The organism is Roseinatronobacter ekhonensis (assembly GCF_900499075.1).
In the GTDB taxonomy this organism is placed as follows: domain Bacteria; phylum Pseudomonadota; class Alphaproteobacteria; order Rhodobacterales; family Rhodobacteraceae; genus Roseinatronobacter; species Roseinatronobacter ekhonensis.
The window spans coordinates 1-55,958 of sequence record NZ_UIHC01000013.1; the positions used below are offsets into that span (position 1 = coordinate 1).

The window sequence follows — 55,958 nt, forward strand, 5'->3', positions numbered from 1 at the left end:
CGACAAGCCCAAACCCTTCAAATGGACCAAAACCGCCGAGGACATCCTCACCCGGGAACGCCGCGCTCTGAACGCGCTCGATGAAATTCGCGGAAACAGGTAGGAAGTGTCAGACTCAGAACACTAGAGGAAGCGGGGCTGCTGTGTGGCACGGAATTCGCCAGTTCCGCAGCGGCCGCGCGCGGATTGCTGGCGCGCGATGCGCAACGCGTGTTGGTGACGGATGGCGCACGCGACACCACCGATGCCAGCGCCGATGCAGTGCTGACCCTTGCGCCCCCGCAGGTGCAGGCCCTGCGCGTGACCGGCGCGGGCGACACGTTCATGGCCGCACATATGGCGGCAGAAACGCGCGGAATGGCGCGCCAGGACGCGCTGGCACATGCGCTGCGCACCGCCGCCGCCTATGTCGCGGGCGGTCCAGAACACTAAGGGATTCCAGATGCTTGAGATGCGTTATTCATCCGAAGTGGCCGCCGCGCGCGGGGCGGGTTCGCCCATTGTTGCGCTGGAATCCACCATCATCACTCATGGGATGCCCTACCCGCAAAATCTGAACATGGCGCGGCAGGTCGAGGAGGATATCCACGCCGCAGGGGCCACGCCTGCGACCATCGCGGTGCTGGATGGCGTGCTTCATATCGGGCTGGAGCCTGCACGGCTGGAGCAACTGGCGCAGATAGACGGCGCGCTGAAACTTAGCCGTGCCGATCTGGCCGTGGCGCTGGCGACGGGCGCAACCGGTGCGACGACCGTGGCCGCCACCATGATCTGCGCGGCGCGCGCGGGCATTGCGGTATTTGCGACCGGCGGTATTGGCGGCGTGCATCGCGGGGCGGAAGACAGCTTCGACATTTCCGCCGATCTGCACGAACTCGCGCAAACCCCTGTCACCGTGGTTGCCGCCGGGGCCAAGGCCATTCTGGACCTGCCCAAAACGCTGGAAGTGCTGGAAACCCTGGGCGTGCCGGTCATTGCCTATGGGCAAAGCGGTTTCCCCGCCTTCTGGTCGCGCGACAGCGGGCTGCCCGCGCCCCTGCGCATGGATGACGCAGCACAGATTGCGCGCGCCCACCAGATGCGCGCCGCGCTTGGCTTGCCCGGTGGCCAGTTGATCGCGAATCCCATCCCGCAGGCGGATGAAATCCCTCGCGCCGTGATCGACGGCTGGATCGCGCAGGCGCTGGACGATTGCGCGGGCGTGGCCGCAAAAGAGGTCACACCCCGCTTGCTCGCCCGTATTTTCGAGCTGAGTGACGGCGCATCGCTGACCGCTAATATCGCGTTGGTGCGGAACAATGCGCGGCTGGGCGCGCAGATCGCGCGGGCGCTTGTATCGGACACGGCCGCCCCCCATATCAGCGGCTAAGACAAGGCAGGGCAGATCATGTCGACAGACCAACACAAACGCGGGTTTCTCGGCTCGATCCGCTCGAATTTTCTGGCCGGGCTGGCGGTGATAGCACCCGGCGTGTTGACGGTCTGGCTGGTCTGGAACGTGGTGACATGGATCGACGGGATCGTGATGCCGCTGATCCCGCGCCGCTTTCACCCCGAAGTGTTGACCGGATGGGACGTGCCCGGCGTGGGCGTGGCGCTGTTTCTGGTGTTCACGTTGGTCATGGGCTATTTCACCAAAGGCTTTGTCGGACGCACGCTGGTCGGCTGGGGCGAACGCATTGTCGAGGCGATGCCGGTCGTGCGCTCGATCTACAACGCGGTCAAACAGATCGCGGATACGATCTTGGCGCGCTCGGCCCCCACATTCGACCGCGCCTGCCTTGTGGAATACCCGCGCAAGGGGATTTGGGCCACGGCCTTCATTTCCACCACCACGCGGGGCGAGATTGGCGACAAGTTGTCGGACGGCGATGAACTGGTCTCGGTCTTTTTGCCAACCACGCCGAACCCGACCTCTGGGTTTTTGCTGTTCCTGCCGCGCCGCGACGTAATCGAATTGGACATGTCGATAGAGGACGCAGCGAAGCTGGTGATCTCTGCCGGCCTGGTCTACCCGGACACACGCAAGGGTAAACTGGTCGCTGCGCCGGGGGTGGAGGATGCAGGCTAGACGCCCCACGCGCGGCGTCTGGCGTTGGGGGATTTGGGCGATCCTGGCGCTTTTCGGCATGACATCGGTGTATTTTGTGTATTCCGAACCGCATGTCAGGGCCTATCTTTGCCCGGCCTGTTCGGGCTTTCGCGAAGTTGCGCCGCGCATCTACGCCGACACACAGGCAAGCGAAGCCCAGATTGACGCGGCGTTGCAGAGCTTTGACGCCGCACGGGACATGCTGCAACAGGTCTATCCCGATCCCGGCGCAGACCCTATATGGTTTTTGTGTCTGTCGGGGGACTGCGGCGTCAAAACCGGGCCAAGGCCGCGCGCCATGGCCTATGCGAACATGTTCGTATTCGTCTATCCAGAGGGGGCAAACCCCACGATCCTTGCGCATGAACTGGCCCATGCAGAACTGCACTCGCGGCTGGGAACCTTGCGGCGTCTGACACAACCCGTGCCGACATGGTTCGACGAGGGATTGGCCGTGCTTGTGTCGCATGACCCCCGCTATCTGGAGATCACCGATGGCGAGGTCACAGGCTGCAAGGCCGGGGATTGGCCGCAACCACCCTCGAACCAGCGCGAATTCAGACGACGGGCCGCAACCGAGACAGAGGCGCTTTATACAGCATCGGCCTGCCTTACGCTTGATTGGCTGGAGGAACATGGCGGGATTCGTGCCGTGCCCGCCATGCTGGGTCACATACGGTCAGGCGACCTATTCGTGCAGTGATTGCCCATTCTCCGCATCGGTTGCTTTTTCTTCGCAAAACGCAAATCCTGTGCCAAAGTGCTGCAATGTCCAAAGCATAGGAACTTGCAGTGCGCGCTCTTATCCTATCCGCCCTCGCGTTGCCTGCGCTTGCGCTGCCCGCCCCTGCGGCCGCCGAGTTGCGCTTTTGCAATGAAACAAGCGCCCGCGTGACCGTGGCCATTGGCTACCGCAGCGAGGGCGCGTGGCGCTCCGAAGGGTGGTGGGCGGTGGAGCCGGGCGCATGCCGGGCGGCGGTGTCAGAGCCGTTGGAAAACCGGTTCTACTATTACCGCGCCACGTCGGCGGTCGATAGCTGGACGCATGAGAGCTACTTCTTCTGCACCTCTCCCCAGCCCTTCGACATATCGGGCGACGAGAATTGCGCCGAACGCGGCTTTGACCGCGAGGCGTTTACCGAGATTGCGCTTGGCGACAGAACCACCCGCTTCACCATGACGCTCACCAGCGGCGCGACACCGACCGCGCCACCAACCCCCAAAACCCCTCCGCCCGGCACGCATGGCGAGCCCTATTCCATCAGCGGCCTTCTCAGCCATTGCGAGGTGACGGATGCCAGCGTGCAATGCGAGTTGCACAAGGATGGCTGGCGCTATGTTGCATCCAGCGCGTTTCACACCGACCAAGGGCTGCTTGAAGACCTGATGGATCTCCCCCCCAACACGCCGATGAGCTGGCGCGGCGATCTGGCGTTCTACGAGGGCGCGAATGTCGAGGTGACGCTGCGCGAGGCGCGGGCCGAAGGCGACGACCCCTTCGCCGCCCTGCGCGCGCGGCTGCAAGGCTTCTGGACCTCTGCCAGCGACCCGAATTACCAACTGCTGATCGCGGGCGGGGTGTTCGAGGAAAGCTACGAGCACATTCCAACCGACACGCGCCTGATGGACTTGGCAACTACCTGCGACGGCGCGCGCGGGGATGGCCCCTACCTGCTGGCGCAGAGCTATGCGCGCGACGGCGATATCCGCTGTTTCGAGGTGTTCGAGCTGTCGCGCAACAGCCTGTCGCTGTTTCCATTGGGAGTGATGCGCCCGCTGGATTTTGTGCGCAGCGACTAGCCCGGCGCGCAGGGTCTTTTCACCGTCATACACCCATGGTAAGCGGCCCTCGCACGCGGAAAATCACTTTCGCGCCCAGATATATCCGGAGAGACATCATGGCCCTAGAGCGCACCTTCTCGATCATCAAGCCCGACGCAACCGCCCGCAACCTGACCGGCAAGATCAACGCCAAGTTCGAAGACGCTGGCCTGCGCATCGTGGCGCAAAAACGCATTCACATGACCAAGGCGCAAGCGGGCGAGTTCTACAAGGTTCACGCCGAACGCCCCTTCTATGACGAGTTGTGCGAATTCATGGCGTCGGCCCCGGTCGTGGTGCAGGTGCTGGAAGGCGAAGGCGCCATTGCCAAGAACCGCGAAGTGATGGGCGCCACGAACCCCGCCGATGCGGCACCGGGCACCATCCGCGCGGAATTCGCGCAGTCGGTCGGCGAAAACTCTGTCCACGGGTCGGACGCACCGGAAACCGCAGCCGAAGAGATCGCGTATTTCTTCGCCGGTCTGGAACTGGTCGGCTAAACCGATTTCGCGACAGCTTTCGAGTGGGCCCCGCCGGATGCGCGGGGCCTATTGCGTTTCCAAGGGGGCATTCCGCCCCCTCGCCCGCCCCCCTACGGGGCGCGCGCTCACCCCAGAGGATATTTGAGCAAGGATGAAGGGGTTACGGCGGGCCTGAACTGGCCTGAACGGATGCCGAAGCATTCCCGAGCAGTGTTTCGACATGTGCGCGCAACGGCCTGGCTGTGCGCACGCCCCGCACCCGCAGGGCGACCTGCTGCGCTGGCATTGCGCAGAAAACCCGGAACGGCATGACCATGGCACGCGCGTATGCAGATGCGAAGGGGCAATGCCAGAGGGCGGATTTGTCGACATTTCCCACCGCTTGGACCCAGAGCCGTTGGTAGGCATGCAAACCACAGACGCAGGCCCGCCCGAACAGTGGATTTACCATTTCAAACTATGATGACAAAGTGCTCGCATGTTTCAGAGCGTAGAGCTTCCATTCTGGGCCTTGGTGTTGATCGTGGGCTTTGCCGCGGTCACCTTCGCATCGCATTTCCTGTTTCCTTCGGTGCGGTGGTTCTTTCGCAAACGGGCCGAACGGGCGGTGGCGCGCCTGAACCAACGGCTGAAACGACCCATCCAGCCGTTCAAGCTGATGCGGCGTCAGGATCAGGTGATCCGGCTGGTCTATGACCCGCAGGTCATGGAAGCCGTGCGCCAGCACGCGCGCGACGAGGGTATCCCGCCCAACGTCGCCTTCGAGAAAGCCCGATCCTATGCGCGCGAGATCGTGCCGGGGTTTTCCACGGCCACGTATTTCGGCTTTGCCATCCGGCTGGCGCGGCGCTTGGGCGAGGGTTTGTATGACGTCGTGGTCCGCGCCGAAGACCAGCGCCAGTTGGACGGGATCGACCCGGATGACGCGATTGTCTTTGTGATGAACCACCGCTCGAACATGGACTATGTTCTGGTCACATGGCTGGCAGCACAACAGGCCGCACTTAGCTACGCGGTCGGCGAATGGGCGCGGATCTGGCCGTTGAAGTCCTTTATCCACGCGATGGGGGCCTATTTCATCCGGCGACGCTATGCCAACCCGCTCTATCGGGCGGTGCTGGCGCGCTATGTCCAGATGTCGGTGCAGCAAGGCAGCACGCAGGCCATTTTCCCCGAGGGCGGGCTAAGCCTTGACGGGCGCCTGGGCGCGGGTCGGGTCGGTCTGCTGACATATATCCTGCGCGGCTGGGACACGCGCAGCGCGCATGACGTAGTCTTTGTGCCGGTTGCGCTGAATTATGACCGCGTGCTGGAAGACAGGGTTCTGATCGCGGCGCAAGCCAGCGGCAAGCGGCGCTTCCGGGGGCGGCCGCGCGTGGCATTGGCCTTTGTCGCGCGGGTTGTGTGGCAAAAACTGCGCGGGCGCTTCCGGGGGTTTGGTCAGGCGGCAGTCAGCTATGGCAAGCCGGTATCGCTGCGCAGCTACCTGGACACCAGCCCCGAGGCGGATGCAGATGCCTTGGTCGCGCTGCTGATGGGCCGCATTCAGGACGCCATGCCAGTTCTAGCCGTGCCGCTTGCCGCAGCGGCGCTGCAAAAGTCGGGCGGGCGCGGCGCGTGGTCGCAGCTTCAGGCAGAGGCGCAGACCCTACTTGTGGCGCAGTCCGACATGCCCGATCCACTTGACACCCTGCTGGAGCGCGGGCTGGAACACCTACAGTTGCGCGGCATGATCCACAAGGAAAACAACGGCTTCACAATTGCGCCGGGTGAAGAAGCAGCAATCGCCTATTACGCGGCATCGGTCATTCAAAGCGCGCCGGACGAGGCTCAGTCCGACGTGATGCCAAAGACATAAAATTACAAAATGCCAATATTCAGGGTTGCAATGTTGCGCAGCCCATTTTATCCACGCTGCAAGCGCCGCATGAATTCTGCGGCGCAGCACCAACAATCGGGGGCCGCCCCCGCAACCCTAGCTTTGGAGGCCGCAATGGCTCTGGATAACCAGACAGGCGTCGTTGAGTATGACGCCCCCGAGAAAGACCTCTACGAGATCGGCGAAATGCCCCCGATGGGCTATGTCCCGAAACAGATGTATGCATGGGCGATCCGGCGCGAGCGCCATGGCGAGCCCGACACCGCGTTCGAGGTCGAGGTCGTTGACACATGGGAGATCGACAGCCACGAAGTGCTGGTTCTGGTAATGGCCGCAGGTGTCAACTATAATGGCGTCTGGGCCGGTCTGGGCCAGCCCATCAGCCCGTTCGACGGCCATAAACAGCCTTACCATATTGCCGGTTCGGATGCGTCTGGCATTGTCTGGAAGGTCGGCGACAAGGTCACGCGCTGGAAGGTCGGCGATGAAGTCGTTATCCATTGCAATCAGGATGATGGCGATGACGAGCATTGCAATGGCGGTGATCCGATGTATTCGCCCAGCCAGCGCATCTGGGGTTACGAGACGCATGACGGCTCTTTCAGCCAGTTCACCCGCGTGCAGGCGCAGCAGCTTATGCCGCGCCCCAAGCACTTGACATGGGAAGAGGCCGCCTGCTACACGCTGACGCTGGCCACTGCCTACCGCATGCTGTTCGGGCACGAACCGCATGACCTGAAACCCGGTCAAAACGTGCTGGTTTGGGGCGCGTCGGGCGGTCTGGGGTCCTATGCGATCCAGTTGGCCAACACCGTGGGCGCAAACGCGATCGGGGTTATCAGTGACGAATCCAAGCGCCAGTTCGTGATGGATCAGGGCGCGAAAGGCGTGATCAATCGCAAGGAATTCAACTGTTGGGGCCAGTTGCCGACGGTCAACACACCCGAATATGCCGAGTGGTTCAAGGAAGCGCGCAAATTCGGCAAGGCGATCTGGGACATCACCGGCAAGGGTGTGAATGTCGATATGGTGTTCGAACACCCCGGAGAGGCGACGTTCCCCGTCTCTACGCTCGTCTGCAAAAAAGGCGGCATGGTCGTGATCTGCGCGGGCACCAGCGGCTTTAACTGCACCTTCGACGTGCGGTACATGTGGATGCACCAGAAGCGCCTGCAAGGTTCGCATTTCGCGCATTTGAAGCAGGCGTCTGCCGCCAACCAGCTTATGGTCGAACGCCGTCTGGACCCGTGCATGTCCGAAGTGTTCCAGTGGTCGGAAATCCCCGCCGCGCATACCAAGATGCTGCGCAATGAACACCTGCCCGGCAACATGTCGGTGCTGGTGCAATCCCCGCGGACCGGACTGCGCACGCTGGAAGAAGTGTTGGAGGCAGGTCCGGCCAAGTAATCCGCCCGATCCGTCTATGTTTCACGCGACCGGCACTGCGCCGGTCGCGTTTTGCATTCCGGTGCCTGAAAACCGGGCAAAAGATGTATGAGCCTTGCCAATGCTGCATAGCGGCAATTCCGGCATGTCTATTGTGCAGGCGCAGCATTGGCATATGTTGGCGGTAACAAACGCATGAAAGGAACGTCTCATGGCATATGTATCGAACTCCGCCCCGCAATTCGCTGGCCTGATGGCACGCCTGCACAACCTGCGCGACGCACTGCGCACACGCATGGCGCAACACGCCCGCTACCGCCAGACGCGCGACGAGTTGCAGGCACTTAGCAGCCGCGAACTGGCCGATCTGGGCATCCACCGCAGCGAAATCGCCCGCATCGCGCACGAGGCCGCACGCGGTATCTGAGGCGTCGGGGCAAGGCTAGGGCCGCAGACCCGCATAGGTGATGCGCCGCAATAGCCACTCGAATGGCCCTTGCCCGAACCAGCGCCGCCACAGCGTAAGCGCCGCGATCAGGCAGACCGTGACAAGCACCGCGACAGCGGTTGCGGTTGCGCGGTCAAGTTGGCCCCACAGGCCAAACCCGTAGGCCGAGAACACGGTCGACAGGATGATCGATTGGCCAAGATAGATGCTCAGGCTGGACCCGCCCGCCGCCAACACCTGTGACCCCACCGGTCCCGGAGGCCGAGCGAGGGCCGCGATCACACCCAGATAGCCCAATGTAGCGACAGGGGCGACGATGACGGTCAGGGCCGCGCCATAATTTGCGGGCCCCCATTGCCAGATCGCCGCGCCAAGCAGGCTAAGCGCCAGACCGGGCCACAGGCAGAACCGCCGCGCGCGCCGCCAAAGCGGGTGGTCGGCCCGGTCAATCATCCCCGCACGCACCGCCGCCAACCCAAGGCAGAACCAGCCCAGCGCCGATATGCCCTGCACGATCAGGAACACCGGCAGGGTGAACAAAAAGCCCAAAGTGCGGAACAAGGCGGCCTCCAGAAACCCGCCCGTGCCAAGCGCATCTTGCTCTATGGTGAAAAACTCTGGCGGGGTGTCGGACGGGCCCAGCAACAAGGGCAGCGCGATCACGGGTTGCAAGGCCAGCAACACCATGCCGAGCGTTGCCAGACGCCGCAAGGGCCAGTCGCGCAACAGATACAGGATGGACCCTGCCACAGCATAGATCACCAGAATATCACCGGGAAAAAACAGGCAACCATGCAGCAACCCCAAGCCCAGCAGGCCAAGCATCCGGTTGCGGTAGAGCTTGCCAAAGGGCAGCCCCCGGCGCGTGGCGGACCGCATCAGGAACCCAAGCCCAACGCCGAACATGAAGGAAAACAGCCCGTAGGTTTTTAGCAGCGCCAGCCCGTTGATCAGCCACAGCGTGACATCATCGGCAGCGCTTTGCCCCATCGGCTCTGCAAACCCATGCAGCACTGAAAACCCAATGAACTGCACATTGACGATGACAATGCCGAACAGCGCGATCAGCCGCAGGTAATCGGGCATCAGGGCGCGCGGGGGCATGGCAACCTGTTCCGACATCCCTACCCTTTGCGGCGAGACTTGCGCGCCAGCTTGGTGGCCTTGCGCTTGGCTTTGACCGCCTTGCGCTTGGGACCGCCCCGCGACGGGCCACCGCGCGCGACCGGCAGCGCGTCGCCTTCGACCTCCAGCAGCTCCAGCATCAGCCCGCCAGTGATCGGCTCTGCCTCTGCCAGCTTGACCAGCACGCGCTGGCCCATGCTGATCACCGCCCCCGTGCGCTCGCCCGTCAGGCTTTGGGCCTCTGGGTCATGGCGGAAATACTCGGCCCCGATGCTCCGAATGGGCACCAGCCCGTCCGCGCCGGTCTCGTCCAGCTTTACGAACACGCCGAACCGCGCAACGCCCGAAATGCGCCCGGCGAATTCCGCGCCCACGCGTTCGGCCAGAAACGCCGCAAGGTAGCGGTCATTGGTGTCGCGTTCGGCTGTCATCGACCGGCGCTCGGCCTCTGATATGGCCTTGGCCGTCTCCTCCAGATGCTCGATATCCCAAGCCGACAGCCCGTCATCCCCCCAGCCATGCGCCGCGATCAGCGCGCGGTGCACGATCAGATCGGCATAGCGCCGGATGGGAGAGGTGAAATGCGCGTATTCGCGCAACGCGAGGCCGAAATGCCCGAAATTCTGAGGCGCGTAATAGGCCTGCGTCATGGACCGCAGCGTGGCCATGTTGATCATCTCGTCAAACTCGGTGCCCTCGGCCTGCGCCAACAACCGGTTCAGATGACGCGTATGCAGCACCTGCCCCTTGGCCAGCACCAGCCCCGTCTCGCGCGCGACCTGCCGCAAGCCTTCCAGCTTGTCGGCGCTGGGTTCTTCATGCACGCGGTATAGCAGCGGGCGGCCCTTCTCGCGCAGGGTTTCAGCCGTCGCGACATTTGCCAGCACCATGCATTCCTCGACCAGCTTATGCGCGTCGAGGCGTTCCTTGAACGCGACAGATGTCACGCGTCCGGAGTCTGACAGCACGATCTGCCGCTCCGGCAGGTCAATCTCTAGCGGCTGGCGGCGCGCGCGCGCCTTTTGCAGCGCGCGGTAGCAGGCGAACAGATCGCCAAGCGGCCCGGCAAGCGGTTCGGTCTGGTCGTCCAGCCGCCCCTCATCCGCCGCCTGCGCCTGCTCATAGGTCAGGCTGGCAGCAGAGCGCATCATCGCGCGGTGGAATTTGTGGCCGGTCTTGGTGCCCTCGGCGTCGATCTGCATTTCCAGCGCAATGCAAGGCCGGTCCACCCCTTCGTGCAGCGAGCACAGATCACCCGAGAGCGTATCGGGCAACATCGGCACCACGCGGTCGGGGAAATAGGTGGAATTGCCGCGTTTGCGCGCCTCACGGTCCAGCTCCGATCCGGGGCGCACATAGGCGGCCACATCGGCAATGGCGACCCATAGGGTAAACCCGTCGCCCGTCGCTTCGGCATAAAGCGCGTCATCATGGTCGCGCGCATCCCACGGGTCGATGGTCATCAGCGCTGTCTCGCGCAGGTCCAGACGGTTGCCCATGGGCATCGGCTGGGCGCTGTCGGCCTCTGCCACCACCGCATCGTCAAAGGCATCGCGAATGCCGTGCTGATGAATGGCAATCAGCGATACCGCCTTGGGGGCTGTCGGGTCGCCCAAGCGCTCGACCACATGCGCGCGGGGCGGGCCGAACCGCGCGCGGCCCATGGGTTCGGCCAGCACCAATTCGCCATCCTGCGCGTCGCCCGCGTCATGCGGGCCGACCATCCAGTCACGATCCGACCCCTTGTCGATGGGCATGATGCGCCCGCCTTCTGCACCGGCGCGGAACAGACCTAATATGCGTTGCGGGTTAGCGCCGATCTTGCGGATGATCCGGGCCTGATAGTCGTAATCTGGGCCGCGGATCGCCTCGCATTTCGCCAGCACACGGTCGCCTGCGCCAACATCCTTGGGTGTCAGCAGAATGACACGCGGCGCGGCGCGCTGCCCGCGCCACTCGATGGGCTGCGCGAACAGATCGCCATCCGCGTCGGGGCCAAGCACCTCCAGCACGGTCACGGGCGGCAATGCGCCGCCAGAGGCGCGACGGCGCGGGGCAACGCCCTCGCCCTCCAACTCGCGCAGCATGGCTTTGAGGTCAATCTTTGCCGCGCCCTTAATACCAAAGGCGCGCGCAATGTCGCGGCGCGTGGCCTCGGGGTTCGCGGTCATCCAATCGCGCAGCTCGGTCAATGAGGGCAGTTGCTTGACCATCACGCGCCCCCTGCTGCCCAGAGCGCAAGGCAGGGGCGTAGCCCCTGACGGGGGTGGGCGGGTGGGCGATCTGGGCAGCAGGGGGCATATCTCATGCGCTGCGCTCTAGCATGATGCGCCCGCCCCGTCACGCCAATAGCTGTCACGCGGATAGATCAAGCACCATATCCCGATGCGCGATCCCCGCCTCCAGATACTCGGGCCCCGTGGCGACGAAACCCAGCGCCGCGTAAAACCCAAGCGCATGGGTCTGCGCCCCAAGTTTCGCGCGGCGTATTTCCGGGCGGGCGCGCAGCTCTTGGACCGCCGCGCGCATCAGGGCTTGGCCGATACCGGTGCCGCGATGGGCGCGGAGCACGCAGACCCGCCCGATCTTGGCCATGTCACCCGCGATCAGAATACGCGCGCAGCCGACGGGCGTATCATCCATCCGCGCCAGCACATGCAGCGCGTCCCCGTCGCGTCCATCGACCTCAAGTGCTGCATCGACATTCTGCTCTTCAATGAACACCACCCGCCGCAGTGCGTGGCAGGTTGCAATGTCATCCGTCATGCGCAGGTCGAGCATCAGGCGAAATAATCCTGCAAAATGCGCGAATAAACGCGCTTAAGTTGTTCTATATGCGCGATTTCCGCAAATTCGTCGACTTGGTGCATCGACTGCCCCACAAGCCCGAATTCCACCACCGGGCAATGGTCTTTAACGAAGCGCGCATCCGACGTGCCGCCCGAGGTCGAAAGCTTGGGCGCAAGACCGCATTCCGCCTCGACCGCGCGGGCAACCATGTCCGACAGCGGCCCCGGCGGCGTCAGGAACGCTTCACCCGACACGCGGATATCGACCTCCAGCGCCACGCCTGTGCCTGCGCTTTCCTCTTGCACCATGCCGTGCAGCCATTCCGTCAGGCTTGGCCCCGAATGCAGGTCATTGAACCGAATGTTCAGCCCCGCCCGCGCCGTGGCCGGAATGACGTTGGTCGCGTCATTCCCCACATCCACCGTGGTCAGCGCCAGCGTCGACGGGTCGAAATGGTCCGTGCCCTGGTCAAGTTCGTGCTGCGCAAGACGGTCCAGCAGCCGCACCAGCACCGGAAGCGGGTTTGCCGCGCGGTGCGGATAGGCCGCGTGACCCTGCCGCCCGCGCGCGGTGATCACAGCGTTCAGCGATCCGCGCCGTCCGATCTTCATCATCTCGCCCATCTGCTCGGGGCAGGTCGGCTCGCCCACCAGGCAGGCCGACATCGCCTCGCCCTCGGCGCGCATCCAGTCCAGCAGGGCGATGGTGCCGTCTTGCGCGGGGCCTTCCTCGTCGCCGGTAATGGCCAGAATTACAGCGCCATCGGGCGGCGTGTCGCGCACGAAATCAATTGCCGCTGCGACAAACGCCGCCACGCCCGATTTCATATCGCATGCCCCGCGCCCCCAGACGCGACCGGCATCCAGTTCGCCGCCGAAGGGATCGCGCGTCCAATCGGCGCGCACGCCGATGGGTACCACGTCGGTATGCCCATTGAACCCGAAGCTGCGCGCGTGCCCTTTCGTCCCCCAGCGTGCGAACAGGTTGGCGGTGCCGTTCCGGTCCACGCGGGTGCAGGCAAAGCCCGCCTGTGTCAGCAGCCCCTCCAGCAGCAGCAGCGCGCCGCCCTCTTCGGGTGTGACGGACGGGCAGCGCACCAGCTCTGCCGTCAGCGCGACAGTGTCAATCGTCGTCTGCGTCATCGGTAAACCATGTTTTCTGAGCCACGATGACAGCGTTTTCGGCCAGCGCGCGCGCCATCAGATCCTGTTCGTCTTGCGGAATATGATCACCAGCCGCCAACCGCTCTGACAAAGTGCCGTAGCTTGTCACATCAAGCGGCCGGACATCGGCCTGTTTCAGAACTGCGACCGCGTCGCGCACCGCCCCTGCCTCGTCCGCGCCCGGCGCGTACAGCAAAAGCCCCGCGCCCGTCGCGCCCTTGGGCAGATCGTCGCTTTGGCCAAGTTGGACCAGCAAGGTATAAACCTGTTCGGGCGGTTTTTCCGCGGGGCGGTCGGGTTTGGTCATATCCGGCTCCGGTTTTTGTTTGTTCCTCGCAGGTCATGGCGCGGCTGGCAAGCCCTCGCCCGCCGCCAAGAGCGCCCAGACAAGCGCCGCATACCGCGCGAACTTGCCAAACCCGACAACCAGTAAAAACCGCCAGAACGGTTCGCGCAAGATGCCGGCGGCCAGCGTCAACGGATCGCCGATAATGGGCACCCATGCGAAAAACAGGCTCCACCAGCCATAGCGCCCATACCAAGCCTGCGCGCGCGCGATCTGTCCGGCCGAAAACGGGAACCACCTGCGACCGGCAAAACGCATCAGAAAGCGCCCCATAGCCCAGTTCACACAAGACCCGAGCACATTGCCAATCGTGGCCACGGCCAGCAGCAACCAGACAGGCTGCGTGCCTGCCAGCACAAGGGCACTCAGCACGATTTCCGATTGCGCGGGCAAAAACGTGGCCGCAATGAGGGCCGCCAGAAACAGGGCAAGCAAATCCATCCCCTGCCTATGCCGTCAAGTTGCCGCGCTGTCACGTTGCAAACGGCTGGTCCTGCGCGACGGCATTCGTTAGAAGGACGCGAGCAGTTTGAAAGGCCCGCACATGGCGCATAGTATCGCAGACCTTGCCCAAGCCTTGGGCTTGCAAGCCGAGGGCGCGCTGGACCTGAGTGTGACGCATGCCGCCGAACCTGCAGATGCGGGCCCCGACGCCCTGGCGCTTGCGATGGCCCCGAAATATGCAGACGGGCTTGCCATGGGACGGGCCCGGGCAGCCATCCTATGGCCCGGCGCCGACTGGCGCGCACTGGGGCTGGAGGCAGCGATTTTCGCCCCGCGCCCGCGCATGGCCATGGCACGGGTCTCGCAGGAACTGGATCCGGGATATGATTTCGGCGCAGACATTCATCCCTCCGCGTGTATCGACCCCGGCGCGCAAATCGGGAATGGCGCGCGCATCGGGCCATTCGCCGTGATCGGGGCGCGGGCAGTCATCGGCGCGGGCGCGCGCATCGGGCCGCATGTCAGCGTGGCCGAGGATGTGATGATCGGCGACGACGCCACGCTGCATGCAGGCGTTCGGATCGCGGCGCGCGTGCGGATCGGCGCGCGCTTTATCGGGCAGCCCGGTTGCGTGATCGGTGGCGATGGGTTCAGCTTTGTCACGCCAGAGCCGTCAGCGGCAGAGGACGTGCGCGCCAAGCTGTCGGGTGACCGCGAAATCCGCCAGCAGAAATGGCAGCGCATCAATTCGCTGGGCGCGGTGCGCATCGGGGATGATGTCGAGGTGGGCGCGAACAGTTCCATCGACCGAGGCACGGTGCGTGACACTGTGATCGGGTCGGGCACAAAACTCGATTCGCTGGTGCATATCGGCCATAACGTCGAAATCGGCGAGGATGCCATGCTCTGCGGCCAGGTGGGGATTGCAGGTTCTACCCGGATCGGCAACCGTGTGTTGCTCGCGGGCAAAGTGGGTGTGAATGACAACATCTTCATCGGGGATGACGTGATTGCGGGCGGTGGCACACGGATATATTCCAATGTGCCCGCGGGCCGTGCGATCCTCGGCGACCCGGCCACCAAACTGGAAACCCAGTTGGAAATTCGCAAGGCGCTGCGCCGCCTGCCCCGTATGGCCGCCCGCATCGCTGAATTGCAAAGGGCCATTTCGGGCCAAAAGGACGAATAAGGCGGGCTTGCCCTGTGGCAGCGGCGGGTTAACTGGCGCAAAGGCACAGGCAGGAGCAGCAGAAATGGACGGATCGGTTATGAACGAGCAGGTTTTCACCCCCGATGAGGCGCATCAGCGCGATTTTCGCGATGCTTTGGGGCGGTTTGCGACCGGCGTGACCGTTGTCACCACGCACGGGCCGGACGGGCCGGTGGGCATAACCGCCAACAGCTTTGCCGCCTTGTCGCTTGATCCGGCATTGGTGATGTGGGCACCGGGGCGGTTTTCGCGCCGCTTCGACGTGTTCGAGCAGGCCGCGCATTTCGCCATCCATGTCATGGCGGATGACCAGTTGGAGGTCGCCCGCCATTTCGCGCGGGACGGGTTCGATTTCAGTCTGCCGGGTATCGAACCGGGTCTGGGCGATGCGCCCATGTTGCCCGGATGCCTTGCGCGCTTCGAATGCGCGCGCCATGCCGTCTATCCCGGTGGCGATCATGCGATCGTCGTGGGTGAAGTCTTGCGCGTGGCCACGCGCGACGGCGCGGGCCTGAGCTTTTTCGGCGGGGCCTACGGCGCAATTGGGTAAAGCACCGGGCTAACGCCAGCCTGTCGCCAAATTGACGCCATGATTCATGCCCATACCATCGGACAGTCAATTTCTGCTCGAGGCGCAAATCATGTCAGACACCCAGATACGGCAACCTTTTGGTTGGGCCGCCTTCGGTACCGGGGCGGCTGCCCTGATTTTAGTCATTGCGATTTTCTGGGCCGGGCCCTTCGCGCCGCAACAGACGGTTGGCACCTCTCTGGGCGACATGGCCGCCGAAATCGCCAAATCCGCTGCGCGTGCCGCATCGGGACAAGACACGCCGCCACCCCAGCCCGTGCCGCGCGACCTGGATGATTACCTAAATGTCGCCACGGGTGTTCTAGCGGGCCTGGCCGTGGTGTTCGGCCTTGTCTCTTTCGTGCGACACGAAGCAAAACGCGCCGCCATTTCGGGCGTTGCGCTTGGCGGGCTGGTGATCGGGTTCCAGCTTTTTGCATGGACGATTATGATGATCGCCGGCGCGCTGATGATCGCGACGCTTGTCTATGCGATGCGATACGTCTTTGGCGATACATTCGGCGGGTTATTCGGCGGCTGAACACTGCCGATCAGCTGCGCATCAGCCGGAACACCGCCGATGCGCCCCATCCAAAGACAACCGCAACGAAGAGCGACAACAGCCCGTAAAGCGCGGGCTGGTCATAGGCGAGCGTGTAAAGCCACCGTTCCAGCACGGCTTTGCGCACCTCGATGAACGTTTCATGCTCGTCGACCACGGCCCCGTCGCGCAGCAGGAAAATGCGCGCGGCGTAGCTGCCTTCGACAATGTTCTTGGGCAGGGTAATGCGGGTGGTGAACAGCGTATCACGCTCCAGCGCGACAGCGCTTTGCCCTTCCTGATACAGCCCTTCATTCTGGCGAATGCGGATCAGCGCCTCGGTAAAGGCGGCAGGGTCGGTCACATCGCCACCGCTGCGGGCCTCGAATATCGCCAGCCGGGTTGAAATGCGGTAATCCAGATCGGCCTCTGGCGACAGAATATCGGCCAAGGGCGCGGTGCTGGCCACTGCATAGAAGCTGGGGGCGGCGCGCACGTCTTGGGACTCGGTATTCATCCAGATCCCTGCGCGGCGCGCCTTGCGCCAGATGGTAGCGGCTTGCGGCGGGCCTTCGACAGTCACGATCACGTCCAGCGGCCCATCCGGGATGGCGCCGTCGCGGCGCACACCGCCAAAGATCAGGATATCCGAGCCCACGAAATTGACCGTCAGCGCCACGCTGTTCTGGCTCAGGCCCGCGACCACCTCTTCCTGCGCCTGTGCGGGTAGCGCACCGCATAGCAGCATCAGACATATCCAGAGCCGTGCCATCACGCCCCCTCTGCCACAGAGATGGAATACAGTTCCGCTGGTGGCCACAGCAGGTCGAACGCGATTTTGCCGCACACCGCCAGCACCAGAAGCGCCAGCAAGATGCGCAACTGTTCCGCGCCCAGCTTCAGCCCGAGGCGCGTGCCGATCTGCGCACCGATCACGCCGCCGATGATCAGGAACACCGCCAGCATCACATCGACCGTCTGGTTGGTGATGGCGTGCATCATGGTGGTAAAGGCCGCAACGAACGTGACCTGAAACAGCGATGTGCCAATCACGACCTTTGTCGGCATGCCCAGCAGGTAGATCATGGCCGGCACAAGGATGAACCCGCCGCCGACCCCCATGATCGCGGCCAGAATACCCACGCCAACCCCGACCAAAAGCGGCGGCACCACGGAGATATACAATCCCGATGCGCGGAACTTCATTTTCCATGGCAGGTTATGCACCCAAAGATGGGTATGCCGTTTGCGCCGTGGCGCGGTGCCCGAGCGGGTGCGCAGCATGGCCCGGAGGCTTTCGTTGAACATCATCGCGCCGATGATGCCCAGAAAGATGACATAAGACAGTTGCACGATCAGGTCGATCTGGCCCAAGCGGCTCATCAGGTTGAAGAACCAGATGCCGATGATAGACCCGATCAGGCCGCCCGCCAGCAGCACCCAGCCCATGGGCAGGTCCACCGTCTTGCGTTTGAGATGCGCAAGCACGCCGGAAATGGAACTGGCCACAACCTGGTTGACCCCGGTCGCCACCGCAACGGGGGGCGGCACGCCGATGAAGAACAACAGCGGTGTGATCAGAAACCCGCCACCCACACCGAACATGCCCGACAGGACACCAACGCCGCCGCCAACCCCCAGCAACGTGAACGCGTTGACAGAGGTTTCGGCAATGGGAAGGTAGATTTGCATACTCGGTCCCGGCGCGGCGCGCGGCTAGTGTTCTTTCACATAAGGGCTACCCCCCGCACGCGGCGGAATGGCACGCCCGACGAACCCGGCCAGAATGACGACGGTCAGGATGTAGGGCAAGGCCTGCATGACCTGAATGGGAAGTGCAAGGCCCATGATCTCGATGGATTGGAAGCGGTTGGCCACGGCTTCCAGCAGGCCGAACAGCAGCACCGCACCCATTGCGTGCCATGGCCGCCATTTGGCAAAGATCATCGCCGCCAGCGCGATATAGCCGCGACCTGCGCTCATATCCTTGACGAACCCTGCCGACAGGCCGGTGGACAAATACGCCCCCGCCAATCCGCACAGTACGCCGCAGATCGCGACGGCGCCGTAGCGCATTCCGATTACAGAGATGCCCGCCGTGTCGACGGCTGCGGGGTTTTCGCCCACCGCGCGCAGACGCAGACCGAAACGGGTGCGGAACAGCAAGAACCATGTCGCGGGCACACAAAGGAAGGCAACGTAAACCAGCAGCGCATGCCCAGAGAAGATGCCATAGACTGGCCCCAGCACGGGCACATCGGCCAAGGCTTCGGCAAAGGGCAGCTCCAACGGTGCCATACGCGCATCGCCCGTCAGCGACGGCGTGCGCCCGCCCTGCTGAAACCAACGCTGCGCAATCACGACCGTGATCCCGGCCGCCAGAAAATTGATCGCCACGCCGGAAATAAGCTGGTTGCCCCTGAAGGTGATAGAGGCCACGCCGTGAATGAGTGACATGCAGACCGACACGGCAATCCCCGCCAGCACGCCCAGCCAGACATTCCCGGACACGAACGCAATGGCAGCGGCCAGAAACGCGGCAGCCAGCATCTTGCCTTCCAGCCCGATATCGAAAATGCCCGCGCGTTCAGAGATCAGCCCGGCCAAACAGGCGAACAGCAACGGGGTCGCCAGCCGCAAGGTGCTGTCCAGAACCTGCGCGAAGGTTGCCATATCCATCAGCCAGTCCTCCGGATCGCAAAGAGTTTCGCGATGGGAATGCGCACCATGTTGTCCAGCGCGCCGGTGAACAGGATGACCAGCGCCTGAATGACCACGATCAATTCACGCGGAATGCCGGTCCAGAGCGCCAGCTCCGCGCCGCCCTGATACAGAAAGCCGAACAAGATCGCCGCCAGAAACACCCCGAACGGATGGTTGCGCCCCATCAGCGCAACCGCGATCCCGATAAAGCCCGCGCCTTCGACCGCGTTCAGGACCAGGCGCTCCTGCTCTCCCATGACGTTGTTGAGCGCCATAAGACCGGCCAACCCGCCGGAAATGAGCATCACGATAATGGTGATCCGCGCAGGGCTGATGCCGGCATATTTCGCAGCGGGCTCGGATTCGCCGAAGGCGCGGATCTGGTAGCCAAGCCGTGTGCGCCACAGCATCCACCACACCGCGAAACACAGCGCCGTCGCGATCAGAAGTGAGATGTTCACCGGCGGAACCTTGGAAAACGGAATACCGAACAGACCAAGGATTTCATGCAGCTTCGGCAGCGTCGTCGCGTCCGGAAAGCGCGGCGAGGACGGGTCTTGCGACCCTTGCGGGCGCAAAAAGCTGACCAGCATGTAGTTCAGAAACGACGCCGCGATGAAGTTGAACATGATCGTGGTGATCACGATATGGCTGCCGCGCTTGGCTTGCAGATAGCCGGGGATGAACGCCCAAAGCGCGCCGAAAGCCGCAGCCCCAAGGCTTGCGCCCAACAGCGCCAGGGTCCAATGCGGCCACGGGATGTACAGGCAGACCAAGGCCACGCCCAAACCGCCCAAAGCCGCCTGTCCCTCGCCGCCGATATTGAACAGCCGCGCTTGGAACGCCACGGCGACGGCCAGCCCCGTGAACATGAAATTCGTTGCGTAATACAGCGTGTAGCCCCAGCCATAGCTGGACCCGAACGCACCATCGACCATTAGCTTGACGGCTTCCCACGGGCTTTCGCCAATGGCCCAGATCAGCACGGCAGAAATGACAAAGGCCAAGAACACCGACAGCAACGGCACCAATGTGACGTCGGCCCAATGGGGTATGCGTTTGGTGCTCATGCCTGTTCCATCCCTGCCATCAGCAGGCCCAGTTCGCGTGCGTCGGTCGCATCAGCCATGCGCTCGCCCATGATACGGCCATCGAACATGACCAGTATACGGTCGGCCAGCGACAGGATTTCATCCAGCTCGACAGAGATCAGAAGCACCGCCGCGCCCGCATCGCGCAGCTCTATCAGGCGCTGGTGGATGAATTCGATTGCGCCAATATCCACGCCGCGCGTGGGCTGGCCCACCAACAACAGGTCGGGGCCGTATTCGATTTCGCGCGCCAGCACGATTTTCTGTTGGTTCCCGCCCGAAAACCCTTCGGCGGGAAGCTGCGGGTCGGGGGGGCGCACGTCGAAGCGTTCCATCTTGGCGGCGGTGTCGGCGACAATCGCCGCGCCATCCATGCGCCATGGGTTGGGATTGTAGCGCGGATCATGGTGGTAGCCGAGCGCGGTATTCTCCCACGCATGAAACGGCAGAACCAACCCGCGCCGGTGGCGGTCCTCCGGCACGTGGGCAATGCGGGCGGCGCGGCGCGCCTGCCCGTTGCACTCTGGCCCCGACAGCGGCAAGGGTTCCCCGCGCAGCCATGCTTGCCCTTCGGCCTCTCGCAGGCCCGCCAGCACTTCCAACAATTCGGACTGGCCATTGCCGGCGACACCCGCAATCCCCAGAATTTCACCGGCGCGGATGGAAAAGCCGATCTTGCGCAAACGTTCCACGCCTTGCGCATCTACCAGCCGCAGCCCGTCCAACCGCAGCACTTCGTCACCCGGCTGTGCCTTGGTTTTTTCTACGCGCAACAAAACCTTACGGCCCACCATTAACTCGGCAAGTTCGGTCGCACTGGTGTCCGCTGTCGGTCGCGTCGCGACAATCTCGCCACGCCGCATGACGCTGACAGCATCGGTAACATCCATGATCTCGCGCAGCTTGTGGGTGATCAGGACAATGGTTTTTCCCTGCTCTTTCAACCCGCGCAGGATGCGGAACAGATGGTCGGCCTCTGACGGGGTCAGCACGCCCGTCGGTTCGTCCAAGATAAGGATATCGGCTTCGCGGTAGAGCGCCTTGAGAATTTCCACCCGTTGCTGGTGCCCGACCGACAGGTTCTCGATCAACGTGTCCGGGTCGACCTCCAGCTCGAAATCTGCGGCAAGCTGCTTCAGCACGCCGCGCGCGCGCTTGCGCGACGGGCCCAGAAGCGCACTATCCTCTGCGCCAAGGATGACGTTTTCCAGCACGCTGAAATTTTCGACCAGTTTGAAATGCTGGAATACCATCCCGATACCGGCACGGATCGCGGCCAGACTGTCGGGAATTTCGGTGCGGGCCCCGTTTATGAACACCTCGCCCGAATCGGCCTTGTAGAACCCGTAGAGGATAGACATCAGCGTCGATTTGCCCGCGCCATTCTCGCCCACGATGCCGTGGATCGTGCCGCGCTGCACGGTGATGGAAATATCCTTGTTGGCCTGAACGGAGCCGAACGCCTTGGAAATGCCCCGCAATTCTATCGCGGGCACAGAGGGCGCGGCAGTCTCCTGCCGCGCCGCTTGGTCTGTCGTCGCTGTCATACCCGTTGCTCAGAAAGCCGGGCAGGTGCTGTCGGAACGATAGTCATGCACCATGGTTTCGCCCGCGATGATCGCTTCGCGTGCGGCCTCTACCTCGGCCTGCATCTCTGCAGTGATCAGCTCGGCGTTGTTGTCATCGACCGCGTAGCCGACCCCATTGGCCGACAGGTCCATGGTCACGATGCCTGTTTCCAGACCGGGGCCCTCGGAAAACGCGTCATAAACCGCCTGATCGACCCGCTTGAGCATGGAGGTCAGAACAGAGCCGGGGTGCAGGTAGTTCTGGTTGCTGTCCACACCAATCGAATAGACGCCCGCATCGGCGGCGGCTTGCAGCACGCCCAGCCCCGTGCCGCCCGCTGCCGCGAACACCACGTCAGACCCTTGGCTGACCTGACCGCGCGCGATTTCACCACCGCGCACCGGGTCGTTCCACGCGTCGGGCGTGTTGCCGGTGTAGTTGACGATCACTTCCATATCGGGGTTCACGGCTTTCGCGCCTTGGGCATAGCCGCAGGCAAACGCGCTGATCAGCGGGATTTCCATGCCACCGACAAAGCTGATCGTGTTCGATTCCGATGCCATTGCCGCCAGCATCCCGACCAGGTAGCTGCCCTGATGCTCTGCAAAAATGACCGAGCGCACGTTGGGCAGGTCTGCCACGGCGTCGATCAGCACGAAGGAGGTGTCTGGATAGTCGGGTGCCACTTCTTCCAGCGTCGGGGCGTTCTGAAAGCCCAGCACGACGATGGGGTTGGCACCGGATTCGGCCATGCGGCGGGTGAACTGCACACGCTGCGCGGCCGACTGCATCTCGATGTCGCGGTAGTCACCGCCGGTTTCGGCCTTCCAACGTTCTGCGCCGTTATACGCAGCCTCGTTGAAGGATTTGTCGAACTTGCCGCCGAGGTCGAAAATCAGCGCCGGCTCGGCCACGGCCACGCCGGTGCCCAGCGCCAGCGCGGACACGGAAGCGGACAGGGTTTTGAGGATTGTCATTCAAGCTCTCCTGTTGGGATGCGCGACTTATGCGCGCTTGGGGAATAGGGAACACTCGCGGTGCGCCGCGATTGGACACGATTAACGCCCTAAGGGCAGGCAGGGTCAACAGGAAAAACCGGCGCACCGGCCCGTTGACCATGAAGTGACCAAAGGTCAGGCCAATCCGCGTTCCAGCAGCAGCGCGTCAGCCGGCAGCGTGCCCGTGCGCGTATAATAGCCCCGCCGTTGGCCGGTCTGCACGAAGCCCGCACGCGCGTAAAGGGCTCGGGCGGCGACGTTGTCGGTAGCAACCTCCAGGAATATCCGCGTGGCGCCGCGCTCTGCGGCCTGCGCCTGCGCCGCGCTCAGAAGCGCTGTGCCATGGCCCTTCCCCCGCGCGGCAGGCGCAACCGCAAGTGTCAGCACCTCGGCCTCGTCCAGCACCACGCGCAGCACGGCAAAGCCTTGGGCGCAGGTCACAAGCAATGTAGTCGGGTCTTGCAGGAACGCGGCGAAATCCTGCGCCGACCACGGGTCATGCGGAAAGGCCGCCGCATGCAGCGCCGCCAATGCGTCTGGCGTCATGACAGCATTACCGGGCCGGGGTCATTCGAGGGGGCGGCATCGGGCGCGCGCAGATAGAGCGGCGCGGGGCGCGGTTGTGGGCTGTCCAAGCGGCTTGCGGCAATCTGCGCGATTGCCACGGCCAAAGGTGTGGCGCTCGACAGCACCCGCAACGCGCGATCTGGAAAAAGCGCCGCGCCGGTGCCGGTTACGGCAACACCCTCTGCAATGCCCGTGGTGGACACGTCCAGCAACAGCGGTTCCCGAACCGCGTCGTCAAAATCCTGCACATAGACCATACCGCGCCGCGCATCCTCGACCACCGTCACGGGACGCGGCAAGCCATGGGCGCGTGCGTCGAATACGCTGACACCGATGGCCGGCACGCCCAGGCCCAGCGACAAGCCGCGCGCGGCGGCTACGGAGATGCGGATGCCCGTGAAATTGCCGGGGCCAATGCCCACGCCAATCGCCGCCAGATCGGCCCACGCTGCGCCAGCTTGGGCAAGCACCTCTTCCAGCAGCGGCATCAGCCGTTCGGCCTGCCCGCGCGCCATGTCCTCTTGCAATTTGGCCAGCACGCGGTCGCCCGACACCAAAGCGGCCGCGCAATGCGCGGCCGATGTGTCAAAACCCAGAACAAGCGCGTCAGACCGCAACGGGCCGGACCTCTGTCACCTCTGGGATGAAATGGCGCAGCAGGTTCTCGATCCCCATTTTCAGCGTCAGGGTAGAGGACGGGCAGCCCGCGCAGGCGCCTTTCATGTGCAGATAGACCACGCCGCGTTCAAACCCGTGAAAGGTGATGTCGCCACCATCCTGCGCGACCGCGGGGCGCACGCGCGTATCCAGCAATTCCTTGATCTGGCCCACGATTTCGCTGTCCGGCCCGTCATGGTCGGTATGGCCCGACTGCGCCGCGCCTTCAATGGCGGGCGCACCGGATTGGAAATGCTCCATGATCGCGCCCAACACTTCGGGCTTCAGGTGTTGCCATTCCAGATCGTCGCCCTTGGTGACGGTGATGAAATCGAGCCCCAGAAACACGCCGGTCACGCCCTGCACCGAAAACAGGCGCGTGGCCAAGGGTGACGTGCCCGCCGTATCCGCAGACGGGAAATCGGCCGTGCCCACTTCCATCACGTCCTGCCCGGGGATGAATTTCAGCGTGGCGGGGTTCGGGGTGCTTTCGGTCTGGATGAACATGCGCAAAACTCCTTGCTGTTGGTTGGGATATGCGCCCTGCCCCCAAAGCTGTCAAGGTCGCCACCTTGACAGTGCCCGCACCCCCGCGCAGCTTGGGGCAACTCTATAAAAGGCCCCGCCCATGCATTTCGCCTCCGACAACACATCCGGCGTGCCAGACGCCATTCTGGACGCCCTGCGCGCGGCCAATACGGGCTTTGCCATGGGCTACGGGGCGGACCGCCATATGGATGCCCTGCGCGACCGCATCCGCGCATTGTTCGAGGCCCCAGCGGCAGAGGTGTTCCTTGTCGCCACAGGGTCCGCCGCCAATGCGTTGGCCTGCGCCAGTTACTGCCCGCCTTGGGGCGCGATCTATTGTCACAAGTTGGCACATATCGAAGTGGACGAGTGCAGCGCGCCGGAGTTTTTTACGGGCGGGGCGAAACTGACCCATGTGGATGGACAGGATGGCAAGATTGACGTGGGCGCCTTGGCGCGCGTGCTGGCGCAGTCGGGCAAGGGCGTAGTGCATCATGTGCAACCGGGTATGGTCAGCCTGACCAACCTGACCGAATGCGGCACGCGCTACTCTGTGTCAGAGATCGCGGCGCTTGCGGACATTTCCCATAGCCACGGTCTGCCAGTGCATCTGGATGGCGCGCGCTTTGCCAATGCGCTGGTCGCCGAGGGCTGCTCGCCCGCAGAGATGACATGGCGGGCGGGCGTCGATGTGCTGTGTCTGGGCGGCACAAAAAACGGGCTGATGGGGGTGGAAGCGGTGGTGTTCTTTGACCCCGCACAGGCGTGGGAATTCCAGCTACGCCGCAAACGGGGCGGGCATTTGCCGTCGAAACACCGGTATCTCTCGGCGCAGATGCTGGCTTGGCTGGAGGAGGATCTGTGGCTGGACCTTGCCCGCCATGCCAATACCATGGCCGAACGGCTGGAAACGGGGCTGACAGGGCACGCCGACATCGCCTATCCACGCGGTGGTAACATGCTGTTCGCCACATGGCCGCGCGCAGGCCATGAGCGGCTGCAAGCTGCGGGTGCCGAATACTACCTCTGGCCCGACCACGCCACATGGGAAGACCCCGACCCGATCGGCGCGCGGCTGGTGACAAGCTGGTCCACGACGAAGGATCATGTAGACCGCTTCCTCACGACACTGGCGGGGCAAAACGCACTGGCATCCGGCGCGGCGCTTGGCTAAGGACAGGCCATGACACAGATCACACTGCCCCGCCCCGATGACTGGCATCTGCACCTGCGCGACGGGGCCATGCTGGAAGGGATCGCGCCCGAGAGCGCGCGGCATTTTGCCCGCGCGATCATCATGCCCAATCTTGTGCCGCCTATCGTGACGGGCGCGCAGGCCGCCGCCTACCGCGAGCGCATCATAACGGTCGCGGGCGACAGCTTCACCCCCTTGATGACGCTCTATCTGACCGAGGACACTGACCCGGCGGACGTGGTTGCAGCCCATCGCGACGGGATCATCACGGCCGTCAAGCTCTATCCCGCCGGGGCGACAACGAATTCTGCCTCTGGCGTGACGAATTTCGACAAGGTGCGCCCGGTCCTCGACGCAATGGCAGAGGCGGGTATCCCGCTGTGCTGCCACGGCGAGGTGACGGACCACGATATCGACATTTTCGACCGTGAAGCCGTGTTCATCGACCGCGTGCTGGACCCCATTCGCCGCGCCACGCCGGGGCTACGCGTGGTGATGGAACATATCACGACCGCCGATGCGGTCGCCTACGTCCAAAGCCAGCCCGAAAACCTGGGGGCGACGATCACGACGCATCATCTGGTCATCAACCGCAACCATATCCTGGTTGGCGGGATCAAGCCGCATTACTACTGCCTGCCCGTCGCCAAGCGCGAAAGCCACCGGCTGGCACTGGTGCAGGCTGCAACATCGGGCGATGCGCGGTTTTTCCTTGGCACCGACAGCGCACCGCACACGGATGATGCCAAGGAAAATGCCTGCGGCTGCGCGGGCTGTTTTACCGCCACCAACACCCTATCCATCCTTGCGCATGTGTTCGACGCAGCAGGCGCGCTCGACAAGTTGGAGGGGTTTGCCAGCCGCAACGGGCCCGCCTTCTACCGCCTGCCAGTGAACGCGGACACGATCAAGCTGGAGAAAACCGACGCCCCCGTCCCCTACCCCGCCAAGATCGACACCGGTGCCGGCCCCGTCACCGTGTTCGACCCCGGTTTCCCGCTGCATTGGGCGGTAACTCAAGCCTGAACGGCGTCTTCATCTTGCCAAAAATACTCAAATACAGCGTCTGCCCCAAAGCCCGCCGCCCGAAAGGACAGCCATGATCCCCGCCACATACCCCGACCGCGCCACCGCCGCCCGCCTGACCGCGCGGATGCTCTTGGACATAAAGGCGGTGCATTTCAACGCGGCCGAGCCGTTCACGCTGGCAAGCGGTCTGAAGGCGCCGACCTATATTGATTGTCGCAAACTGATCAGCTTTGCGCGCATCCGTTCCACGCTGATGGATTTCCTGACCTGCCGCGTGATGGAAGATGCAGGGATGGAGGCATTTGACAATATCGCAGGCGGCGAGACTGCGGGCATTCCGTTTGCCGCGCTGGTCGCCGAACGCATGGCGCTGCCCATGACCTATGTGCGCAAGAAGCCCAAAGGCTACGGGCGCAATGCGCGCATTGAAGGTGCAATGACAGAGGGCCAGCGCGTGCTGCTGGTCGAAGACCTGACCACGGATGGCGGGTCCAAGCTGTCCTTCGTCGACGCGATCCGCGAAACAGGGGCGAGCTGCGCGCATACGGCGGTGATTTTCTATTACGGCATATTCCCCGAAACCGAACCACGTCTGGCAGAGCATGGCGTGAAGCTGCACTACCTGTGCACATGGTGGGACGTATTGGCCGAAGCGCGGCGGGCTGAGGATTTCGACACCGCTACGCTGGACGCGGTGGAAGCGTTCCTGCGCAACCCGCGCGACTGGGGCGGCGCCTGAACGGTGGCCAAGGACCGGATCACACGCATTTACCGCGTTCGCATCCACCCCAAACTTCGGGACGAATTCGAACCGCTTTTCGCAAGCGTCGCGCGCGCGTCTGTTGCGGGTGCACCCGGATGCATGCAGGTCACTATTGGCTGGCCCGTGCCGCAGACGCCCGACGACTATGCCATGATCTCCGAATGGGACAGCGCCGAAAACCTGACCCGGTTCATAGGGCCGGATTGGTCACAGGCGCATATCCCCGACGGCATGGCGCATTTCGTGGCGGATTGCGCGGTGCAGCATTTCCAGCACCCGGCGCACGCCTAGCCGCATAGCCAAAAACACCAGCCCGTGTTGATCAGCATCGTAAAGCCGGACGGCCCACCAGGCGCGCGGAAACGCCCGCATGTCCGCATGACGCGAAAATCCTTGTCAGCTTAGGTCAAAAACTGTCATAAATCTGTCATGGGATTGTAAAGTAACTGTCAAACTGCGCCGCTAGAACGGGGCTCAGAACAACAACCCCCAAGGGAGAGAACTATGTTCAAGACATTCCTGACCACCGTAGCGGCGGCAGCACTTCTGGCCGTGCCCGCGACCGCGTTCGAAATTGACGAGCGCTACACAGATGCCGATGGCGACCTGATCGCCGACATCCCCAGCGACGAATCGCAGTGGCTGGACCCGGCGACGCTGATCTTTGCCTACACCCCGGTTGAAGACCCGGCGGTTTATGCCGAAGTTTGGCAGCCGTTCCTTGACCACATGTCCGAAGTGACCGGCAAGTCGGTGCAGTTCTTCCCCGTGCAGTCCAACGCTGCGCAGATCGAAGCAATGCGCGCAGGCCGTCTGCATGTCGCTGGTTTCAACACCGGCTCGAACCCGCTGGCCGTGGCCTGTGCAGGGTTCCGCCCCTTCGCCATGATGGCGGCGGAAGATGGCTCTTTCGGGTACGAGATGGAGATCATCACCCATGCCGAGTCCGGCATCTCGAGTGTTGAAGACATCAAGGGCCGCCAACTGGCCTTCACGTCCGAAACCTCGAATTCGGGCTTCAAGGCACCGTCGGCTATTCTGGCTTCGGAATTCGACATGCTGCCAGAGCGCGACTTCGAAGCCGCGTTTTCCGGCGCGCATGACCAGTCGATCCTGGGTGTGGTGAACGCCGACTATGACGCCGCATCCATCGCCAACTCCGTGCGCAAGCGCATGGTGGCACGCGACGTGATCACCGAGGACGCGGTTGAGATCATCTACACGTCGCAGACCTTTCCGACCACGGGCTACGGCACTGTCTACAACCTGCATCCCGACCTGCAGGAAAAGGTTCAAGAAGCATTCTTCAGCTTTGACTGGACCGGCACCTCGATGGAAACGGAATTCCAGAACTCGGGCGAATCCCAGTTCATCCCGATCACCTTCCAGGAAAACTGGGCTGTGATCCGTCAGATCGACGAAGCCAACGGCGTCAGCTACTCCTGCAACTGATCGCTGGATAAAACAAATTCTCGGCAGGCAGGGTTTTGACCCTGCCTGTTGTTTTCTGTTTGAAAAGGGCGCGACATGCTGAAAATCGACGGTCTGGGCAAGACCTACAAGGCGGGTGACAAGGCGCTGAGCGATGTATCCTTCGAGATTCCAAAAGGGCAGGTTCTGGGGCTGATCGGGCCATCGGGCGCGGGCAAATCCACACTGATACGCTGCATAAACCGGCTTGTGCAGCCCACCACCGGCAAGGTCTGGCTGAACGATCTGAACATCACCGGCCTGCGCACCGGCGAGTTGCGCCGCGCGCGCCGCCAGATTGGCATGATTTTTCAGGAATATGCGCTGGTCGAACGCCTGACCGTCATGGAAAACGTGCTGTCGGGGCGCTTGGGCTATGTCGGGTTCTGGCGCAGCTTTCTGCGCAAATTCCCAGCCGCCGATATTGCCAATGCCTACCGCCTGCTGGACCGCGTCGGGCTGATGCAGCACGCCGACAAGCGCGCCGACGCGCTATCGGGCGGCCAACGGCAGCGCGTTGGGATTGCGCGTGCCCTGTCCCAAAACCCCGAATTGCTGCTGGTTGACGAGCCGACGGCCAGCCTTGACCCGAAAACCAGCCGCCAGATCATGCGGCTGATTGTCGAGATTTGCCGCGAGCGCGGCCTGCCCGCGATCATCAACATCCACGACGTTGTTCTGGCGCAGCAATTCAGCGACCGCATTATCGGCCTGCAAGCCGGGCGCGTTGTGTTCGACGGCCCGCCATCGGAGTTGTCCGAAGACGCGCTGACGCTGATCTACGGCGCAGAGGACTGGACCGCCATGCGCAAGGGCGCGGATGAAGATGCCGCGGCAGAGGCCGAAGAGCGCGCCGAAGCGCAAAAGATGATGGGCGCATTATGAGCGACGCCGCTTACCCGACGCAGTGGCGTCGCCCGCCGATGATGGTCAAATCGCGTTTCTGGCGCATAGCGTTGACCGTCGGCGCGATCATTTATCTGGTATTGGCGCTTGGAACCATCGAAGTGAACTATGCCCGTGTGGTCGAAGGACTGTCACGCGCGCAACGCTTTGTTGCCGGGTTCTTGCAGCCCGATTTCACCTCGCGGTCGCGCGACATCTGGATCGGGATTGCCGAAAGCCTGACAATGACCTTCACCTCGACCGTGGTCGGGGTGTTGATCTCTATTCCCATCGGGCTGGGCGCTGCGCGCAATATCGCACCGCGCGCAGTCTATCTGGTGTGCCGCAGCATCATTGCGGTCAGCCGCTCGTTGCAAGAGGTGATCATCGCCATCTTCTTCGTCGCGCTGTTCGGCTTTGGCGCTTTCGCGGGGTTCCTGACGCTCTCATTCGCGACCATCGGCTTTATCGGGAAATTGCTGGCCGAAGACATTGAAGACATTGACGAAGCGCAGGCCGAAGCGATCCGTGCGACCGGCGCAAGCTGGGTGCAACTTGTCAATTACGGCATTCAACCGCAGGTCATGCCGCGCCTCATCGGCCTGTCGCTCTACCGCTTGGACATCAATTTCCGCGAGTCGGCTGTCATCGGCATTGTCGGTGCGGGCGGGATCGGCGGCACGCTGAATACCGCTTTGGGGCGGTATGAGTACGATACGGCGGGCGCGATCCTGCTGATCATCATCGCGATTGTCATGGTGGCCGAGTATTCGTCCGGCTACCTGCGGAGGTTCCTGAAATGAGCATGGCAACCCCTCAAACAGCCGTTTGGCACCACCGCACGCCCAAAACACGGTTGGCGATGTGGGCGGGCTGGCTGGCCTGCGTGGCGCTGTTCGTCTGGTGCTGGGAGATGATGACAGAGCGCACCATCTGGGCCTTTGTCTATGACGCCCCCGTCGCGGCGAATGACCTTCTGGGCCGCGCCTTTCCACCGAAATGGGACTATATCGAACGGCTGCTCTGGCCCTTGTGGGACACGATGAACATTGCCACACTGGGCACCTTGCTGGGGATTGTGCTGGCGGTGCCGCTGGCCTTTCTGGCGGCGTCGAACACGACGCCCTCGCGGCATATCCTGCGGCCCGCCGCGTTGTTCCTGATCGTGGCATCGCGGTCTATCAACTCGCTGATCTGGGCGCTCTTGCTGGTGTCCATCCTTGGGCCGGGAATTCTGGCGGGGATCATCGCGATCGGGCTGCGCTCTGTCGGGTTCATCGGCAAGCTGCTGTATGAGGCGATCGAGGAAACCGATATCCGGCAGATCGAAGCCGTGACCGCTACTGGCGCCAGTCAGGCCCAGATTTTGAATTACGGGATCGTGCCGCAGGTCTTGCCAACCTTCTTTGGTATCAGCGTGTTCCGCTGGGACATCAACATCCGCGAAAGCGCCATTCTGGGGCTGGTGGGCGCGGGCGGAATCGGTCTGCAACTGCAAGCCAGCATGAGCGTTCTGGCATGGAACCAGGTGTCGCTGATCTTGCTGGTCATCCTGGGAACGGTCGTGGTCAGCGAATGGGTGTCGGCCAAGGTGCGCCACGCGATTATCTGACGCCTCAAAAGGCAACACCGCTTCAGGCCATCGCCCACTGCGGCAGTCCGGTTGACAAAGACGCAAGCGGAACCTACGACCCTGTCCAGCCCTGACAAGAGCCGTTTTTTCCTGTTTGCGCCGTATGCGCACCGAACCATAATGCAGAATGACGTGGGTCATACTGGACGATGATGCGAGGGATCATGCCTCTGACAAACACCGCTGCGTCCGAACGCGTGCCATTGTTCACCCTTCGACCATCCATCTAGAGACAGGACAAACCCGATGCGCTCTGCCCCGGAACTGACACTTGCAGGCCGTGTCATCGGCCCCATGCATCCACCCTTGGTGATCGCAGAGATCGGCATCAACCATGGCGGTGATCTGGCCGTCGCCAAAGAGATGGTGCGCCTTGCCGCCGCGTCTGGCTGCGAATGCGTCAAACACCAGACACATATTCTGGAAGACGAGATGACCGATGAGGCGAAGTCGATCTTCCCGCCCAATGCGGATGTGTCGATCTGGGACGTGATGGCGTCTTGCGCACTCTCGCTGGAAGACGAGTCCGAACTGAAGCGCTACACCGAAAGCCTTGGGGTGATCTATATTTCCACCCCGTTCTCGCGGGCTGCGGCAGATTTTCTCGAAACTCTCGATGTGCCCGCCTTCAAGATCGGCTCGGGCGAGGCTGACAACCTGCCGCTGATCCGCCATATCGCGCGTAAAGGGCGCCCTATCATCCTGTCCACGGGGATGCAGAGTATCGACAGCATCCGCGCCGCGGTGGATATTCTGGACGCCGAAGGCGCGGAATATGCATTGCTGGAATGCACCAACCTCTATCCCAGCCCGCCCGAAATTGTATCGCTGCGCGGCGTGACGGAATTGCGCGAGGCGTTCCCGAACGCGGTTGTCGGTTTTTCCGACCATTCCATCGGGCCAGAAATGGCGCTGGCGTCGGTCGCGCTTGGCGCGTCGATCCTCGAGCGGCACTACACAGACACGCGTTACCGCAAGGGCCCCGACATCATCAACTCGATGGACCCGGCGGAACTGCGCTTCCTGATCGACCGTTCGCGCGAGATCTGGATTGCGGCGAATAACCCCAAGGCCCGCAGCAGCGCCGAGGAAGACGTCTACCGGTTCGCCCGCGCCAGCATCGTCGCAGATGCCGACCTGCCTGAGGGCCATGTGCTGACCGAAGCCGATATCTGGGCGCGCCGTCCCGGCTCCGGTGAAATCGCAGGCTATGATTTCGACAAGGTCGTGGGCCGCACGCTGACCCGCGCCGTCACTCGCAACACGCAATTGAAATGGTCTGACTTCGCATGACCAAGCCGCGCCGCATCCTGTTCGTCACCGGCACGCGCGCCGATTTCGGCAAACTGGAACCGTTGGCGCTGGCGGCGCGCGATGCGGGGCATCATGTGGCATTCTTCGTGACAGGCATGCATATGCTGCCCGCCTACGGGCTGACCAAGGTCGAAGTGCACCGCGTGCCGGGCGTGGATGTGGTCGAGTTCCTCAACCACCGCGAGGGCGACCCGCAAGACGTGATCTTTGCCAAGACCGTGATTGGATTTTCCGACCATCTGCGAGTGGAACCGCCCGATCTGGTGGTCATCCATGGCGACAGGGTCGAAGCGATGGCCACAGCGCTGGTCTGCGCCACGAATTATGTTCGCTGCGCGCACATAGAGGGGGGCGAGGTTTCGGGTACGATCGACGAGGTCTTTCGCCACTGCAACACCAAGCTTGCGCATAGCCACCTTGTCAGTTCATTGACCGCGCGCCGCCGCGTTCTGGCGATGGGCGAAAGCGCCGATTGCGTGCATGTGATCGGCTCGCCCGAATTGGACACCCATTCCGCCCCCTCTGGCGTTACGCTCGAAGCGGTGCGCGCGCGCTACGACATTCCCTTTGACAGCTACGGGATCGTGATCTTTCATCCGGTCACATCAGAGGCCGAGACAATGGGCCAACAAGCCGCCGATCTGTTCGGGGTGCTGGAGGTGTCTGGCCAATCCTTTGTGGTGATCCGCCCCAATAACGACCCCGGCGTCGATGCCATTCAGGAGGTGATCGCCAGCTTGCCCCCCGCGCGTTTTCGGGTGCTGCCCTCGATGCGGTTTTCGCACTTCTCGGAATTGTTGCGCAATGCCGCCGCGATCATCGGCAATTCCAGCACCGGCGTGCGCGAGGCCCCGTTCCTGGGCACCCCCAGCCTTGATATCGGCACGCGCCAGACAAACCGCGCGCTCAGCGCCTCGGTGCATCAGGCTGCAGCTGCTGACCATGCCAGCATCGCCGCCTTCTTGCAGGACGATTGGGGCAAGCGGCACCCGCCAAGCCAGGAATTCGGAGCGGGGCGGTCTGCCGACAATTTCCTTGCGGTTCTGGCCGATCCCGACTTCTGGACACGCCCCCTGCAAAAGCACTTCATGGAAGGTGACGCATGACCGCGCCCTGCCTTGCCATCGTGCCGCTGCGCGCCGGGTCCAAGGGCTTGCCGGGCAAGAATACGCGGCCCCTTGCAGGCCGCCCGCTCTATGCCCACGCACTGGAACAGGCCCGCGCCGCGGGAATCGCGCAGGCGCTTGTGACCAGCGATATCGCGGAACTGGCCAATGCCGATCTTGGCCATGGTGCGCGCTTTGCGCGGCGCCCATCGCATCTGGCCCTAGACACAACGCCGATGGACGCTGTTCTGGCCCATGTGCTGGACCAGGACGCGCCCGGCCCTGCCATCATTGTGCTTCTGCAAGCCACCACGCCCTTGCGCGCGCCCAAGGACATTGCGCGCGCAATCGCGCTGCACGGCACCGGTGACCATGCCTTGGTCATGTCCGCGACGCGCGCAGAGTCCGGCGTGCTGAAATGGGGGACATCCGACAATGGCCGCTTCAGGCCCTTGTCGCACGATCCGGCGCATTGCTTTACCAACCGTGCAGAGTTGCCGCCCGTGTTTCGTCCCGATGGCGCGGTCTATGTGTTCGACGCCGATGCCTATCGCGGCGCGGGCAGCCTTGGGGCTCTGGCGGCGCACGGCGTGGGCATGGTGGAAACACCACCCGAGCGCGCGTTCGACATCGACACTTTGGCGGATTTCGAACGAGTGGAAGCGTTGCTGGAGGGGACGGTATGACCTGGCCCAACCTGTTCATTGTGGGCGCGATGAAGGCGGGCACAACGGCGCTGCACGCCTATCTGGACCAGCATCCCGACGTGTTCATGTGCGACCCGAAAGAACCGGGTTTCTTTGCGGAAGCTGCCCCCGATGCCCAGGCCCAAGCCCAATATCGCCAACTGTTTGCTGCGGGTGCAGACTGTCGATATCGCGGCGAATCGAGTACCAAATATGCCAAGGCCCCGTATTTCACCGGCGTGGCAGACCGCATTGCAGCAACTTGCCCCGATGCCCGCATTCTTTTCATGGTGCGCGATCCCGTCGCGAGGATCGTCAGCCAGTATTTGTTCTATCGCCGTGTGCAGGGCGAAACCCTGCCACTGCGCGCGGCGGTCGCGCAGAACCCCCGCTACCGCGCCTTTGGCGACTATTCCGCCCAAATCGCTCCGTTTCAGGCACGGTTCGGGTCGGTTCTGGTGCTTCAGGCTGAGGACCTTTCAGAGACTCCCCAAGCCGTGATGGACCGGGTTTTCAACTGGCTGGATCTGCCCGCCGCCACTGTGGCGCGGGAAGAGCGGCGCAACAATTCCGCTGATGCACTGCGCCGCCATGACGGGGCGACGCGGGTATTGATCCGCCACGAGTTGGAACCACTGCGCCGTCTTGTCAAGCGAATGGGCGCGCAGGGACTTGCAAAACGGGTCTGGACCCGCCTGAACCCGCCCGCAACGTCGCCCGTTTCAGCCGCCGAAATCGCGCAATTGCGCGCAGACCTTGCCCCATGGGTGCAAGAACAGGCCCGCGCTCTGGAACCGCTGATGGCGGGCAAGCCGCTGCGCTGGGAGGGCTAGCAATGCGGATCGTGCTGCATGCGGGAATGCATAAAACTGGATCGACCGCTATACAGCAGGCCTTTTGCTCCGATCCGCCAAAAGGGCTGTCCCTTCCGGGCGGCCCTAGACTGAACCAGTCGGACGATGTGCAGCTTCTGTTCCAGACTGGTGCCGCGCTCGACAAATTCCATGCCGCCCGATACCGCCATCTGGACAGCGCAGCACTTGGACGCTGGCGGGACGATCTGGCCGCACGGTGGCGCAGCGCACTGGCGCGCGCCCGAACGCCGGTTTTTCTTATCAGCGCCGAGGACCTGTCGGCGCCCGATTTCGGGCAGGATGCGCTGGTCCGGCTGGTGGATTTTCTCCGCGCAACCCGCCCCGAAGCCCAGATCGAGGCGATTGCCTATGTCCGTGCGCCGCGCGGCTTCATGCAAAGCGCTTTTCAGCAGCGGGTCAAGGAAGAAAAACCCGCCGCCCGCGATCTGGACCCAGCCAGCTTGTGGCCCAACTATCGCGCACGGCTTGAAAAGTTCGATGCGGTTTTGGGGGCAGATGCAGTCACCCTACGCATATTTGCCCCAACCCATTTTCCCAACGGCGATGTGGTCGCAGATCTGGGCAGTTTTTTGGAAGTGTCAACAGCCAGCGGCAACCAAGCCAATGATGGGCTGTCGCTGGAAGCGATGGCCGTGGCGCAGGCACGGCTAGCGGGACGGCTGCCCGTCGATTTCCCGAACCGCGCGCTTGCCGAACGGTTTCGCGCCTTGCCAGCGCGGTCCTTAGCGGGCCTCGGCACGCGTCGGTTTGCGTTTTCAGATTCGCTGGTCGCGCCGGTTCTGACCGCCAATTCCCATGATCTGGACTGGATCGAATCCCGGTTGGGTCAGCGCCTGACAGAGCGCGCAGCGCCGCCAGATGCTATCGGAAGCGCCGACGAACTGCTGACCTTGGCCATTGATAGCCGCGATGCACTTGCTGCCTATGTCGCCGCCCAAACCGACCACGCCCGTAATACCGCGCTTCGCGTGTGGACCAGTCGTATCGCGCGGACCCTTATCCGCCGTGACCCACAGCGAAAAACCTAGGAGAGCGCCGTTGAACTTTCGGTCTCATGACGACATGACCCATCTAATCCGGCGCAACATGCCCCGGATTCCGGCCGATATCGACCTTGTGGTGGGCGTGCCGCGCAGCGGGCTGAGTCCGGCGGCCCAGGTTGCACTTGCCCGCAACCTGCCCTTCGTCACGCTTGACGAATACGTGGCAGGGGGTGCGGATGCCGCCCGTTTTTCTGCACGCCAGCGACTTGGGGGCACGGGTACGGGCAGGATTCTGGTGGTGGACGATTCTGTCGGCGATGGCGGCGCGTTGAGGCGCGTGCGCGCAGCCCTTGCGCAGGCAGCCCCCGACCGACCCATCGTCTACCTTGCGATCTATTGGTCGGGGGTATCGGTCGAAGGGCTGGATCTGTGGTTCGAAAAAGTCTCCCGCCCCCGGCTGTTCGAGTGGAACGCTCTGCATCACGACGGGATCGGCAATTTCTGTGTCGATATCGACGGCGTGCTCTGCTCGGACCCGACCCGCGCGCAGAACGACGATGGCCCGGCCTATGACGCATTTTTGCGCGCCGCGCCCCTTCGCGTGCGCCCGACGCATGAAATCGGCTGGCTGGTGTCGAACCGTTTGGAGAAATATCGCCCCCAGACCGAGGATTGGCTGGCTGCGATGGGTATCCGCTACCGCGAACTGATCCTGCTCGACGGAGTCAGCGCCGAAACCCGCCGCGCGGCGGGCGCGCATGGCTGGTTCAAGGGCAAAGTGTATGCCGATTTGCCTGCTGAATTGTTTATTGAGTCGGAACCTTTTCAGGCCCGCGATATTGCCAGCCTCTCGGGCAAACCGGCGCTTTGCACCGACACCTGGACCCTGTATCGCCCCGATCTTAACCGTCCCGGTCAGTTGAATGCAGTCAGCCGCTCTTTAGGGCGTCGTGCCTTGCGCGCCCTGCGGCGCAAGCTGGGGGGATAGATCAGATGCGGATATTGGCCATCTCGCACGAATCCTTGCTGTATGGTGCCCCCCGCAGCCTGATTTTTGCCTGCTTGCATCTGGTGCAACGGCATAAGGTCCGGGTGCTGACGCATGGGTTGGGCGACCTTGTGGGCTTTGCGCGCGACCAGGGGATCGACATTGACGTAATGAATGCCTGCGACCGCGTTCCCGACACTAGGCGCAGTCGTGCCGCCTACAGGGTGGAACAGGCATGGCTGCGGGTGCAGCGGCGGTTGTGCAAACTGGCGCGGCTGGGACGGGTCTGGCGCGAAGCGCGCGGGGTTGATCTGGTTTATGTCAACACGGTGCTGCATTCCGCCCCGATACTGGCTGCGCGTCTGCGCGGGCGGCCCATTGTGATACATGTGCGCGAGGCCGAGAATTACCTGAAGCCACGCGGGCGCGCCCTGACGCGACTGTCGCGGATGCTGGGCCGGGCGCGCGCTGTGATCTGCGTGTCGGAAGCCGTGCGCAAGCTGGTGCTGGAGGTGCCGGGCACAGGACTGCGCCCAGAGCAGGTGCACACGGTTCATAACGGTATTCACGCAGGACAGTTCCGACGCGATCCGGCAGAAGGGCAAGCATTGCGCGCCCGGCTGGGAATTGCGCCGGATGCACCCGTCGTGGCCTTTCTGGGCAACATGCGCCCCCGCAAAGGGCTGGACCTGCTAATGGCTGCGGCGCAAGACTTGCAGGACGCGCATCCCGATCTGCATTACATTATCGGCGGCGGCAGCGCAGAAGATATCGCCGCCTTCCGCGCCGCACATGTGCCCGATACGCTTGCGCCAAGGGTGCATTTCCTGGGCTTTGTGCAGGACGTGCGACCGGTGCTGTGGGCGGGCGACATCTTCACGATGCTGTCGCGGGTGGAACCTTTCGCCCGGGTCAATCTCGAAGCCTCGGCCGCTGGCTGCGCTGTGCTGGCCACGCGGGTCGATGGCAACCCCGAAATCTTCGCGCATGAGGACAACGCGCTTCTGGTGCCATCAGACGATATCGCCGCCATTCGCGACGGGTTGGCGCGGCTGGTTTCGGACCCGGCCTTGCGCGACCGCCTTTCGGCCCGCGCGCAGGCGGTCGTGACCGAGCGTTTCACGATGGATGCCTGCCATGACCGGATCGAAACGATCCTGACAGAGGCAGCCCAAGCCGACCGCGCAGCCCCATGACCGCCACACTGAGCATTGGCATTCCCAGCTACCGCCGCGCCGATGACGTGGCGCGGCAGGTTGCCGGTATGGTGGACGCCCTGCCCGATCTGCCCGTAACCGTGATTGATGATGGCCCGGACGAGGCTGTGGCGCAGGCACTTGCCCCGTTCAAAGGGCGGATTGCCCTGCACCGCCACGCAACAAACCTTGGCTATGCAGTGACATTTGCCGAATTGCTAGACGGTTGCGACACCACCCACATCGTGCTGAGCGCGGATGACGACCTGTGCGACCCCGAAGGCGTGCACGCCTTGGAACAGATGGTGCAGGACGATACGCCCGATTTCGCATCTACATGGTTCGTGGATGCCAGCGGCACCCGCACGCGCGGGCGCGACCGGCGCGCGGCGCTGTCCCTGACCGATCTGCGCGACGCCAGCGGCCATGCGCCTGGGCTGGTCTACAGCGCCAAGGCGGCGCGGGCCGCTTTGCCCTTTCTACGCGCGCGCCTTGACGCAGGGTGCTACGCGGCGCGGACCTATCCGCAGGTGCTGGTGGTGGCCTATATCGCCTTGTCGGGCGGGCGGTGTGTTTGGCTGCCGGTGGCCCCGGTGCGCGAAGGGCGCGCGCATCCGCCCGCCTTGCAAGGACCGAACGGGCATGGCTATGACAGCCCCGCCGCGCGGCTGACCGAAGCCGAAGCTTTTGAAGCAGCCTTTGCGGCCATGGCAGACTTCCTGCCCGCCGCGGCCCATGACAGGCTGGACGCCTTGCGCCTGATCCACCGGCAAGACACGTACCGGCGGTTCATGCGCGCTCTGCGCAAGCACCACCCAGAGCTTGTGGCAGATTGGCTGACCGGCAGTCTTGGCTATCTGCGCGCTTCATGGGCGCGTCACATGCGCGACCTATGGTCCAGCAAACGGGCGCGGGCGCGAGCGGAATCGATCTTGCGGGAGAGCGGCCATGACACTCGCAGATGACCTGCGCTGGATGCGAAGCGAATTTCGACGCGTGCGCAAAGTATCGCGCCTGCGTCGCGCGGCCGGGCTGACCCCGTTTTCGCTGGCCGACGCGCGGGCCAAGAAACAGTCCGACACATTGGTGGTGTTGGGGTCCGGCCGGTCCATCAACCGCCTGACCGACGCCGACTGGCAGCGGCTTGACCGCGACTACGACACGCTCGGGCTGAATTTCTGGATGCTTCACCCGTTCACGCCACGCTTCTATCAATTCGAGGCTGGGCCGACCGATGATCGCACCCGCCAGTTCGAGGATTTCCTGTCCGAGCGCGCCGCGCGCATGGCCAGCGTGATGATGATCTACAAGGACATGGAACGTCACCAGCTTGACCTGACCCGCCTGCCCGACCAGACCGTGCGCAGCTTGCGCGTGCTCAACAAGGTCAACCTGCCGGTCGAGACCGAGGCAGGCTTGCGGCGCAGTCTGACGCTGGTGCGCCGGGCTCGGCTGACACAGGCGACAGGTCTGCTGCTGTTCGCCCGCGCCTCTATCGTGCAAGCCGCCAGTTTCGGGGCCGCGATGGGCTACAAGCGCATCGTACTGGCCGGGGTCGACCTGAACGACACGCGCTACTTCTGGGAAGACGACCCGGACCTGTCGTGGTTCGGCACAGCACAACCCGGCACCATCCACCGCACCATGGACCCGACTTTGGCCGGGGTCACGGTGGACCGTGTGCTGATGGTTCTGCGCGATAGCTGGCTTGCGCCAGAGGGGATAGAGCTGTTCTGCGGTCACGCCACATCGGCGCTGCACCCGCGCCTGCCGGCGTTCTTCGGATGACGGGCACGCCGCTGATATCGGTGATCGCGCCCAGCTATCGTGACTGGCCGCGTGCGCGGATGCTGATCGATGCCCTGTTGGCGCAGAGCGTGACGGATTTCGAGATCATGCTGGTCAATAACGCACCCGACGACCCGGCGCCGCCGGATTTCCCGCAAGACGCGCGCCTGCATATCCTGACCGAAGCGCGCCCCGGGTCCTATGCCGCGCGCAACCTTGGCGCGGCGTCCGCGCGCGGGCAGTTTCTTGCCTTCACCGATAGCGACTGTGTGCCGAACCCCGACTGGCTGGCGGCCTTCCTGCACTCTTCGCAAACCCATGACGGGCTGATTTCGGGCGCCGTGCAGATGTTCAGCACCACCCGCGCGATGGACGCGCTGAATTGGGCGGAAAGTTACGATTTCTTTTTCGGAATAAATCAGGACATCTATGTGCGCGACGGGGTCGCCGCGACCGCCAGCCTGTTCGTGCCCCGCACGCTATTCGAATGCGCGGGCGGGTTCGATGCCAGCCTGAAGTCGGGCGGCGATGTGGAGTTCTGCAAACGCGCCGCGCACCATTATGCGGGGACAGGACCGGCGCTTGTCTATTGCCCGCAGGCCGTGTTGCGCCATCCGCTGCGCAGCGACCTGACGGCACTGTTGACCAAGGCACGGCGCGTGGCCGGCGGGCGCGCGGCGCGCGATGGCTGGCGGGCCCTGCCGATCACGCTGGCCCCGCCGGTGGTCCGGTTCCGCATCTTGTTGGAAAAACGAAGCCCGGGCGGCCGTGCGAAGCTGAAAGCCGCGGTGCTGATCCTGCGGATCAAGGCGCTGGAAATCCTCGAAACACTGGCGGTTCTTGTCCTGCGCCGTGCGCCGACGCGATAGCGTCAAGCGGTTGCAAACACGCCGCGAACTAGGTTAGGTGGCGCCAGAACCACATGGCGCGGATGCTCGGATCAGGAAGGATTTTCGTGTGAAAATAGCTGTCGTGGGCCTTGGCTATGTCGGGCTGTCCAATGCGGTCTTGCTGGCGCAGAAAAACCATGTGACCGCAGTAGATATCGACGCCGGACGCGTGTCGATGGTCAACGCGTTGCAATGCCCGATAGAGGATGCGGAGCTTTCTGACTATCTGGCCAACAAACCGCTGGACCTTCGGGCGACCACTGACCTGTCCGTCGCGGTGCAAGGCGCTGATTTCGTCGTTGTGGCCACCCCCACGGATTATGACCCGCAGCACAATTTCTTCGACACCTCTTCGGTCGATAGCGTGGTCCGCACCGTGCTGGCGGAAAACACCCAAGCGCTGATCGTCATCAAATCGACCATCCCGGTTGGGTATATCCGCAGGATGCGCAGTGAATTGGGCAGCGACCGGATTGTGTTCAGCCCCGAGTTCCTGCGCGAGGGGCGTGCGCTGCATGACAACCTGTATCCCAGCCGGATTGTGGTGGGCGAACGCTCTGACCGGGCGCAGACCTTTGCGCAACTGCTGATAGAAGGCGCGATTGCAGCAGATATTCCCTTGCTTTTGACAGACCCGGACGAGGCCGAGGCGATCAAGCTGTTCGCCAATACCTACCTTGCGATGCGCGTGGCGTTCTTCAACGAGTTGGACAGCTATGCCATGGCCGGTGGCATGGATACGCGCCAGATTATCACCGGCGTGGGCCTCGACCCGCGGATTGGCCCGCATTACAACAACCCGTCCTTCGGCTATGGCGGCTATTGTTTGCCCAAGGACACGCGCCAGCTTCTGGCCAATTACGCCGCCGTGCCCCAGAATCTGATCGCGGCCATTGTCGATGCCAACCGCACGCGCAAGGATTTTCTGGCCGACCAGATCGTGGCGCGCAAACCGCGGATCGTGGGGGTTTACCGGCTGGTCATGAAAGCGGGGAGCGACAATTTCCGGCAAAGTTCCATTCAGGGGATCATGAAACGAGTCAAGGCCAAGGGGATCGAAGTAATCGTCTACGAGCCTGTGCTGACAGAGGACAGTTTTTTCGGCTCTCGTGTGGTGCGCGATCTGGACGGGTTCAAGGCCGAGGCCGATATCATCATCGCCAACCGGCTGACCGATGATATTCGCGATGTCAGCGACAAGGTGTTTACCCGAGACCTGTTCGGGGCGAACTGAGGTCGCGTCAGCGGTCCAGAACCTCGCGGCAGGCGGCCAGCACATCCTCACGGTACAGCCCGGCATGCGCGAAACGGTCCACAGCCGCGCGCGCCATCCGCGTGACCTGGTCCGGGTCGGCCAAAAGCGCGGCCAATCGCGCGGCATTGTCCTGCGACGTGCCATCGCCAAGCAGCAGGGCATTCTGCCCGTCCTGCGCATAGCGCCCGATCTCGCCCACCGGCGTCACCACCGGCACAAGGCCAAGCTGCATCGCCTCGACCACCGACATGGCCATGCCTTCGCTGTGGCTGGGCATCAGGAAAAAGCTGTGCCCGGCGGCGCGGGCAAAAATCTGGTCGCGCGGCAACGGGCCGGTAAACGCGACCGTCAGGCCCAGCCGTGCAGCCTGCGCGCGCAAGGCAGCCTCCTGCCCGCCATCGGGGCCGATAAGCGTCAGCGCGGTGTCGGGATAATGCGCTTTCAGCGCCTCAAGGATATCCAGCGCGCGGTCCAGCCCCTTTTGCGCATGCAGCCGCCCCCAGAAGATGAACTTGGGCACGGGCCTCGCCGGTGGCAACGGCTCCAGCCGTTCGGTGACGAAAGAGATGACCCGCCCCTTGCGCCCGTCCGGCACCCGCGCGGCCAGCGTGCCCGCGCTGTCGGCCCAGATGTCATGCGCCAGCCGGATCAGCACCGCGTGCAACAGCCGGTCGGGCAGATGCACCGGACGATCCAGATGCAGGAACACAACCAGCTTCAGGCGCGGGCGCAACAGCTTGGCCAGAAGCGCCACGATGGCAGACCGCCAGAGCGAGACGATCAGCAGATCCGGCTTGCGCCGCTGGAGATGCCGCAGCGCGCCAAGGTAATTGGCAAGCGCCCATTCGCTGTCGCTTGGGCCAGTCCAGATGTCCGGATCCGCCGGGTGCGCCCCGCCCTTGGCAGACAGGTAAACCCGCCCAAACCGCAGATCCCCATGATCGCCCACAGGCAACGACCGCGCCGCCACCTCGACCCCGCCGATGCCGTCATAGGGGATGAGGTGGAGGGTTGTCGGGATAGAACTCATGAAACACGCTTTCAGCCAAGGCTTGGATGATGTCAGCTTACGCGTTTCAACACTTTCCGCCAGATAATCAATCATGGAGCGTTTTGTAAGGGTCGCTCAAAAGGGACTACTATTGATGCATTGCTGATATTGCGACAAGGCCTTGTCGAGACTCTTTTCGACATGTTGAATCGTCTGGTCAATCGAGTGAAGGACTGTCCTGCGGCTTGTGTTTGCTAGCTCTGAGGTTTCGAGATACTCAGATAGCGCGTCATCAAGGGCGGCGCTGTAACGCCGCGAGGCCTTGACGGTCGCAGTAGCAGTCTTCAATGCACGAATTCTTTCGCGCCCCGCTCCAGTAACTTCGTTCTGGATGCCTTCCAACAGAAACAGGACGTTGTCAAAAGCGAGTGTCTCAGTGCTTCTGATTGCCTTCTTCTTGTTGCCTTGAATTCCGGCCTTGCCGATTTCGTAGGAGTTGACGCCTTGAGTTCCCAGATAAGCCGCAGCGCTTTGTGTCGGTGTATTGGCCAGTGCGCCTGCCATCGATACACCGCTTTTTATTCCAGTCTCTACGACGTTGCCCCAAGACCCGCGCCCGAAGGCCCGTTCGGACAAAACCTCTGACATGTCGATGGCTGCCATACCGCCGGTCGCATATAGCTTGATTTTCGCGGCATAGGGTTTTGCCTTTGCTCCCCCGAATGCTTCGATGACATCACCGGCTATTGCGCCAGTCAAGTCTAGGAACGAATAGCATGTCTCCTTGACGAGACGTGAAACCAAAAGACCTTGGTTCAATAGTTTTAGGTTGTCGTTTTGGCTTAGAAAGCTCTGCCGTTCTTTCTTGATACCGTCCACCGCGCGCCGCAGATTGGCAACCTTCTCGAACTGGCCGGAACACTGCTTGGGTTCAGCAAACTGAATTCTAAAATAGCTTTGTTGAAGCGCTGGGTTTGGCGACATCTTTGCGAAAGGCATATTCGAAACTCCTTGTGACAACTAACTCAGGTTATCTCATACTCAAACCCGCTCTCCCCCATCCCCACTTTCACATCCGTGAACTCCACGCCTTCCAGCGTGCGGGTCAGGACGGCGCGGGACAGGTCGGGCAGGATGGTGTTGGTGATGATGTTGTCCACCATCCGGCCCCCGCTGTCGGGGTCGCGGCATTGCTCCACGATATGGTCCACAACCGCATCCGTATAGACCATTTTTGCGCCATGCCCCGTTTTCATCCGCCCGACGATGGCGTTCAGCTTCAACCGGACGATGCCCGACAGCACCTCGGACGACAGCGGGAAATACGGGATGGTCACGATGCGGCCCAGCAGCGCGGGCGGGAAGACCGCTTGCAGATGCGGGCGCAGCGCCTCTGACAGGGCGTCGGGTTCGGGCCGGGTTTCGCCGCGCGCGGCCATGTCCATGATCGCCTCTGTGCCTACGTTCGAGGTCAGCAGGATCACACAATTCTTGAAGTCGATCTTGCGGCCCGTGCCATCTTCCATGATCCCCTTGTCAAAGACCTGGAAGAACAGCTCATGCACATCAGGGTGCGCTTTTTCGACCTCGTCCAGCAGCACCACCGAATAGGGTTTGCGTCGCACCGCTTCGGTCAGCCGCCCACCTTCGCCATAGCCGACATAACCCGGAGGCGCGCCTTTCAGCGCCGATACGGTATGCGCTTCCTGGAATTCGGACATATTGATGGTTATGACATTCTGCTCGCCGCCATAGATCGCCTCTGCCAGCGCCAGCGCGGTTTCTGTTTTGCCCACGCCCGACGGGCCGCACAGCATGAACACGCCGATGGGCTTGCCGGGATTGTCGAGCTTGGCGCGGTTGGTTTCGATCCGTTTGGCGATTTGTAACAGGCCGTGGTCCTGCCCGATGACGCGCTCGCGCAGGCGGTCGGGAAGTTCCAGAATGGCGCGCAACTCATCCGTGACCATGCGGCCCACGGGAATGCCGGTCCAGTCGGAAATGACGCTCGCCACCGCCTGTTCATCGACATGGGCGTAGATCATGCGGCGGTCGGCATCGCCGCCGTCCAGATCGGCGACGCGCGTGGCAAGGTCAGCGCGCAAGGTTTCCTCGTCGGGCAGCGGGGTGTCGGTTTCCGCCACGCTCTGACCTGCACGCGCCTCGGCCAAGGTGTTGCGCAGCGACAGGATGTCGTCGACCAGTTCTTTCTCGCGGGTGTATTCGTCATCAGCCTCGGCCAGTTTCGTGGCCAGATCGTCCAGTTCCTCGGAGATTTCTGCCAGACGCGCCGCGTCCTGCGTGCCCAGATCGGCCTGCGCCTCCTGCGCGGCCTGCTCGCGTTCCAGCGCAGCGATGCCTGCGCGCAAATCGGCCACGCGCGCCGGTGTAGCCGATTGGCTGATCGCCACGCGCGCGGCGGCGGTATCCAGCAGCGAAACGGCCTTGTCGGGCAACTGTCGCGCGGGAAGGTAACGGGCTGAGAGCGTGACGGCAGCGACCACGGCCTCATCTGCAATGCGCACTTTATGATGCGCTTCCATCGGCGCAAGAATGCCGCGCAGCATGGTGCAGGCTTTCGCAATGCTGGGTTCAGGCACGTCAATGGGTTGGAAACGCCGGGTCAGCGCCGGGTCTTTCTCGAAATGGGTGCGGTATTCGGCCCATGTGGTAGCGGCAACCGTGCGCAGCGTGCCGCGCGCCAAGGCCGGTTTCAGCAAGTTCGCGGCGTCGCCGGTGCCAGCCGCCCCCCCTGCCCCGATCAGCGTATGCGCCTCGTCGATGAACAGGATGATCGGCGTCGGGCTGGATTGCACCTCGTCGATGACCGAGCGCAACCGTTGCTCGAATTCGCCCTTCATGCTGGCCCCGGCCTGCATCAGCCCGATATCGAGCGCAAAGAGCTTTACCCCCTGCAACGCGGGCGGCACATTGCCCGACACCAGAGCCTGCGCGAACCCTTCAACCACGGCTGTCTTGCCGACCCCGGCCTCGCCGGTCAGGATCGGATTGTTCTGGCGACGGCGCATCAGCACGTCAATGATCTGGCGGATTTCTTCGCCGCGGCCCACGATCGGGTCCATCTTGCCACTTTCGGCCTGTGCAGTCATGTCCACCGCGAACCGGCCCAAGGCGCTGCTGCCGCCGCCCGGTGCCTGTGCCGCACCGTCGGCGGCGGGCGCCCCAAGCCCTGTGCCATCCATGGGGCGCATGTCGTCTTCGTCGGACCCGGCCCAGAGCGTGCGGGCGTCAGCGGCCAGTTGCTTGTCATCCAGCGTGCTCAGAAGCGGGCTCATCTGGCTGACCGCGCGATACAAATCGCGGGTGCGCAGAACGGCGAGCAAGACATACCCCGAGCGGATCTGCGCCTCTCCGAACAAGAGCGTCGCGTAGTGCCAGCCCCGGTCGAGCGCTTCCTTGAAGTGCAGTGACGGCCCCGGCATTTCGGTGACGTTGCGCTGGAAGCCGTCGATACACTTTTCCAGATCCGACAAGACCTGACCGCGATCCATGCCCATTTGCTGCAACGAGACCGACACGTCAGAGCGGTCATTGGCGATGACATGATACAGCCAATGCGCCAATTCGACATGACGATTGCCTTCGCCCTTGGCATGACGGAACCCCTGAATAAAGGCCTCGTATCCCAGGCGGTTCAGCTTGCCGGCAATCGTTTCGATGCTGATCTCTGTCATGATGTGGACCTTTTTGCAGATAATGGGTCAGGGGGTCAAAAAGCGGAAAAAGCGGCGCAGACGCGGCGCTGTGGCGTGTCACGGTCGGGCACCGGTTCGGATGGTATGGCTTGAGGTGTAAAGCTGGTCCAACCAAGTTCGCCGGCCTGTCCAAGAACCGTCGCTGGCACGATATCGACTGGCAAGCTCAGCGCGATCTCCACTTCAGTCGTGACACCCAGCCAGCTTTTCAGAAAATCCGTCAGTCGGCGGCAGGCGGCGCGCCCCGGCAGATGCGCGCGATACGTTGGAAGTGAATCGCAATGCAGGGTCAGACGCAGCTTGTCCGACAGGCTGTAGCTGCGTGCGCCAAGGCAGGTATCCTGCCCCAACCCGCTTGCAGTCTGTCCAAGCCGTGTGCGATCGTCATCCTCGAACTCCAGCCAAGAGCCGACATGCTCTTCCAGATCGAACGGCATCTCGACGATATGGCCAAGGCACTGACGCAATCGCGTCGCGCTGCGCACGCGCCCGGACAATAGCCCGGTCAGGCCAAGGCGCACCGAGTCCGGCAAGCTGTCACGGTTTTGCAAAGCCGGGCTACCAATGCCGGTCAGCGCGCCCAGCCATATGCGAAACCGGTCATCCGCCGGACGATCCGCCTGCACGATCGGGCGCGCATCGGCCCAGGCCCGGTAGAACAATTGCACAAAGCGCATGGCGAAAATATCGGCGAACCGCGCGAATGACGGATCGTCATGGCGCAGCATCCACTGATGCGCCTCTGCGGTCAGCGCCAAGGGCAAAGCGCCTTGCGGCCCGAAATACCCCATGAAGCGCACATGCACGTCATGCGGGCCCGACGCATTCAGGTCGACACGGACAACATTGCAGCCGGGAAAGGCCATGAAGGGCTCTTGACGGGGAAACACGATTTCCTGCGACAGGGTCGCGGCCCGACCGATACGGGGCAGGTCTGGCGAGGCCTGCTCCAGCCGACGCATCAGCGCCAGCACATCAAGGCTGGCGCAGTCACTCTCGATCCGGCTGCGCAAAGCCGCCGGAACGCGCGGCGAGCGATCCCGAACCAGTGCGTCCGTCATAGAACCGGCCCCGTTCCGCTACGCGGCGGAAAGCGCAGCACATCACCACGCGCCCGCGACCGGATCACGGTCTGGGTGAAACTGTTGATCTGAACATTGTCGGCCAGAAAGCGGTCCAGAACCGCGCCAAGGATCGCAAAGCCTGTGCCCTCGAACGCCTGATCCTCGAAGGTCAGGGTGACTTGCAGCCCGCGCACCGGCGCGAACCCGTCAGCATGGCGCATGGAGCGCACGCGCGGTTGCACTTCGCAGCCGATCAGCCCTTGCACATGGCGCGCACTGATGGCGTCCGACAGGTCGGCGAAAAGCGCCAGCACGTCGCGCAATCCGCCCGCCGGTTCATCGGCGTTTCGGTCGGTCAGACCAAGCTGATTGAATTTCAGACAGTTCAAAAGCTGCCAAAGCCGCGCCCCGCTGCTTGCCCCGGCGACGCTGCTCTGTGCATGGGGCACATCCTGCAATGCCAGCGGCAGCCGGGGTTGCGTTGGTCCGGCAAGGCAGTTCAGCCCAACCTGCGTGTCATCCACAAGACGGAATTTCACGCCTTGCGCGCCGCCGCGCAGATGCGTTGGCAAATGCCGGTTGGTGCACAGCGCATCGGCCTGCAAGCCGCGCGCGGGACGTGCCGCCTCGTCGGCACTCTGGGCAGGCTGGTGCAAGGCGATCAACGCCTCGGAGCCGGTATATGTCCGGTTCGGGTTGCGCCGCATTTCCTGCCGCGAGACCCGCCGTGGCCGACGCCGCAAACTGAAATAAAGCGCATCTTCCGGCCGGGCCTGATGCCCCGGCAAGGCATGGACCGGCCAGACAGGCAGCGTCGTCTTGCCATCGCCGAAATGCGCTCGCACACGGGTCAGCGAATGCACTTCATAATTTTCGGCGGGCGAGGGTTGCGGGGTCAGCAGGTATTCGGAATGTGCCTCGTCTACGCGCACCCGCGCGCAGCGTTCCTGAAACAGATTGATCGCGGGCGCAGCAAAAAGCCGAAAGCTGCGCGGTCCCAGCAAGGGCGCAAGCCGTCCATCCGCCTGGTCGAATTCGAACAACAGGTCGAAACTCGCCGAAGGCACATGCGCCAGCAACTCTTGCAGGCCAAGCAGCCGGAAACCCATGAATTTATCGGGCAGGATATGAAAATCCCGCAGCAGCCCGAACCCCTCGAAAAAGCGAGTCTCTTCGGGGAAAAAACTCTCATCTTGGTCAAAGCCGATCTGACCCAACAGACCAGCGGGCGCGACCCTGAACCGCGGGTCGCCCTGCGCATCCAGCCAGCGCAGCGTCACACGTTTGCAACGCCCGAACACCTGTTCATACAGCGCACTCATTTCTGCCGTGGGGCCGTTCAGATGCAGGTTCAGCCGCGACAATCCCGCCTTCGCCAATTCCTGCATAGGCAAGACACCATCGGCCTTGCCCTCGGGGTCGGCCTTGCCGACCGCGCCGCGCCGCACGAAACGCAGTCGCAGCCCCGCGGCAGTGCCGGTCAGAACCTCCAGCCCAAGCGCCTGAAGGGTGCTTGCGCCGGTGGTGTATTCCGCGCGCTCCAGTTCTATGGGCCATAATTCAAGCGGCGCAGACAGGCGAAACCGGCAGCTCATCCGGCGGTCACCATCGCTGAGCATCGCGTCCAGATAGCTGCCCGGTTCAAAACGCTGGCCCATGGCAAGATCAGGCTTTCGGAAATCGGGCTGCGCCTGAACCAGCATCGCCGATGGCACCGGGGCAAGATAGCCGGGCATCAACTGTTCCAGCAGCGCGGTCGTGAATGTCGAAAACTCACTGCTGAGTTTGAGTTGAACACGGGCCGCAAGGAACGCGGCCCCTTCCAACAAACCGGCGAGCCCCGGATCCATCCGGTTGCGCACCAAGCCACCCAGACGCGCGGCAAGCCCCGGATATTCCGCCGCGAAGACCTCTGCACGCTCGTAGAGTGTGTTGAGTTCGCGTTCGTAATGATCGAGGAATTCTTGCTGCATCCGGAATGGCCCTAACCTGTGCCGGTCTCGCCCGGACGCGGGGCGCTGGCCTCTGGGTTACGCGCGCGGCGCTGTGGCTTGTTGCGCCCCAGATTGCGCAGATCGACTTTGCCGGACCCGACATCCATCTCGGCCACAAACTCCAGCGGGATATCGACGGGGTGACACAGCATATCCGCCTGCACGGTAAAGGCCACGCGCTGGTTCAGCTCGTCCACCTCGTCTTGCCGCGCGATTTTTAGGCTGTGCTTGTCCAGGCGGGGCTCATGCGCCAGCAACACGTCGCGCAGTGCCTCACTCAGATGCCCGGCATGCGCCTGATCAGTGGTCATGTGGACCAGATCATTCATCCCGAAATTGAGCGTGGATTTCGATACGCGTGCATAGCCCGACAAATCCATGACAGAGGCGAGATTGACCGTGTTGAGCAAATGTCCAAGGTCAAGATCAAGACTTTCCCTTAGCATCGCCTCGTTCGAGACGCTGGAATTGACGTAAGTTGCCGCCGGGCCGTCACCCTCTCCTTGTCCGCGCTTTCGGCCGTCACCGGACCGCGCATGCTCTCGGAAAGCCTGCAATAGGGGCATGCGCAAGCTTTGCATCTGGTGGGACTTTGCAGAGGACTTGTTGGCACCAGACATACACGCCCCTTGAACGGGTTAGGACAAGTGGCAACCCACCAAAACGCAATGCGCGATCACGAAAACGGCGGGTCAGGCGAACCGCCATGCGCGGTCCTGAAATGGCACACCCCGCAGCCCCGCAAATCGCGGGATTGCGGGGTGCAGCACTGTTACATCGGCTTGTTTTTCGCGATATCCCAGCCCGCTTTGGTCGAGCCCTTCTTGCCGCCCTTCGAGTCCTGCTGGGTGTATTCCAGATTGAAACGAGCGAAGTTGAAGCTCAAAGTCTCCTGCACACGATCCAGATCGTCGTTCGACCCGCCAGTGTTGTAGGAAGACACAAGCACTTCTTCCATGGTGATTTTGAGGTATTCGACAGGCTTCGCGCCGCCGGCCTTGCGCACGAAAAGTTCCGCCTTCTTAATATGGCGCCCCGACGTACAAGCCTTGATCAGGTCAGAGGTCGCGATGTCGACCAGTTTGGTGAACGTGATGTCAGAAACATTTACCTTGCCGGCGCCGCCGCCTGTTGCGGTGTGGGTCGTGCCACTCTGGGTCATGCCCCATGACCATGCCAGAACATCAATCTCGTCCACGTGGCCGTCGATGACGCTCTCACCTTTTATACCGTCGATCTTTAACAAAATATCTACAGCCATGATATCCTCCGATGTGTGAATGCTGTATTACAGATGAAACTTATCGCTAGTTTGATGGCAGCTTTGAGACAAGGCTCATGCCGATATCCATGCCTTCCATCTGGAAGTGCGGACGCAGCAGAAACTTGCCGACGTAATAGCCCGGATTTTCGGGGTCTTCGATCACGTCGACCTTGGCACCGGCCAGAGGCAGACGCGCCTTTTCATCATCGGTCGCATTGGCGGGCGAGATGTGAACGTAGGAACTGATCCAGTCCTGCAATTCGGTTTCAAGCTGCTCACGCTCGCGGTTGGAGCCGATCTTGTCGCGCACCATATGCTTGAGATAATGCCCGAACCGCGACACTGCGAACATATAGGGGATGCGCGCAGACATGTTTTCCGAGGCGGTTGCTTCGGGGGTCTGCATTTTTTTGGGCTTATAGAGCGACTGGGCCCCGATAAAGGCTGCCTTGTCGGTGTTTGAGCGGTGAACAAGGCTGATCAGGCCCGCCTTCGAAAGTTCCGCCTCGCGCCGGTCGGTGATCGAGGTTTCTGTCGGACATTTCATGTCGACAGAGCCCTCATCCGTCTTGAAGGTATGCGTCGGCAGGTTAATCACTTCGCCGCCGGACTGGACACCGCGAATTTGCACGGTCCAGCCATGGGTCTTGTGTGCGCGGGCGACATTCGCACCCATCGCATAGGCCGCGTTCATCCAGGCGTATTTCTCACCCGTGTGGCCGTCGGTCTTTTCCTCGAAATTAAAGGCGTCCACCGGCAGGCTGTCCTGGCCATATGGCGAACGGGCCAGCATGCGCGGCATGGTGATGCCAAGATAGCGCGAGTTTTCGCTTTCACGCAGGCCGCGCCACGCGGCATAATCCGGCGTCTCGAAAATGGAGCCGATATCATACGGGTTCGAGATTTCGTTCCAGCTTTCCATGCCCAACAGGTTTGGCGCTGCCGATGCAAAGAACGGGGCATGCGCCGCTGCTGCCACCTGTGACACACCGCGCAGGATGCGAACATCCGCCGCCGAATGGTCAAACTGGTAATCGCCGATCAGGCAGCCATAGGGCTCGCCACCCGAGGTGCCGAAACCCTCTTCGTAGATCTTCTTGAAGAACGGGCTTTGGTCCCATTTGGCCCCGCCCCAAGAGCGCAACTCTTTCTCGAGTTCGGATTTCGAGATATTCATCACGCGCACCTTCAAGGTCGCGTCTGGCTCTGCGTTATTGGTCAGGTATTCCAGCCCGCGCCAAGCGCTTTCAATTTGCTGAAATTCGGGCGCATGCAGGATTTCGTTCATCTGGTCGGACAGTTTTGCGTCCAGCTTGGCGATGATCTCATCCACCGTGTCCAGCACGTCTTCCTTGACGACCGTCTGATCGCTCAGCGCTTCGCGCACAAGCGCAGAGACGGCGTTTTCGACTTCGCTTTCGCGTGTCGCATCGTCGCGCGGGTTGAAATTTTCCTTCAACATCCGCGAGAAGTCATCCGCAGAGAGCGTCTCGGTTTCACCGACCTGCTGTTGCTTTTCTTGTTCCATAGTCATTGTCCCTGTAATCGCTCAGCGAAATGCCGGAGGGGCGCCTGGCCCCGTCACGGCAGGCGGCATGTCAGGTTGCGCTGTCATCGGCCTTCGATGTCGCGGCCTTTTCGTCGAGAAGCTTCATCAACTCGGGGTCCGACAGCAATTTGCGCAGCACATCCTGCGCACCGGATTTGCCATTCATATAGCGTTGCAAATTCGCAAGTTGCCGACGGGCATCCAGCAGTTTCTTGAGTGCAGGCACCTGCTCTGCGACGCTGCCGGGATCAAGGTCGTCCATATGCTTGAAGCGTAGCACCATGCCCAGCTGATCACCGCCCTCCTCGCTCAGCTTGTTAGGCACGGACAAGGAAACGGCCGGTTCGACACTTTCCATAAACTGGTTGAAGTTCTGCGGGTCGATCTGCGTGAACGCGCGATCGCCAACCTTGGGCTTTTCCTTGTCCGAGGAATTGCCCGACAGGTCAGCCATCACGCCCATGACGAATGGCAATTCAACCTGCGTATCAGTATCATAGGGGTCTTGGTAAGAAATGCTCACACGGGGCGGGCGGTTACGACGCAATGCGTTCTGCGCGGAATCAGACATGCGCTATCCTTTTGACCAGAATACTTTCTTCGGATGAAGCCAGAGCGAAGCACGCTTGTCAAACCGTTTGACGTGTATTTCCAAAATGATTTCACCAAAGAAATTTTTCGCGCGATCTGCTTGGAATGAGGTCTCGCGCGCGAATGCGGCGAAAACGGTTCTGGATTTCCCCTCCGCCCTGTTGCATAAGGCAATCAAGCCGGTGGGCACCCAGCCAAGGTCGAAAAATCTGGTGCCGCGTGCCACTCTGGCCTTTGGCCATTGTAGCGCCGGTGCTGAACCACCTTGCCGACAGTGATCCGGCCCGAGTTTGAAGATTGTCGCAAAACGGAACTGGTCTGTTGCATAGAATCCTGACTGTCTGCACTGGCAATATCTGCCGCTCCCCCGTCGCCGAGGCCGCATTGCGTGCGGCCCTTGACGGCACCACAAAACGTCCGGCCGAGGTGTCATCTGCCGGGCTTCATGCCTTGGTGGGGCACGGGATTGATGCCGACACCGCGGCAGCAGCCCGCACGCGGGAGATTCCCTTGCACGACCATGCGGCCCGGCAATTCGACACAGCGCTCGGTCAAAACTGCGATGTCATACTTGTGATGGAAACACATCACCGTCAGGAGATCGCGCAGCGTTGGCCACAGTTTTTGGGGAAAACCTTTCTGCTTGGGCATTTTGACGCCGCACGTCAGGTTCCAGACCCCTACCGTCAGGCAATGGGCATGCATGCGCAAGCTGTCGAGATCATCTTGCAATGTAGCGAATCATGGGCGATTCAGCTGCGACAGACAATCACCTGATACAACAAGACGATTGGTCGAGACCACGCGGCCGCCGATAGCAAAAAGCGAAAAAGTATGTCGAATAAAGTAACAGAGATCGAGGAAGAAGGCTCCGAGATCCAGCTATCGGATATCTTTGCGCAGCTTATGGCACGCAAGTGGATTATCGTTGCCACAACATTTGCGGGGTTGATGTTCGGGTTGTTTCAAGGCCAGCTTCCGCCGGACGAATACCGCGCGAGCGCGCTGGTCAATATAGAGAAACGCGGGCAAAGCATCGAATTGCCCGAAATCCTGATCGGCGGCGGTTTGCGCCCAGACACAACTCGGATCGCAGCCGAAGCGCATATTATCAATTCGCGGTTCATTCTGGACCCGGTTGCGCGCGACCTGAACCTCGATTGGCGACTAACCCCTCAGCGGTTTCCGGTAATCGGGCATGTCGCCGTGCGCCGTGCCGTGCCCAGCATCCCAAATTTCATAGCGCCCAGCTATACCCGCTACGGCGACGTCATTGAAATGGACCTGCTGGAAGTGGATGAGCCGCTGATCGGTCGGCGTGCGGTCGTAGAGGTCACTGGTCCCGAAACGTTCGAGATCCGGTTTGGCGACCGTGAGCCGATGGCCGGCCGCGTCGGTGAAATCGTCGAAGTAGTTCCGGGCTTCCGGTTCCGCATTTCTGAAATGGACGTTCCCGAGGGGCGGATTTACTCTGTGCAGCGCGTGCCGATGCGGGTTGCAGCGGCGCGGCTGCGCTCGGGGCTCAGTGTTCGCGAACGCACACCGCCGCTCAATTCCGGCATCGTCGATTTCCGGTTCACCAGCACCGATCGCGACCTTGCACTGGAAGCCGTGAACGCCATCGTCGATTCCTATCGCGCGCAGACACTCGACCGCCGTTCGGCGGAAATTGACCAGAGCCTGGAGTTCATCGAGAGCCAGCTTGAAGACGTGCGTCTACAAAGCGCCGACGCGGCAGAGGCACTGAGTGAATTCCGGGGTCAACGCGAAACCACCGAACTGACAACCAACTCGCAGGAATTGCTGAACCGGATTGTCGGGATCGAATCAGAGATCGAGGAATTGCGCTTTCGCGAGGAACAGCTCGCCCAGCGCCTGACCGAAAACCACCCTGACTATCGCGAATTGATCGACCGACGCACCCGGTTGGAAACCCGGCTGGAAGAAATGCGCGTCGAGGCCACAAAGCTGCCGCCGCTAGAGCAGGAATTGCTGCGCCTGACACAGGCACAGGAACGGGCAATAGAGATCGAGCGCCAACTGTCTGCGCGCGCCGAGCAGTTGGGCGTGGTGCGCGCCAGCACAGTCAGCAACGTGCATATGCTGGAACCTGCAGAGGCGGCGTCGCATATCGGCCCGAACCGCACGCGCCCCTTGCAGCTTGGCGGGTTGGCCGGACTTGTCTTGGGAATTGGCTTTGTGCTTGGCCTGAACTTCATGCGTCGCGGCATTGATGACAGCCGCTCGATCGAAGAAATGGGACTGTCGCTGTTTGCCACGATCAACCGCGTGATCGGGTTGCGCACGGGCGGGCATTCCGAC

Annotated in this window: 57 protein-coding genes and 1 pseudogene (1 of these 58 running past the window's edge); 33 read left to right on the forward strand and 25 right to left on the reverse strand. The window is 62.5% G+C overall.

Going from position 1 to position 55,958, the window contains the following annotated elements; genetic code table 11:
• Positions 1–123: 123 nt before the first annotated feature.
• The 9 genes and pseudogenes from ROE7235_RS08265 to ROE7235_RS08310 all read left to right on the forward strand — a co-directional run.
• Positions 124–432: pseudogene (locus ROE7235_RS08265) on the forward strand (PfkB family carbohydrate kinase); the annotation flags it as partial.
• Positions 433–442: 10 nt separating this feature from the next.
• On the forward strand, positions 443–1,369 hold the full coding sequence (locus ROE7235_RS08270) for a pseudouridine-5'-phosphate glycosidase (RefSeq protein ID WP_121094527.1): 927 nt from the start codon (positions 443–445) through the stop codon (positions 1,367–1,369).
• 18 nt (positions 1,370–1,387) lie between these two features.
• Positions 1,388–2,071 carry a DUF502 domain-containing protein gene (locus ROE7235_RS08275; RefSeq protein WP_121094529.1) on the forward strand — a complete coding sequence of 228 codons (684 nt, stop codon included), beginning with the start codon at positions 1,388–1,390 and terminating at the stop codon, positions 2,069–2,071.
• Complete coding sequence (locus ROE7235_RS08280) at positions 2,061–2,795, forward strand: hypothetical protein (protein WP_147434187.1); 735 nt, start codon at positions 2,061–2,063, stop codon at positions 2,793–2,795. The genes ROE7235_RS08275 and ROE7235_RS08280 overlap by 11 nt, the downstream gene beginning before the upstream one ends.
• 89 nt (positions 2,796–2,884) lie before the next feature.
• Positions 2,885–3,892: a DUF1036 domain-containing protein gene (locus ROE7235_RS08285; protein ID WP_121094533.1), complete on the forward strand. Its 1,008-nt coding sequence runs from the start codon at positions 2,885–2,887 to the stop codon at positions 3,890–3,892.
• 98 nt (positions 3,893–3,990) lie between these two features.
• Complete coding sequence (gene ndk, locus ROE7235_RS08290; RefSeq protein WP_121094535.1) at positions 3,991–4,413, forward strand: nucleoside-diphosphate kinase; 423 nt, start codon at positions 3,991–3,993, stop codon at positions 4,411–4,413.
• Positions 4,414–4,873: 460 nt separating this feature from the next.
• Positions 4,874–6,253, forward strand: a complete 1,380-nt coding sequence (locus ROE7235_RS08300; protein ID WP_121094539.1) for a 1-acyl-sn-glycerol-3-phosphate acyltransferase — start codon at positions 4,874–4,876, stop codon at positions 6,251–6,253.
• A 135-nt stretch (positions 6,254–6,388) separates the two neighbouring features.
• Complete coding sequence (ccrA, locus tag ROE7235_RS08305) at positions 6,389–7,681, forward strand: crotonyl-CoA carboxylase/reductase (protein ID WP_121094663.1); 1,293 nt, start codon at positions 6,389–6,391, stop codon at positions 7,679–7,681.
• A 190-nt stretch (positions 7,682–7,871) separates the two neighbouring features.
• Positions 7,872–8,087, forward strand: a complete 216-nt coding sequence (locus ROE7235_RS08310; protein ID WP_121094541.1) for a DUF1127 domain-containing protein — start codon at positions 7,872–7,874, stop codon at positions 8,085–8,087.
• A gap of 15 nt (positions 8,088–8,102) precedes the next feature.
• On the opposite strand, the gene ROE7235_RS08315 is transcribed toward ROE7235_RS08310, so the two are convergent.
• The 6 genes from ROE7235_RS08315 to ROE7235_RS08340 form a co-directional block, all read right to left on the reverse strand.
• The gene (locus ROE7235_RS08315; RefSeq protein WP_121094543.1) at positions 8,103–9,230 is read right to left on the reverse strand and encodes a DUF418 domain-containing protein; all 1,128 of its coding nucleotides are present in this window, start codon (positions 9,228–9,230) and stop codon (positions 8,103–8,105) included.
• 2 nt (positions 9,231–9,232) lie between these two features.
• Positions 9,233–11,446: a ribonuclease R gene (gene rnr, locus ROE7235_RS08320; protein ID WP_121094545.1), complete on the reverse strand. Its 2,214-nt coding sequence runs from the start codon at positions 11,444–11,446 to the stop codon at positions 9,233–9,235.
• 142 nt (positions 11,447–11,588) lie between these two features.
• On the reverse strand, positions 11,589–12,014 hold the full coding sequence (locus ROE7235_RS08325) for a GNAT family N-acetyltransferase (RefSeq protein WP_183073410.1): 426 nt from the start codon (positions 12,012–12,014) through the stop codon (positions 11,589–11,591).
• Positions 12,014–13,165: a succinyl-diaminopimelate desuccinylase gene (gene dapE, locus ROE7235_RS08330; RefSeq protein WP_121094549.1), complete on the reverse strand. Its 1,152-nt coding sequence runs from the start codon at positions 13,163–13,165 to the stop codon at positions 12,014–12,016. The genes ROE7235_RS08325 and dapE overlap by 1 nt, the downstream gene beginning before the upstream one ends.
• Positions 13,146–13,493 (reverse strand): DUF8846 family protein, encoded by a 348-nt coding sequence (locus tag ROE7235_RS08335; RefSeq protein WP_121094551.1) that lies wholly within the window; start codon positions 13,491–13,493, stop codon positions 13,146–13,148. Before ROE7235_RS08335 ends, dapE begins: the two co-directional genes overlap by 20 nt.
• Before the next feature lie 33 nt (positions 13,494–13,526).
• Positions 13,527–13,973, reverse strand: a complete 447-nt coding sequence (locus ROE7235_RS08340) for a YqaA family protein (RefSeq protein WP_121094553.1) — start codon at positions 13,971–13,973, stop codon at positions 13,527–13,529.
• A 103-nt stretch (positions 13,974–14,076) separates the two neighbouring features.
• On the opposite strand from ROE7235_RS08340, the gene ROE7235_RS08345 reads away from it, so the two are divergent.
• The 3 genes from ROE7235_RS08345 to ROE7235_RS08355 all read left to right on the forward strand — a co-directional run bounded on the left by ROE7235_RS08345 (position 14,077) and on the right by ROE7235_RS08355 (position 16,298).
• Positions 14,077–15,165 carry a UDP-3-O-(3-hydroxymyristoyl)glucosamine N-acyltransferase gene (locus tag ROE7235_RS08345; protein ID WP_121094555.1) on the forward strand — a complete coding sequence of 363 codons (1,089 nt, stop codon included), beginning with the start codon at positions 14,077–14,079 and terminating at the stop codon, positions 15,163–15,165.
• Positions 15,166–15,229: 64 nt separating this feature from the next.
• Positions 15,230–15,736 (forward strand): flavin reductase family protein, encoded by a 507-nt coding sequence (locus tag ROE7235_RS08350; protein WP_245963911.1) that lies wholly within the window; start codon positions 15,230–15,232, stop codon positions 15,734–15,736.
• Between the two features lie 91 nt (positions 15,737–15,827).
• The gene (locus ROE7235_RS08355) at positions 15,828–16,298 is read left to right on the forward strand and encodes a hypothetical protein (protein WP_147434188.1); all 471 of its coding nucleotides are present in this window, start codon (positions 15,828–15,830) and stop codon (positions 16,296–16,298) included.
• A 10-nt stretch (positions 16,299–16,308) separates the two neighbouring features.
• Here the strand turns inward: ROE7235_RS08355 and ROE7235_RS08360 are convergent, their stop codons facing one another.
• The 9 genes from ROE7235_RS08360 to ROE7235_RS08400 all read right to left on the reverse strand — a co-directional run bounded on the left by ROE7235_RS08360 (position 16,309) and on the right by ROE7235_RS08400 (position 24,390).
• Positions 16,309–17,070 (reverse strand): TIGR02186 family protein, encoded by a 762-nt coding sequence (locus ROE7235_RS08360; protein WP_121094560.1) that lies wholly within the window; start codon positions 17,068–17,070, stop codon positions 16,309–16,311.
• On the reverse strand, positions 17,070–17,990 hold the full coding sequence (locus tag ROE7235_RS08365; protein ID WP_121094562.1) for a sulfite exporter TauE/SafE family protein: 921 nt from the start codon (positions 17,988–17,990) through the stop codon (positions 17,070–17,072). The genes ROE7235_RS08360 and ROE7235_RS08365 overlap by 1 nt, the downstream gene beginning before the upstream one ends.
• A 24-nt stretch (positions 17,991–18,014) precedes the next feature.
• Positions 18,015–18,977, reverse strand: coding sequence for an ABC transporter permease (locus ROE7235_RS08370; RefSeq protein ID WP_183073412.1), 963 nt, complete (start codon positions 18,975–18,977; stop codon positions 18,015–18,017).
• Positions 18,977–20,071 carry an ABC transporter permease gene (locus ROE7235_RS08375; protein ID WP_121094565.1) on the reverse strand — a complete coding sequence of 365 codons (1,095 nt, stop codon included), beginning with the start codon at positions 20,069–20,071 and terminating at the stop codon, positions 18,977–18,979. Before ROE7235_RS08375 ends, ROE7235_RS08370 begins: the two co-directional genes overlap by 1 nt.
• On the reverse strand, positions 20,068–21,639 hold the full coding sequence (locus ROE7235_RS08380; protein ID WP_121094567.1) for an ABC transporter ATP-binding protein: 1,572 nt from the start codon (positions 21,637–21,639) through the stop codon (positions 20,068–20,070). Before ROE7235_RS08380 ends, ROE7235_RS08375 begins: the two co-directional genes overlap by 4 nt.
• A 9-nt stretch (positions 21,640–21,648) precedes the next feature.
• The gene (locus ROE7235_RS08385) at positions 21,649–22,638 is read right to left on the reverse strand and encodes a BMP family lipoprotein (RefSeq protein ID WP_121094569.1); all 990 of its coding nucleotides are present in this window, start codon (positions 22,636–22,638) and stop codon (positions 21,649–21,651) included.
• A gap of 156 nt (positions 22,639–22,794) precedes the next feature.
• Positions 22,795–23,205, reverse strand: coding sequence for a ribosomal protein S18-alanine N-acetyltransferase (rimI, locus tag ROE7235_RS08390; protein WP_121094571.1), 411 nt, complete (start codon positions 23,203–23,205; stop codon positions 22,795–22,797).
• Positions 23,202–23,843, reverse strand: coding sequence for a tRNA (adenosine(37)-N6)-threonylcarbamoyltransferase complex dimerization subunit type 1 TsaB (gene tsaB / locus ROE7235_RS08395; RefSeq protein WP_121094573.1), 642 nt, complete (start codon positions 23,841–23,843; stop codon positions 23,202–23,204). Before tsaB ends, rimI begins: the two co-directional genes overlap by 4 nt.
• The gene (locus tag ROE7235_RS08400; protein ID WP_121094575.1) at positions 23,833–24,390 is read right to left on the reverse strand and encodes a NifU family protein; all 558 of its coding nucleotides are present in this window, start codon (positions 24,388–24,390) and stop codon (positions 23,833–23,835) included. The genes tsaB and ROE7235_RS08400 overlap by 11 nt, the downstream gene beginning before the upstream one ends.
• A 121-nt stretch (positions 24,391–24,511) precedes the next feature.
• Here ROE7235_RS08400 and ROE7235_RS08405 point away from each other — a divergent pair, with 121 nt between their 5' ends.
• From ROE7235_RS08405 to ROE7235_RS08495, 19 genes are all read left to right on the forward strand, one after another.
• Positions 24,512–25,585: a threonine aldolase family protein gene (locus ROE7235_RS08405; protein ID WP_121094577.1), complete on the forward strand. Its 1,074-nt coding sequence runs from the start codon at positions 24,512–24,514 to the stop codon at positions 25,583–25,585.
• A gap of 9 nt (positions 25,586–25,594) precedes the next feature.
• Positions 25,595–26,632, forward strand: coding sequence for a dihydroorotase (gene pyrC, locus ROE7235_RS08410; RefSeq protein WP_121094579.1), 1,038 nt, complete (start codon positions 25,595–25,597; stop codon positions 26,630–26,632).
• Positions 26,633–26,705: 73 nt separating this feature from the next.
• Positions 26,706–27,374: an orotate phosphoribosyltransferase gene (locus tag ROE7235_RS08415; protein WP_121094581.1), complete on the forward strand. Its 669-nt coding sequence runs from the start codon at positions 26,706–26,708 to the stop codon at positions 27,372–27,374.
• Between the two features lie 3 nt (positions 27,375–27,377).
• Complete coding sequence (locus tag ROE7235_RS08420) at positions 27,378–27,689, forward strand: antibiotic biosynthesis monooxygenase family protein (protein ID WP_121094583.1); 312 nt, start codon at positions 27,378–27,380, stop codon at positions 27,687–27,689.
• A gap of 213 nt (positions 27,690–27,902) precedes the next feature.
• Positions 27,903–28,850, forward strand: coding sequence for a phosphate/phosphite/phosphonate ABC transporter substrate-binding protein (gene phnD, locus ROE7235_RS08425; RefSeq protein WP_121094585.1), 948 nt, complete (start codon positions 27,903–27,905; stop codon positions 28,848–28,850).
• 75 nt (positions 28,851–28,925) lie between these two features.
• Positions 28,926–29,753, forward strand: a complete 828-nt coding sequence (gene phnC / locus ROE7235_RS08430) for a phosphonate ABC transporter ATP-binding protein (protein WP_121094587.1) — start codon at positions 28,926–28,928, stop codon at positions 29,751–29,753.
• Positions 29,750–30,556 (forward strand): phosphonate ABC transporter, permease protein PhnE, encoded by an 807-nt coding sequence (gene phnE, locus ROE7235_RS08435; protein WP_121094589.1) that lies wholly within the window; start codon positions 29,750–29,752, stop codon positions 30,554–30,556. Before phnC ends, phnE (ROE7235_RS08435) begins: the two co-directional genes overlap by 4 nt.
• Complete coding sequence (gene phnE / locus ROE7235_RS08440; protein ID WP_121094590.1) at positions 30,553–31,365, forward strand: phosphonate ABC transporter, permease protein PhnE; 813 nt, start codon at positions 30,553–30,555, stop codon at positions 31,363–31,365. Before phnE (ROE7235_RS08435) ends, phnE (ROE7235_RS08440) begins: the two co-directional genes overlap by 4 nt.
• A gap of 267 nt (positions 31,366–31,632) precedes the next feature.
• Positions 31,633–32,679, forward strand: a complete 1,047-nt coding sequence (locus ROE7235_RS08445) for an N-acetylneuraminate synthase family protein (RefSeq protein ID WP_183073414.1) — start codon at positions 31,633–31,635, stop codon at positions 32,677–32,679.
• The gene (neuC, locus tag ROE7235_RS08450; RefSeq protein ID WP_121094593.1) at positions 32,676–33,806 is read left to right on the forward strand and encodes a UDP-N-acetylglucosamine 2-epimerase; all 1,131 of its coding nucleotides are present in this window, start codon (positions 32,676–32,678) and stop codon (positions 33,804–33,806) included. The genes ROE7235_RS08445 and neuC overlap by 4 nt, the downstream gene beginning before the upstream one ends.
• Entirely contained in the window at positions 33,803–34,492 is a 690-nt protein-coding gene (locus ROE7235_RS08455; protein ID WP_121094595.1) for an acylneuraminate cytidylyltransferase family protein, read from the forward strand. Before neuC ends, ROE7235_RS08455 begins: the two co-directional genes overlap by 4 nt.
• Positions 34,489–35,325: a sulfotransferase family protein gene (locus tag ROE7235_RS08460; protein ID WP_183073416.1), complete on the forward strand. Its 837-nt coding sequence runs from the start codon at positions 34,489–34,491 to the stop codon at positions 35,323–35,325. The genes ROE7235_RS08455 and ROE7235_RS08460 overlap by 4 nt, the downstream gene beginning before the upstream one ends.
• Before the next feature lie 2 nt (positions 35,326–35,327).
• Entirely contained in the window at positions 35,328–36,395 is a 1,068-nt protein-coding gene (locus tag ROE7235_RS08465; RefSeq protein WP_121094599.1) for a hypothetical protein, read from the forward strand.
• Between the two features lie 34 nt (positions 36,396–36,429).
• Positions 36,430–37,338 (forward strand): phosphoribosyltransferase, encoded by a 909-nt coding sequence (locus tag ROE7235_RS08470; protein WP_183073418.1) that lies wholly within the window; start codon positions 36,430–36,432, stop codon positions 37,336–37,338.
• A 5-nt stretch (positions 37,339–37,343) separates the two neighbouring features.
• Entirely contained in the window at positions 37,344–38,534 is a 1,191-nt protein-coding gene (locus ROE7235_RS08475) for a glycosyltransferase family 4 protein (RefSeq protein ID WP_121094603.1), read from the forward strand.
• The gene (locus ROE7235_RS08480; protein ID WP_121094605.1) at positions 38,531–39,499 is read left to right on the forward strand and encodes a glycosyltransferase; all 969 of its coding nucleotides are present in this window, start codon (positions 38,531–38,533) and stop codon (positions 39,497–39,499) included. The genes ROE7235_RS08475 and ROE7235_RS08480 overlap by 4 nt, the downstream gene beginning before the upstream one ends.
• Entirely contained in the window at positions 39,483–40,322 is an 840-nt protein-coding gene (locus ROE7235_RS08485) for a hypothetical protein (protein ID WP_121094607.1), read from the forward strand. Before ROE7235_RS08480 ends, ROE7235_RS08485 begins: the two co-directional genes overlap by 17 nt.
• Positions 40,319–41,191 (forward strand): glycosyltransferase family 2 protein, encoded by an 873-nt coding sequence (locus ROE7235_RS08490; protein WP_121094609.1) that lies wholly within the window; start codon positions 40,319–40,321, stop codon positions 41,189–41,191. Before ROE7235_RS08485 ends, ROE7235_RS08490 begins: the two co-directional genes overlap by 4 nt.
• 88 nt (positions 41,192–41,279) lie before the next feature.
• Positions 41,280–42,446 (forward strand): nucleotide sugar dehydrogenase, encoded by a 1,167-nt coding sequence (locus ROE7235_RS08495; protein ID WP_121094611.1) that lies wholly within the window; start codon positions 41,280–41,282, stop codon positions 42,444–42,446.
• A gap of 7 nt (positions 42,447–42,453) precedes the next feature.
• Here the strand turns inward: ROE7235_RS08495 and ROE7235_RS08500 are convergent, their stop codons facing one another.
• The 10 genes from ROE7235_RS08500 to ROE7235_RS19865 all read right to left on the reverse strand — a co-directional run bounded on the left by ROE7235_RS08500 (position 42,454) and on the right by ROE7235_RS19865 (position 53,862).
• Entirely contained in the window at positions 42,454–43,497 is a 1,044-nt protein-coding gene (locus ROE7235_RS08500; protein ID WP_183073421.1) for a glycosyltransferase family 4 protein, read from the reverse strand.
• 96 nt (positions 43,498–43,593) lie between these two features.
• The gene (locus ROE7235_RS08505; protein ID WP_121094615.1) at positions 43,594–44,457 is read right to left on the reverse strand and encodes a hypothetical protein; all 864 of its coding nucleotides are present in this window, start codon (positions 44,455–44,457) and stop codon (positions 43,594–43,596) included.
• Positions 44,458–44,483: 26 nt separating this feature from the next.
• Positions 44,484–47,153, reverse strand: coding sequence for a type VI secretion system ATPase TssH (gene tssH / locus ROE7235_RS08510; protein WP_121094617.1), 2,670 nt, complete (start codon positions 47,151–47,153; stop codon positions 44,484–44,486).
• A 35-nt stretch (positions 47,154–47,188) separates the two neighbouring features.
• The gene (tssG, locus tag ROE7235_RS08515) at positions 47,189–48,235 is read right to left on the reverse strand and encodes a type VI secretion system baseplate subunit TssG (protein WP_121094619.1); all 1,047 of its coding nucleotides are present in this window, start codon (positions 48,233–48,235) and stop codon (positions 47,189–47,191) included.
• A complete protein-coding gene (tssF, locus tag ROE7235_RS08520; protein ID WP_121094621.1) occupies positions 48,232–50,211 on the reverse strand; it encodes a type VI secretion system baseplate subunit TssF in 1,980 nt (659 codons plus the stop codon). Before tssF ends, tssG begins: the two co-directional genes overlap by 4 nt.
• Before the next feature lie 11 nt (positions 50,212–50,222).
• On the reverse strand, positions 50,223–50,852 hold the full coding sequence (locus tag ROE7235_RS08525; protein ID WP_121094623.1) for a type VI secretion system baseplate subunit TssE: 630 nt from the start codon (positions 50,850–50,852) through the stop codon (positions 50,223–50,225).
• 152 nt (positions 50,853–51,004) lie between these two features.
• Positions 51,005–51,493: an Hcp family type VI secretion system effector gene (locus tag ROE7235_RS08530; protein WP_121094625.1), complete on the reverse strand. Its 489-nt coding sequence runs from the start codon at positions 51,491–51,493 to the stop codon at positions 51,005–51,007.
• Positions 51,494–51,539: 46 nt separating this feature from the next.
• Positions 51,540–53,024, reverse strand: coding sequence for a type VI secretion system contractile sheath large subunit (gene tssC, locus ROE7235_RS08535; RefSeq protein ID WP_220669545.1), 1,485 nt, complete (start codon positions 53,022–53,024; stop codon positions 51,540–51,542).
• Positions 53,025–53,094: 70 nt separating this feature from the next.
• Complete coding sequence (gene tssB, locus ROE7235_RS08540; RefSeq protein ID WP_121094629.1) at positions 53,095–53,616, reverse strand: type VI secretion system contractile sheath small subunit; 522 nt, start codon at positions 53,614–53,616, stop codon at positions 53,095–53,097.
• A gap of 3 nt (positions 53,617–53,619) precedes the next feature.
• Positions 53,620–53,862 carry a hypothetical protein gene (locus tag ROE7235_RS19865; RefSeq protein ID WP_147434189.1) on the reverse strand — a complete coding sequence of 81 codons (243 nt, stop codon included), beginning with the start codon at positions 53,860–53,862 and terminating at the stop codon, positions 53,620–53,622.
• 158 nt (positions 53,863–54,020) lie between these two features.
• On the opposite strand from ROE7235_RS19865, the gene ROE7235_RS20925 reads away from it, so the two are divergent.
• Positions 54,021–54,413: an arsenate reductase/protein-tyrosine-phosphatase family protein gene (locus tag ROE7235_RS20925; RefSeq protein ID WP_370743573.1), complete on the forward strand. Its 393-nt coding sequence runs from the start codon at positions 54,021–54,023 to the stop codon at positions 54,411–54,413.
• Between the two features lie 57 nt (positions 54,414–54,470).
• Positions 54,471–55,958 carry the 5' portion of a polysaccharide biosynthesis tyrosine autokinase gene (locus tag ROE7235_RS08550; protein WP_121094631.1) on the forward strand. Its footprint extends 699 nt past the window's final position, so the window shows 1,488 of its 2,187 coding nt (coding positions 1–1,488); its start codon is at positions 54,471–54,473; its stop codon lies beyond the right edge, outside the window.

What these genes read in the sequence shown, in the direction of transcription:
- rimI (WP_121094571.1), bottom strand. Translation starts at nt 23,205, where the DNA reads ATGACGCCAGACGCATTGGCGGCGCTGCATGCGGCGGCCTTTCCGCAT.
- ROE7235_RS08375 (WP_121094565.1), bottom strand. Translation starts at nt 20,071, where the DNA reads ATGAGCACCAAACGCATACCCCATTGGGCCGACGTCACATTGGTGCCG.
- ROE7235_RS08300 (WP_121094539.1), top strand. Translation starts at nt 4,874, where the DNA reads ATGTTTCAGAGCGTAGAGCTTCCATTCTGGGCCTTGGTGTTGATCGTG.
- ROE7235_RS08315 (WP_121094543.1), bottom strand. Translation starts at nt 9,230, where the DNA reads ATGTCGGAACAGGTTGCCATGCCCCCGCGCGCCCTGATGCCCGATTAC.
- ROE7235_RS08470 (WP_183073418.1), top strand. Translation starts at nt 36,430, where the DNA reads ATGACCCATCTAATCCGGCGCAACATGCCCCGGATTCCGGCCGATATC.
- tssH (WP_121094617.1), bottom strand. Translation starts at nt 47,153, where the DNA reads ATGACAGAGATCAGCATCGAAACGATTGCCGGCAAGCTGAACCGCCTG.
- ROE7235_RS08445 (WP_183073414.1), top strand. Translation starts at nt 31,633, where the DNA reads ATGCGCTCTGCCCCGGAACTGACACTTGCAGGCCGTGTCATCGGCCCC.
- ROE7235_RS08530 (WP_121094625.1), bottom strand. Translation starts at nt 51,493, where the DNA reads ATGGCTGTAGATATTTTGTTAAAGATCGACGGTATAAAAGGTGAGAGC.
- ROE7235_RS08525 (WP_121094623.1), bottom strand. Translation starts at nt 50,852, where the DNA reads ATGTCTGGTGCCAACAAGTCCTCTGCAAAGTCCCACCAGATGCAAAGC.
- tssB (WP_121094629.1), bottom strand. Translation starts at nt 53,616, where the DNA reads ATGTCTGATTCCGCGCAGAACGCATTGCGTCGTAACCGCCCGCCCCGT.
- ROE7235_RS08335 (WP_121094551.1), bottom strand. Translation starts at nt 13,493, where the DNA reads ATGACCAAACCCGACCGCCCCGCGGAAAAACCGCCCGAACAGGTTTAT.
- ROE7235_RS08275 (WP_121094529.1), top strand. Translation starts at nt 1,388, where the DNA reads ATGTCGACAGACCAACACAAACGCGGGTTTCTCGGCTCGATCCGCTCG.
- ROE7235_RS08365 (WP_121094562.1), bottom strand. Translation starts at nt 17,990, where the DNA reads ATGCAAATCTACCTTCCCATTGCCGAAACCTCTGTCAACGCGTTCACG.
- ROE7235_RS08475 (WP_121094603.1), top strand. Translation starts at nt 37,344, where the DNA reads ATGCGGATATTGGCCATCTCGCACGAATCCTTGCTGTATGGTGCCCCC.
- dapE (WP_121094549.1), bottom strand. Translation starts at nt 13,165, where the DNA reads ATGACGCAGACGACGATTGACACTGTCGCGCTGACGGCAGAGCTGGTG.
- ROE7235_RS08455 (WP_121094595.1), top strand. Translation starts at nt 33,803, where the DNA reads ATGACCGCGCCCTGCCTTGCCATCGTGCCGCTGCGCGCCGGGTCCAAG.
- tssG (WP_121094619.1), bottom strand. Translation starts at nt 48,235, where the DNA reads ATGACGGACGCACTGGTTCGGGATCGCTCGCCGCGCGTTCCGGCGGCT.
- ROE7235_RS08485 (WP_121094607.1), top strand. Translation starts at nt 39,483, where the DNA reads ATGACACTCGCAGATGACCTGCGCTGGATGCGAAGCGAATTTCGACGC.
- ROE7235_RS08270 (WP_121094527.1), top strand. Translation starts at nt 443, where the DNA reads ATGCTTGAGATGCGTTATTCATCCGAAGTGGCCGCCGCGCGCGGGGCG.
- ROE7235_RS08460 (WP_183073416.1), top strand. Translation starts at nt 34,489, where the DNA reads ATGACCTGGCCCAACCTGTTCATTGTGGGCGCGATGAAGGCGGGCACA.
- ROE7235_RS08500 (WP_183073421.1), bottom strand. Translation starts at nt 43,497, where the DNA reads ATGAGTTCTATCCCGACAACCCTCCACCTCATCCCCTATGACGGCATC.
- tssF (WP_121094621.1), bottom strand. Translation starts at nt 50,211, where the DNA reads ATGCAGCAAGAATTCCTCGATCATTACGAACGCGAACTCAACACACTC.
- ndk (WP_121094535.1), top strand. Translation starts at nt 3,991, where the DNA reads ATGGCCCTAGAGCGCACCTTCTCGATCATCAAGCCCGACGCAACCGCC.
- ROE7235_RS08400 (WP_121094575.1), bottom strand. Translation starts at nt 24,390, where the DNA reads ATGTTCATCCAGACCGAAAGCACCCCGAACCCCGCCACGCTGAAATTC.
- phnE (WP_121094589.1), top strand. Translation starts at nt 29,750, where the DNA reads ATGAGCGACGCCGCTTACCCGACGCAGTGGCGTCGCCCGCCGATGATG.
- ROE7235_RS08380 (WP_121094567.1), bottom strand. Translation starts at nt 21,639, where the DNA reads ATGACAGCGACGACAGACCAAGCGGCGCGGCAGGAGACTGCCGCGCCC.
- ROE7235_RS08310 (WP_121094541.1), top strand. Translation starts at nt 7,872, where the DNA reads ATGGCATATGTATCGAACTCCGCCCCGCAATTCGCTGGCCTGATGGCA.
- phnC (WP_121094587.1), top strand. Translation starts at nt 28,926, where the DNA reads ATGCTGAAAATCGACGGTCTGGGCAAGACCTACAAGGCGGGTGACAAG.
- ROE7235_RS08480 (WP_121094605.1), top strand. Translation starts at nt 38,531, where the DNA reads ATGACCGCCACACTGAGCATTGGCATTCCCAGCTACCGCCGCGCCGAT.
- ROE7235_RS08350 (WP_245963911.1), top strand. Translation starts at nt 15,230, where the DNA reads ATGGACGGATCGGTTATGAACGAGCAGGTTTTCACCCCCGATGAGGCG.
- phnD (WP_121094585.1), top strand. Translation starts at nt 27,903, where the DNA reads ATGTTCAAGACATTCCTGACCACCGTAGCGGCGGCAGCACTTCTGGCC.
- ROE7235_RS08325 (WP_183073410.1), bottom strand. Translation starts at nt 12,014, where the DNA reads ATGCTCGACCTGCGCATGACGGATGACATTGCAACCTGCCACGCACTG.
- phnE (WP_121094590.1), top strand. Translation starts at nt 30,553, where the DNA reads ATGAGCATGGCAACCCCTCAAACAGCCGTTTGGCACCACCGCACGCCC.
- ROE7235_RS08505 (WP_121094615.1), bottom strand. Translation starts at nt 44,457, where the DNA reads ATGCCTTTCGCAAAGATGTCGCCAAACCCAGCGCTTCAACAAAGCTAT.
- ROE7235_RS08405 (WP_121094577.1), top strand. Translation starts at nt 24,512, where the DNA reads ATGCATTTCGCCTCCGACAACACATCCGGCGTGCCAGACGCCATTCTG.
- ROE7235_RS08415 (WP_121094581.1), top strand. Translation starts at nt 26,706, where the DNA reads ATGATCCCCGCCACATACCCCGACCGCGCCACCGCCGCCCGCCTGACC.
- ROE7235_RS08360 (WP_121094560.1), bottom strand. Translation starts at nt 17,070, where the DNA reads ATGGCACGGCTCTGGATATGTCTGATGCTGCTATGCGGTGCGCTACCC.
- ROE7235_RS08465 (WP_121094599.1), top strand. Translation starts at nt 35,328, where the DNA reads ATGCGGATCGTGCTGCATGCGGGAATGCATAAAACTGGATCGACCGCT.
- ccrA (WP_121094663.1), top strand. Translation starts at nt 6,389, where the DNA reads ATGGCTCTGGATAACCAGACAGGCGTCGTTGAGTATGACGCCCCCGAG.
- ROE7235_RS08370 (WP_183073412.1), bottom strand. Translation starts at nt 18,977, where the DNA reads ATGGATATGGCAACCTTCGCGCAGGTTCTGGACAGCACCTTGCGGCTG.
- neuC (WP_121094593.1), top strand. Translation starts at nt 32,676, where the DNA reads ATGACCAAGCCGCGCCGCATCCTGTTCGTCACCGGCACGCGCGCCGAT.
- ROE7235_RS08345 (WP_121094555.1), top strand. Translation starts at nt 14,077, where the DNA reads ATGGCGCATAGTATCGCAGACCTTGCCCAAGCCTTGGGCTTGCAAGCC.
- rnr (WP_121094545.1), bottom strand. Translation starts at nt 11,446, where the DNA reads ATGGTCAAGCAACTGCCCTCATTGACCGAGCTGCGCGATTGGATGACC.
- ROE7235_RS08340 (WP_121094553.1), bottom strand. Translation starts at nt 13,973, where the DNA reads ATGGATTTGCTTGCCCTGTTTCTGGCGGCCCTCATTGCGGCCACGTTT.
- ROE7235_RS08385 (WP_121094569.1), bottom strand. Translation starts at nt 22,638, where the DNA reads ATGACAATCCTCAAAACCCTGTCCGCTTCCGTGTCCGCGCTGGCGCTG.
- ROE7235_RS08355 (WP_147434188.1), top strand. Translation starts at nt 15,828, where the DNA reads ATGTCAGACACCCAGATACGGCAACCTTTTGGTTGGGCCGCCTTCGGT.
- tssC (WP_220669545.1), bottom strand. Translation starts at nt 53,024, where the DNA reads ATGGAACAAGAAAAGCAACAGCAGGTCGGTGAAACCGAGACGCTCTCT.
- ROE7235_RS08280 (WP_147434187.1), top strand. Translation starts at nt 2,061, where the DNA reads ATGCAGGCTAGACGCCCCACGCGCGGCGTCTGGCGTTGGGGGATTTGG.
- ROE7235_RS08490 (WP_121094609.1), top strand. Translation starts at nt 40,319, where the DNA reads ATGACGGGCACGCCGCTGATATCGGTGATCGCGCCCAGCTATCGTGAC.
- pyrC (WP_121094579.1), top strand. Translation starts at nt 25,595, where the DNA reads ATGACACAGATCACACTGCCCCGCCCCGATGACTGGCATCTGCACCTG.